The sequence below is a fragment of the Janthinobacterium sp. SUN033 genome (assembly GCF_030397595.1).
GTDB lineage: Bacteria > Pseudomonadota > Gammaproteobacteria > Burkholderiales > Burkholderiaceae_D > Janthinobacterium > Janthinobacterium kumbetense.
This window is the reverse complement of the sequence record NZ_JAPQNV010000006.1, coordinates 397082-453121: the sequence shown is the minus strand read 5'-3', so window position 1 is coordinate 453121 and position 56040 is coordinate 397082. Positions and strand designations below refer to the sequence as shown.

At 64.5% G+C, this 56040-nt stretch carries 57 protein-coding genes (2 of these 57 only partly in view); 25 read left to right on the top strand and 32 right to left on the bottom strand.

Annotation, left to right across the window (positions count from 1 at the left end; all coding sequences use genetic code 11):
* The 5 genes from OX460_RS25430 to OX460_RS25410 form a co-directional block, all read right to left on the bottom strand.
* On the bottom strand, nt 1–451 hold the 5' portion of the coding sequence (locus OX460_RS25430) for a fumarylacetoacetate hydrolase family protein (RefSeq protein ID WP_289900331.1). It extends 245 nt beyond the left edge of the window; only the first 451 of its 696 coding nucleotides appear in the window; it begins with the start codon at nt 449–451; the stop codon falls past the left edge of the window.
* Nucleotides 452–529: 78 nt separating this feature from the next.
* Nucleotides 530–1825: an MFS family transporter gene (locus OX460_RS25425; protein ID WP_099666574.1), complete on the bottom strand. Its 1296-nt coding sequence runs from the start codon at nt 1823–1825 to the stop codon at nt 530–532.
* A gap of 252 nt (nt 1826–2077) precedes the next feature.
* Nucleotides 2078–3280, bottom strand: a complete 1203-nt coding sequence (gene pcaF, locus OX460_RS25420; protein WP_289900330.1) for a 3-oxoadipyl-CoA thiolase — start codon at nt 3278–3280, stop codon at nt 2078–2080.
* Nucleotides 3281–3335: 55 nt separating this feature from the next.
* Nucleotides 3336–3977 carry a 3-oxoacid CoA-transferase subunit B gene (locus OX460_RS25415; protein WP_289900329.1) on the bottom strand — a complete coding sequence of 214 codons (642 nt, stop codon included), beginning with the start codon at nt 3975–3977 and terminating at the stop codon, nt 3336–3338.
* A 10-nt stretch (nt 3978–3987) separates the two neighbouring features.
* Nucleotides 3988–4686: a 3-oxoacid CoA-transferase subunit A gene (locus OX460_RS25410; RefSeq protein WP_077408447.1), complete on the bottom strand. Its 699-nt coding sequence runs from the start codon at nt 4684–4686 to the stop codon at nt 3988–3990.
* Between the two features lie 166 nt (nt 4687–4852).
* On the opposite strand from OX460_RS25410, the gene OX460_RS25405 reads away from it, so the two are divergent.
* On the top strand, nt 4853–5680 hold the full coding sequence (locus tag OX460_RS25405; protein ID WP_289900328.1) for an IclR family transcriptional regulator C-terminal domain-containing protein: 828 nt from the start codon (nt 4853–4855) through the stop codon (nt 5678–5680).
* Between the two features lie 17 nt (nt 5681–5697).
* On the opposite strand, the gene OX460_RS25400 is transcribed toward OX460_RS25405, so the two are convergent.
* From OX460_RS25400 to OX460_RS25385, 4 genes are read right to left on the bottom strand one after another with little or no spacing between them, the layout of a single operon-like run.
* Complete coding sequence (locus OX460_RS25400; RefSeq protein WP_289900327.1) at nt 5698–6555, bottom strand: ChaN family lipoprotein; 858 nt, start codon at nt 6553–6555, stop codon at nt 5698–5700.
* A gap of 45 nt (nt 6556–6600) precedes the next feature.
* Nucleotides 6601–7032 (bottom strand): YeeE/YedE family protein, encoded by a 432-nt coding sequence (locus OX460_RS25395; protein WP_289900326.1) that lies wholly within the window; start codon nt 7030–7032, stop codon nt 6601–6603.
* Between the two features lie 8 nt (nt 7033–7040).
* Complete coding sequence (locus OX460_RS25390) at nt 7041–7466, bottom strand: YeeE/YedE family protein (protein ID WP_289900325.1); 426 nt, start codon at nt 7464–7466, stop codon at nt 7041–7043.
* A gap of 8 nt (nt 7467–7474) precedes the next feature.
* Nucleotides 7475–7828, bottom strand: coding sequence for a metalloregulator ArsR/SmtB family transcription factor (locus OX460_RS25385; RefSeq protein ID WP_035822023.1), 354 nt, complete (start codon nt 7826–7828; stop codon nt 7475–7477).
* A gap of 332 nt (nt 7829–8160) precedes the next feature.
* On the opposite strand from OX460_RS25385, the gene OX460_RS25380 reads away from it, so the two are divergent.
* Nucleotides 8161–8562, top strand: a complete 402-nt coding sequence (locus OX460_RS25380; protein ID WP_289900324.1) for a hypothetical protein — start codon at nt 8161–8163, stop codon at nt 8560–8562.
* Between the two features lie 96 nt (nt 8563–8658).
* On the opposite strand, the gene OX460_RS25375 is transcribed toward OX460_RS25380, so the two are convergent.
* From OX460_RS25375 to OX460_RS25360, 4 genes are read right to left on the bottom strand one after another with little or no spacing between them, the layout of a single operon-like run.
* A complete protein-coding gene (locus OX460_RS25375; RefSeq protein WP_289900323.1) occupies nt 8659–8838 on the bottom strand; it encodes a hypothetical protein in 180 nt (59 codons plus the stop codon).
* Nucleotides 8835–9236, bottom strand: coding sequence for a DUF3224 domain-containing protein (locus OX460_RS25370; protein ID WP_289900322.1), 402 nt, complete (start codon nt 9234–9236; stop codon nt 8835–8837). The genes OX460_RS25375 and OX460_RS25370 overlap by 4 nt, the downstream gene beginning before the upstream one ends.
* Nucleotides 9236–9823: a DUF1697 domain-containing protein gene (locus tag OX460_RS25365; protein WP_099666564.1), complete on the bottom strand. Its 588-nt coding sequence runs from the start codon at nt 9821–9823 to the stop codon at nt 9236–9238. Before OX460_RS25365 ends, OX460_RS25370 begins: the two co-directional genes overlap by 1 nt.
* Before the next feature lie 15 nt (nt 9824–9838).
* A complete protein-coding gene (locus OX460_RS25360; protein WP_289900321.1) occupies nt 9839–11416 on the bottom strand; it encodes a HAMP domain-containing sensor histidine kinase in 1578 nt (525 codons plus the stop codon).
* A 201-nt stretch (nt 11417–11617) separates the two neighbouring features.
* Between OX460_RS25360 and OX460_RS25355 the strand changes: the two genes are divergently transcribed.
* Nucleotides 11618–11956, top strand: coding sequence for a hypothetical protein (locus OX460_RS25355; RefSeq protein ID WP_070257435.1), 339 nt, complete (start codon nt 11618–11620; stop codon nt 11954–11956).
* Nucleotides 11953–12798, top strand: a complete 846-nt coding sequence (locus OX460_RS25350; RefSeq protein ID WP_251350307.1) for an HDOD domain-containing protein — start codon at nt 11953–11955, stop codon at nt 12796–12798. The genes OX460_RS25355 and OX460_RS25350 overlap by 4 nt, the downstream gene beginning before the upstream one ends.
* Before the next feature lie 141 nt (nt 12799–12939).
* Here OX460_RS25350 and OX460_RS25345 read toward each other — a convergent pair whose 3' ends face one another.
* On the bottom strand, nt 12940–13266 hold the full coding sequence (locus OX460_RS25345) for a hypothetical protein (RefSeq protein WP_034746769.1): 327 nt from the start codon (nt 13264–13266) through the stop codon (nt 12940–12942).
* A 686-nt stretch (nt 13267–13952) separates the two neighbouring features.
* Here OX460_RS25345 and miaB point away from each other — a divergent pair.
* From miaB to OX460_RS25290, 11 genes are all read left to right on the top strand, one after another.
* Nucleotides 13953–15320, top strand: coding sequence for a tRNA (N6-isopentenyl adenosine(37)-C2)-methylthiotransferase MiaB (miaB, locus tag OX460_RS25340; protein ID WP_289900320.1), 1368 nt, complete (start codon nt 13953–13955; stop codon nt 15318–15320).
* Nucleotides 15317–16381, top strand: a complete 1065-nt coding sequence (locus OX460_RS25335; protein WP_099666560.1) for a PhoH family protein — start codon at nt 15317–15319, stop codon at nt 16379–16381. The genes miaB and OX460_RS25335 overlap by 4 nt, the downstream gene beginning before the upstream one ends.
* The gene (gene ybeY, locus OX460_RS25330; protein WP_289900319.1) at nt 16365–16829 is read left to right on the top strand and encodes an rRNA maturation RNase YbeY; all 465 of its coding nucleotides are present in this window, start codon (nt 16365–16367) and stop codon (nt 16827–16829) included. Before OX460_RS25335 ends, ybeY begins: the two co-directional genes overlap by 17 nt.
* 4 nt (nt 16830–16833) lie before the next feature.
* Complete coding sequence (locus OX460_RS25325; RefSeq protein WP_099666558.1) at nt 16834–17256, top strand: DUF4259 domain-containing protein; 423 nt, start codon at nt 16834–16836, stop codon at nt 17254–17256.
* A 117-nt stretch (nt 17257–17373) separates the two neighbouring features.
* The gene (locus tag OX460_RS25320) at nt 17374–18252 is read left to right on the top strand and encodes a transporter associated domain-containing protein (protein ID WP_071075558.1); all 879 of its coding nucleotides are present in this window, start codon (nt 17374–17376) and stop codon (nt 18250–18252) included.
* Nucleotides 18253–18268: 16 nt separating this feature from the next.
* Complete coding sequence (lnt, locus tag OX460_RS25315) at nt 18269–19858, top strand: apolipoprotein N-acyltransferase (RefSeq protein WP_289900318.1); 1590 nt, start codon at nt 18269–18271, stop codon at nt 19856–19858.
* A 147-nt stretch (nt 19859–20005) separates the two neighbouring features.
* Nucleotides 20006–20923 carry a glycine--tRNA ligase subunit alpha gene (gene glyQ, locus OX460_RS25310; protein WP_289900317.1) on the top strand — a complete coding sequence of 306 codons (918 nt, stop codon included), beginning with the start codon at nt 20006–20008 and terminating at the stop codon, nt 20921–20923.
* Between the two features lie 39 nt (nt 20924–20962).
* Nucleotides 20963–23065: a glycine--tRNA ligase subunit beta gene (gene glyS / locus OX460_RS25305; protein ID WP_289900316.1), complete on the top strand. Its 2103-nt coding sequence runs from the start codon at nt 20963–20965 to the stop codon at nt 23063–23065.
* Complete coding sequence (gene gmhB, locus OX460_RS25300) at nt 23065–23652, top strand: D-glycero-beta-D-manno-heptose 1,7-bisphosphate 7-phosphatase (RefSeq protein WP_072455078.1); 588 nt, start codon at nt 23065–23067, stop codon at nt 23650–23652. The genes glyS and gmhB overlap by 1 nt, the downstream gene beginning before the upstream one ends.
* Nucleotides 23653–23668: 16 nt before the next feature.
* Complete coding sequence (locus tag OX460_RS25295) at nt 23669–24409, top strand: lysophospholipid acyltransferase family protein (RefSeq protein WP_034780186.1); 741 nt, start codon at nt 23669–23671, stop codon at nt 24407–24409.
* Nucleotides 24410–24453: 44 nt separating this feature from the next.
* Nucleotides 24454–25377, top strand: a complete 924-nt coding sequence (locus OX460_RS25290; protein ID WP_289900315.1) for a SprT family zinc-dependent metalloprotease — start codon at nt 24454–24456, stop codon at nt 25375–25377.
* On the opposite strand, the gene waaA is transcribed toward OX460_RS25290, so the two are convergent.
* The 4 genes from waaA to OX460_RS25270 form a co-directional block, all read right to left on the bottom strand.
* Entirely contained in the window at nt 25374–26651 is a 1278-nt protein-coding gene (waaA, locus tag OX460_RS25285; RefSeq protein WP_289900314.1) for a lipid IV(A) 3-deoxy-D-manno-octulosonic acid transferase, read from the bottom strand. The two genes, OX460_RS25290 and waaA, sit on opposite strands and share 4 nt — an antisense overlap.
* A gap of 18 nt (nt 26652–26669) precedes the next feature.
* Nucleotides 26670–27692: a lipopolysaccharide heptosyltransferase I gene (gene waaC / locus OX460_RS25280; protein ID WP_289900313.1), complete on the bottom strand. Its 1023-nt coding sequence runs from the start codon at nt 27690–27692 to the stop codon at nt 26670–26672.
* Nucleotides 27693–27696: 4 nt separating this feature from the next.
* A complete protein-coding gene (locus tag OX460_RS25275) occupies nt 27697–29079 on the bottom strand; it encodes a phosphomannomutase/phosphoglucomutase (protein ID WP_251350298.1) in 1383 nt (460 codons plus the stop codon).
* Between the two features lie 91 nt (nt 29080–29170).
* Nucleotides 29171–29479, bottom strand: coding sequence for an H-NS histone family protein (locus tag OX460_RS25270; RefSeq protein ID WP_289900312.1), 309 nt, complete (start codon nt 29477–29479; stop codon nt 29171–29173).
* 451 nt (nt 29480–29930) lie between these two features.
* Here OX460_RS25270 and OX460_RS25265 point away from each other — a divergent pair, with 451 nt between their 5' ends.
* The 7 genes from OX460_RS25265 to OX460_RS25235 all read left to right on the top strand — a co-directional run bounded on the left by OX460_RS25265 (nt 29931) and on the right by OX460_RS25235 (nt 36375).
* Nucleotides 29931–30770: a symmetrical bis(5'-nucleosyl)-tetraphosphatase gene (locus OX460_RS25265; RefSeq protein WP_289900311.1), complete on the top strand. Its 840-nt coding sequence runs from the start codon at nt 29931–29933 to the stop codon at nt 30768–30770.
* Nucleotides 30771–30863: 93 nt separating this feature from the next.
* Nucleotides 30864–31784, top strand: a complete 921-nt coding sequence (locus OX460_RS25260; protein WP_251350296.1) for an AraC family transcriptional regulator — start codon at nt 30864–30866, stop codon at nt 31782–31784.
* Nucleotides 31785–31902: 118 nt separating this feature from the next.
* Entirely contained in the window at nt 31903–32457 is a 555-nt protein-coding gene (locus OX460_RS25255) for a carboxymuconolactone decarboxylase family protein (RefSeq protein WP_099376568.1), read from the top strand.
* A 1-nt stretch (nt 32458) separates the two neighbouring features.
* Nucleotides 32459–33544 (top strand): acyl-CoA dehydrogenase family protein, encoded by a 1086-nt coding sequence (locus OX460_RS25250; RefSeq protein ID WP_289900310.1) that lies wholly within the window; start codon nt 32459–32461, stop codon nt 33542–33544.
* Nucleotides 33541–34347 (top strand): ABC transporter ATP-binding protein, encoded by an 807-nt coding sequence (locus OX460_RS25245; protein ID WP_289900309.1) that lies wholly within the window; start codon nt 33541–33543, stop codon nt 34345–34347. Before OX460_RS25250 ends, OX460_RS25245 begins: the two co-directional genes overlap by 4 nt.
* A gap of 16 nt (nt 34348–34363) precedes the next feature.
* Nucleotides 34364–35608, top strand: coding sequence for an ABC transporter substrate-binding protein (locus tag OX460_RS25240; RefSeq protein WP_289900308.1), 1245 nt, complete (start codon nt 34364–34366; stop codon nt 35606–35608).
* 2 nt (nt 35609–35610) lie between these two features.
* On the top strand, nt 35611–36375 hold the full coding sequence (locus OX460_RS25235; protein WP_034780216.1) for an ABC transporter permease: 765 nt from the start codon (nt 35611–35613) through the stop codon (nt 36373–36375).
* Here the strand turns inward: OX460_RS25235 and OX460_RS25230 are convergent.
* The 6 genes from OX460_RS25230 to OX460_RS25205 form a co-directional block, all read right to left on the bottom strand.
* Complete coding sequence (locus OX460_RS25230) at nt 36372–37118, bottom strand: lysophospholipid acyltransferase family protein (RefSeq protein WP_251350291.1); 747 nt, start codon at nt 37116–37118, stop codon at nt 36372–36374. The genes OX460_RS25235 and OX460_RS25230 overlap by 4 nt on opposite strands.
* An 87-nt stretch (nt 37119–37205) precedes the next feature.
* Nucleotides 37206–38507 carry a dihydroorotase gene (locus OX460_RS25225; protein WP_289900307.1) on the bottom strand — a complete coding sequence of 434 codons (1302 nt, stop codon included), beginning with the start codon at nt 38505–38507 and terminating at the stop codon, nt 37206–37208.
* Between the two features lie 24 nt (nt 38508–38531).
* On the bottom strand, nt 38532–39497 hold the full coding sequence (locus OX460_RS25220; protein ID WP_034780223.1) for an aspartate carbamoyltransferase catalytic subunit: 966 nt from the start codon (nt 39495–39497) through the stop codon (nt 38532–38534).
* On the bottom strand, nt 39490–40014 hold the full coding sequence (gene pyrR / locus OX460_RS25215; RefSeq protein WP_289900306.1) for a bifunctional pyr operon transcriptional regulator/uracil phosphoribosyltransferase PyrR: 525 nt from the start codon (nt 40012–40014) through the stop codon (nt 39490–39492). Before pyrR ends, OX460_RS25220 begins: the two co-directional genes overlap by 8 nt.
* A gap of 38 nt (nt 40015–40052) precedes the next feature.
* Nucleotides 40053–40436 (bottom strand): Holliday junction resolvase RuvX, encoded by a 384-nt coding sequence (gene ruvX, locus OX460_RS25210; RefSeq protein ID WP_289900347.1) that lies wholly within the window; start codon nt 40434–40436, stop codon nt 40053–40055.
* Nucleotides 40437–40447: 11 nt separating this feature from the next.
* Nucleotides 40448–41050 carry a YqgE/AlgH family protein gene (locus OX460_RS25205; RefSeq protein WP_034746689.1) on the bottom strand — a complete coding sequence of 201 codons (603 nt, stop codon included), beginning with the start codon at nt 41048–41050 and terminating at the stop codon, nt 40448–40450.
* A 386-nt stretch (nt 41051–41436) separates the two neighbouring features.
* On the opposite strand from OX460_RS25205, the gene OX460_RS25200 reads away from it, so the two are divergent.
* Complete coding sequence (locus OX460_RS25200; RefSeq protein WP_289900305.1) at nt 41437–42900, top strand: deoxyribodipyrimidine photo-lyase; 1464 nt, start codon at nt 41437–41439, stop codon at nt 42898–42900.
* A 1-nt stretch (nt 42901) separates the two neighbouring features.
* Here the strand turns inward: OX460_RS25200 and OX460_RS25195 are convergent, their stop codons facing one another.
* The 6 genes from OX460_RS25195 to OX460_RS25170 all read right to left on the bottom strand — a co-directional run bounded on the left by OX460_RS25195 (nt 42902) and on the right by OX460_RS25170 (nt 52153).
* Complete coding sequence (locus OX460_RS25195) at nt 42902–48181, bottom strand: Hpt domain-containing protein (protein WP_289900304.1); 5280 nt, start codon at nt 48179–48181, stop codon at nt 42902–42904.
* 40 nt (nt 48182–48221) lie between these two features.
* Nucleotides 48222–50459 carry a methyl-accepting chemotaxis protein gene (locus OX460_RS25190; protein ID WP_289900303.1) on the bottom strand — a complete coding sequence of 746 codons (2238 nt, stop codon included), beginning with the start codon at nt 50457–50459 and terminating at the stop codon, nt 48222–48224.
* Complete coding sequence (locus tag OX460_RS25185; RefSeq protein WP_354669843.1) at nt 50459–50998, bottom strand: chemotaxis protein CheW; 540 nt, start codon at nt 50996–50998, stop codon at nt 50459–50461. The genes OX460_RS25190 and OX460_RS25185 overlap by 1 nt, the downstream gene beginning before the upstream one ends.
* Before the next feature lie 92 nt (nt 50999–51090).
* Nucleotides 51091–51456: a response regulator gene (locus tag OX460_RS25180; protein ID WP_077408483.1), complete on the bottom strand. Its 366-nt coding sequence runs from the start codon at nt 51454–51456 to the stop codon at nt 51091–51093.
* Nucleotides 51457–51492: 36 nt separating this feature from the next.
* Complete coding sequence (locus OX460_RS25175) at nt 51493–51915, bottom strand: response regulator (protein ID WP_289900302.1); 423 nt, start codon at nt 51913–51915, stop codon at nt 51493–51495.
* Nucleotides 51916–52000: 85 nt separating this feature from the next.
* Entirely contained in the window at nt 52001–52153 is a 153-nt protein-coding gene (locus OX460_RS25170) for a rubredoxin (protein ID WP_010401308.1), read from the bottom strand.
* Between the two features lie 96 nt (nt 52154–52249).
* On the opposite strand from OX460_RS25170, the gene OX460_RS25165 reads away from it, so the two are divergent.
* Complete coding sequence (locus OX460_RS25165; protein WP_289900301.1) at nt 52250–53107, top strand: hydroxymethylpyrimidine/phosphomethylpyrimidine kinase; 858 nt, start codon at nt 52250–52252, stop codon at nt 53105–53107.
* A 50-nt stretch (nt 53108–53157) separates the two neighbouring features.
* Nucleotides 53158–54447, top strand: a complete 1290-nt coding sequence (gene hemL, locus OX460_RS25160) for a glutamate-1-semialdehyde 2,1-aminomutase (protein ID WP_289900300.1) — start codon at nt 53158–53160, stop codon at nt 54445–54447.
* Nucleotides 54448–54449: 2 nt separating this feature from the next.
* On the opposite strand, the gene OX460_RS25155 is transcribed toward hemL, so the two are convergent.
* Complete coding sequence (locus OX460_RS25155; protein WP_289900299.1) at nt 54450–55166, bottom strand: HAD-IA family hydrolase; 717 nt, start codon at nt 55164–55166, stop codon at nt 54450–54452.
* Nucleotides 55167–55475: 309 nt separating this feature from the next.
* Nucleotides 55476–56040, bottom strand: the 3' portion of a protein-coding gene (corA, locus tag OX460_RS25150) for a magnesium/cobalt transporter CorA (protein ID WP_077408488.1). The gene runs 401 nt beyond the window's last position; 565 of the gene's 966 nt are visible here — the last part of the coding sequence; its start codon lies off the right edge, out of view — the gene reads right to left on this strand; its stop codon occupies nt 55476–55478.

Below are 56040 nucleotides of genomic sequence, written 5' to 3'. Positions count from 1 at the left end.
CCTGCGCGGCCGGCGTGATGGAACCGATGGGCGCCGAGTGCTCGAACGCCTTGCCCGTTTCCCACGGACGACCCTGCTTTTTCGCCGCACCCTGCACGTCGCGGCGCGTCATGTCCAGGCCGATCGCATAACCCCACACGTGGCTCAGCGCATCGGCCACGCCGATATCGCTGCCGCCCTTGCCGATGGCCACCACCAGTTCCATCTCGTGCTGGAAATCCTGCGTCTGCGCCGGGTATGGCAACTCACCCGTCGTGCCGGCAGGCACGGGCAGCACGGCGTCGGCAGGCTTCATGAAGAAAAACGGCGCCTCGCGGCCCGTGTGGCCCATTTCCTGGGCATGGTCGACATAGTTGCGGCCCACGCAATAGATGCGGTGGACGGGGAAAGTATCAACGCTGCCGCTGACGGGAACGCTGGGCTGGATGGCTGCGGCAATGACATACGACATGGAAACTCCTGATCGGCACGATAAAAAGGCGGTGATGAAAAAGGGGACACCGCAGTGTCCCCTTATTTTACGGCAAGCTTACTTCAGCAGTCCCGAGCGGCTCGGATCCGGCATGCGGATGGCCACGATGAAGGAAATCAGGCACATGATGGTCACGTACCAATAGAAATACTCTTCCACGTGCCAGGCCTTGAACTGCAGCGCCACGTATTCGGCCGAACCGCCGAACATGGCGTTGGCGACCGCATACGACAGGCCCACGCCCAGCGCGCGCACTTCGACGGGGAACATTTCCGCCTTGATCAAGCCGCTGATCGACGTATAGAAGCTGATGATGGCCAGCGCGATGATGATCAGGCCAAACGCCGCATACGGGCTGGTGATGTCTTTCAAGGCATGCATGATCGGCAACACGCACAGGGTGGCCAGGCCGCCGAAGAACAGCATCGAGGTGCGGCGGCCGATGCGGTCCGACAAGGCGCCGAACACCGGTTGCAAAATCATGTAGACGAGCAAGGCGCACGTCATGACGGCGCTGGCCGTCTTCGTATCCATGCCGGCCGTGTTGACCAGGTATTTCTGCATGTAGGTGGTAAACGTGTAGAACACGAGCGAGCCGCCGGCCGTAAAGCCAAGTACCGTGATGAAGGCGCGCTTGTGCTTGAGCAAGCCGCGCAGGCTGCCAGCGTCCTTGTCCTTGCGCTCGCTGGCGGTGGTCGTTTCCGTCAGGGATTTACGCAGGTTCAGCGACACGAGGGCCGCCAGGGCGCCGAAGACGAACGGGATGCGCCAGCCCCAGGCACGCAATTCTTCCAGGGTCAGCAATTGCTGCAAGACCACCAGCACCAGCAGCGCCAGCAACTGGCCGCCGATCAGGGTCACGTACTGGAACGAGGCGAAGAAACCGCGCTTGCCCGATTCCGACACTTCGCTCATATAGGTGGCGCTGGTGCCATATTCGCCGCCCACGGACAAGCCCTGGAACAGGCGCGCCACCAGCAGCAGGAACGGCGCGAAGGCGCCGATGGTTTCATACGTGGGCAGCACGGCGATCATCAGCGAGCCGCCGCACATCATCAGCACGGAAATCATCATCGACTGGCGGCGGCCGTATTTGTCGGCGATGCGGCCGAACAGCCAGCCGCCCACGGGACGCATGAGGAAGCCGGCGGCAAAGATGCCGGCCGTCTGCAGCAGCTGCGTCGTCGGGTTACCGGAAGGGAAGAAGGCGTGCGAGAAGTACAGCGCGCAGAACGAGTAAATGTAGAAGTCGAACCATTCGACCAGGTTACCGGAGGAAGCGCCAATGATGGCCTTGATGCGCTGCTGGGAAGTCAGCTGCGCAACGTCATGCGGAGTATCGTGGGATGTCATATCAGTCTTCTTGTTCGTGTGAAAAAGCCAACGCCAGCCGGGTTGCCCGGGCTGGTTTTGCATCATACGCCCTTGATCGGGGTCAAAAAGCCGCCCGGCATACGCGTTAATACGTATCGCCGGCAACTTTTTTTCACCTGCTGGCGCGTGGAATCAGACCCGTTCCAGCACCAGCGCGATGCCCTGGCCGATGCCGATGCCGCATCTTGTGTCAGTGCACAGTGCATGGCGCCTGCCCGGACGCGCTGCAGGTCAGACGCGCTCGAGCACCAGCGCAATACCCTGCCCCACGCCGATGCACATGGTGCACAAGGCATAGCGCCCGCCCGTGCGGTGCAGCTGGTTGACGGCCGTCATCGCCAGGCGCGCGCCCGACGCGCCCAGCGGGTGGCCCAGGGCGATGGCGCCGCCGTTCGGGTTCACGCGCGGGTCGTCGTCAGGCAAGCCCAGCTGGCGCAGCACGGCCAGGCCCTGGGCGGCAAACGCTTCGTTCAGTTCGATGACGTCGAAATCGGCCAGGGTCAAGCCCGTCATGGCCAGCACTTTCAGGGTGGCGGGCGCGGGGCCGATGCCCATGATGCGCGGCGCCACGCCGGCCGTCGCCATGGCCACGACACGGGCGCGGGGCGTCAGGCCAAAGCGGGCCGCGTTGGCTTCATCAGCCAGCAGCAGGGCCGCCGCGCCATCGTTGACGCCGGACGCGTTGCCGGCCGTGATCGTGCCATCCGCGCGCACGACGGGCCTGAGTTTCGTCAAGGTTTCCAGGGTGGTGGCACGCGGATGCTCGTCGCGGGCAACGATGACAGGGGCGCCCTTCTTCTGGGCGATGCTGACGGGGCAGATTTCACTGTCGAACACGCCCGCCTGCTGCGCCGCCAGGGCTTTCACCTGGCTGGCCAGGGAAAACGCATCCTGGTCGATGCGGCTGATGCCAAAGTCCTGCGCCACGTTTTCCGCCGTTTCCGGCATCGAATCGACGCCGTACTGCGCCTTCATCAAGGGATTGATGAAGCGCCAGCCGATGGTCGTGTCTTCCATTTTCATGCCGCGTGCAAAGGCGCTGTCGGCCTTGCCCATGACAAACGGCGCGCGGCTCATGCTTTCCACGCCGCCGGCGATCAGCAAGCCCGCCTCGCCGCTCTTGATGAAGCGGGCGGCGCTGCCGATGGCGTCCAGGCCCGAGCCGCACAGGCGGTTCAGGGTGGCGCCCGGCACGCTGTCGGGCAAGCCGGCCAGCAGGGCCGCCATGCGCGCCACGTTGCGGTTATCCTCGCCCGCCTGGTTGGCGCAGCCGTACAGCACGTCGGTGACAGCCGTCCAGTCCACGTGCGGATTGCGTGCCATCAAGGCACGGATGGGCACGGCGCCCAGGTCGTCGGCGCGCACGCCGGCGAGTCCGCCGCCATAGCGGCCAAAGGGCGTGCGTTGGGCGTCGCAGATATATGCGTGGGTCATGTTCTTTCCTCCAAGAAAGTAGTTTGCGTATTGATGGTGACGTATTGATGGCGAATTAACGTCCGTCCGTCAGCGGCACGGCCGTCAACGCTTGCAACTGCTCGAAACTCAAGCCGTCCACCAGTTCGATGACCGTGGCGCCGGCGGGCGACAGGTCGAGCACGGCCAGGTCGCTGTAGATGCGGCTGACACAGCCGATGCCCGTCAGCGGATACGTACATGCCTGCACCAGCTTGCTTTCACCCGTCTTGGTCAGCAATTCCATCATGACCCAGGTTTTTTTCGCGCCAATGGCCAGGTCCATGGCCCCGCCCACGGCGGGAATGGCGTCGGGCGCGCCCGTGTGCCAGTTGGCCAGGTCGCCCGTGGCGGAGACTTGAAACGCGCCCAGCACGCAGATATCCAGGTGGCCGCCGCGCATCATGGCGAAGCTGTCGGCGTGGTGGAAGTAACTGCCGCCGGCCAGCAGGGTGACGGGTTGCTTGCCCGCATTGATCAGGTCGTAGTCTTCCTCGCCCGGCGCGGGCGCGGGGCCCATGCCGATCACGCCGTTTTCGCTGTGCAGGATGATGTCCGCGCCGGCCGGCAAGTGGTTCGCCACCAGGGTCGGCAAGCCGATGCCCAGGTTGACGACATTGCCTTCATGGATGTCGGCCGCCACGCGGGCCGCCATTTGATCTCGATTCCATTTATTCACTTGATATTCCTCAGGCAGCTTTGAAGCCGGCGGGGCCGGTGGCCGTGCGCGGCACTTGCACCAGGCGCTGCACGAACAGGCCCGGCGTGATGACGTGCTCGGGATCGATGCTGCCCAACTCGGCAACTTCATGCACGGAAGCAATGCTAACTTTCGCGGCCATGGCCATGATGGGGCCGAAGTTGCGCGCCGTCTTGCGGTAAGTCAGGTTGCCCCAGCGGTCGCCCTGCTCCGCCTTGATCAGCGCGAAGTCGGCGTGGATCGGTGACTCGAACACATACATGCGGCCGTCGATCTCGCGCGTTTCCTTGCCCTTGGCCAAGTCCGTACCGTAACCCGTGGGCGTGAAAAAGCCGCCGATGCCGGCGCCGGCGGCGCGGATGCGCTCGGCCAGATTGCCCTGCGGCACCAATTCCAGCTCCAGCTTGCCCGCGCGGTACAGCGCGTCGAACACATGGGAATCGGCCTGTCGGGGGAACGAGCAGATGATCTTGCGCACTTGCCCGTTTTTCAGCAGGGCGGCCAGGCCCGTGTCGCCATTGCCCGCATTGTTGTTGACGATGACGAGGTCGCGCGCGCCCTGGGCGATCAAGCCGTCGATCAGCTCGGCCGGCTGGCCCGCGCCGCCGAAGCCGCCAATCATGACGGTGGCGCCATCGTGGATATCGGCCAGCGCATCAAGCACGCTGGAACGCAGTTTGTCGATCATTGCCTGTCTCCTCCCAATCAAACCCATCAGACATTTGTTCGCATAACGAACAAATATTCGTATTTAGAACTTATTCGTGAGAATATGCCTGATCGGGGCGCTTGTCAATTTGCCGTTTTCGCCGGCCCCATGGCTATAATTGCCACCTTGACCAATTGGAATCGCCATGACCGCACGCAGCAGCACGCCCCTTTCCGCCGAAGAAACCCTCGATGCCGACGGCGCGCCCCGTCCTGGCGACAGCTATGTGCAATCGTTCGCGCGGGGCCTGGCCGTGCTGCGCAGCTTTGGCGCGGACGCGCCGCAACAGACCCTGAGCGAAGTGGCGGAGCGGGCGCAGCTGACGCGCGCGGGCGCGCGGCGCATCCTGCACACCTTGTTGCATCTTGGCTACGTGGAAGCGGATGGGCGGCTGTTCCGCCTGACGCCGAAGGTGCTCGACCTCGGCTATGCCTATTTGTCGTCGCTGCCCGTGTGGACGCAGGCGCAGCCGCTGCTGGAAGAATTGATGCAGACCTTGCGCCAGTCGTGCTCGGCCACCGTGCTCGACGGCGACGATATCGTGTATGTGGTGCGCCTGTCCGCGCACCGCACCATGTCGATCAACCTGGGCATCGGCAGCCGCCTGCCCGCCTACTGCACCTCGATGGGACGGGTTTTACTGTCGGGCCTGGCGCCCGAGGTGCTGCGCGAACGGCTGTCGAAGATGGCGCTGCTGAAAATCACGCCGGCGACCAAGGTCGATATCGACCTCTTGATGGAAGAGATTGCGCAAGTGCGGCGCCAGGGCTGGTGCCTGGTGCAGGAAGAGCTGGAACAGGGCTTGATCGCCCTGGCCGCGCCCGTGTTCGACCGGGCCGGCAAGGTGGTGGCGGCGATCAACGTCAGCGGCCAGACGGCGGGACCGTCCGTCGCGCACCTGCTGGAACACAGCTTGCCGAAACTGCTCGACACGGCAAGCCGGGTCAGCGCCCTGGTGCGGGTGCAGCAGTAGGAATTATTTCCTGAACCTTATTTCTTGAATTTGGCGCACGGGTCCGGGCGCGGTTGCGCGGGCATCGTTTGCGTCAGGTCAAACGTACCCTTGTAGCCGCTGCCGCCCTGCTCCAGGTAGCCGATGCTGCGCACGTTCAGCTGCGGGTCGGCCAGCTTCAGCCAGCGGGGCACGCCGATATCCTTGCGCACGTGGTCGTTGCCGGCGATCAACACCACGTCGCGCGGCGCCTGGTCGCGGATCAGCTTGGCCATCCAGATATCGCGCGCCACCTGGGCGTTGACGACACCTTTGATCATCATGTCGGGCAGCATATTGCAGCGGGCTGCCTGGACTTCCTTCTCTTGCCCGTCCAGGATGTCCGCCGGCACGGGCGCGGCCAGGTACGTGGCCACCATCGCGGGCGGCATGGCCCACTGGATGCCGTCGCGCACGATGCGCGAGGCATCGGCGGGCGACAGGTTGCCGGCGACCAGGCTCAGCTGGTAGCTGATGACGAGGTCCAGCACGGGCCGGTACAAGCTCCAGTCCCAGCGCGGCTGTTCCATCACGCGGATAATGCAGTCGGGGTCGGCGCAATCGCGCGCGGCGCGCGTCAGCAAGGCCTGGTTTTCGCGGTCGAACTGTTCCATGACAATCACGGGACGCCAGCCGGTCGCCAGGCGGCGACGCAATTCCTCGACGCGCAGGCGCTGGCCTTGCGCATTGTCATGGACTTCGCCCAGCAGCAACACTTGCGGATTGGGCAAGGTGTCGGCCACGGGCACGGGAGCGGGCGGAGCGTCTTTCTTCAGCAAGCTGCCGCAGGCAGCCAGCGCCAGCACGCTGCACAACAGGGCGGCTTGCGCGCCGGCGCGGAAAATCACGGTTTTCATGTCAGGCGGGTATCTTCAAGTGGCGATGCGCCAGATTGTACCGTCTCAGGCCGGCGCCGGCAGCTTGCGGCGCTCCAGCACTTCAAAGACAAGCATGCCGGCCAGCATGGCGCCGGCAAACAGCCACGCCTTCGGCTGGCCCGCCAGCAGGGACACGAGGGCGGGGCCGGGACAGAAACCGGCGATGCCCCAGCCCGCACCGAAGGCCAGGCTGCCCAGCAGCAAGCGCCGGTCGATGCGCCGCGATACAGGCAATTGCATGGGCTCGCCCAGCAGCGCCGTGCCGCGCCGCCGCGCCAGCCAGAAGGCAGGTATGGCCACGCCGATGGCGCCGCCCATCACCAGCGCCAGCGACGGATCCCAGGCGCCGGCCAAGTCGAGGAAACCGAGCACCTTGGCCGGGTTGCTCATGCCGGAAACGATCAGGCCCAGGCCAAAGACGAGGCCGCTCAACAGGGAAAGGATCAGCTTGCTCATAAGTTTGCTCACAGATGGCGCAACAGATAGACGGTGAGGAAACCGGCCGCCATGAAGGCCATGGTGGCCGCCAGCGAACGGGGAGACAGGCGCGACAGGCCGCACACGCCGTGGCCGCTGGTGCAGCCGGCGCCATAGCGCACGCCCACGCCCACCAGCAGGCCCGCCACGATCAGGGCGGGCGTGCCCGCATCGATCTGCACGGACGGCAAGGCTTGCCACACCTGATACAGCAGGGGCGTGCCGATCAGGCCGGCAAGAAAGGCGATGCGCCAGCCCAGGTCGCCACGGCGCGGCCGCAGCAAGCCGCCGAGGATGCCGCTGATGCCGGCGATGCGGCCATTGAACAGGATCAGCAGGGCCGCAGCCAGGCCGATCAGCATGCCGCCAGCCAGCGAGGCCCACGGCGTGAAATGCTGCCAGTCGATGTGCATGGAAATACTCAGTCCGCTTCGTCGTTGAACGTGGGGCGTGGCGCGCAAAATTGCGCGTACAGCACTTGCAGCACGGCCAGCACGGGCGCGCTGGCGACGCGGTAATAGATCTGCTTGCCGTCGCGCCGCGTGGCCACCAGCATCTCTTCGCGCAGCACGCCCAGCTGCTGCGACAGGGTCGGCTGGCCGATGCCCACTTTTTGCTCGAGGTCGCTGACGCAATGCTCGCCCTGAGATAGCTGGCACAGCAGCATCAATCGGTCGGCATTGCCCATGGCCTTGAGCAGCGAGCTGGCCTTGTAGGCCGAGCCACGCATGGCGTCGAGGTTGTATTCGGCGTGTTGTGTTGCGACTGTCTCCATCGTGCCCTCCCACAGGCGGTCATATTGATCATCATGCGATAAACAATATACTAATCAATATACTGTTTTCCTGCTGGCGATTCGCACAAAAAAACAACAGTGTTTTTCGGCGATAGCGTGCTCATGCGAAGTGTGCGGCAGCGATAGCCATCACGCTATCAAAATGATAAATATTCGTAATTTAAAGTAAATAAGCGTAGCAAAATTGCCACGATTTGTGCTGTAATAAGACCTCTTCAGAAAAATCGTGATACGCCCCCGTACAGGCGCATTGTCCGTCCAGGCGCAGGCCGGTTTTCGACCGCACCGCACGGTGAACCAGGGAGTCAAAGATGAAGTTACTTCAGCCGCTAGGCATGGCCATGCTGGCGCTGTCGGCGTGCGCCGGCAGTGCGGCGGCCAGCACCCCGCCCACGACACACGCCCAGGTCGTGAGCGACGACAGTCTCGGTTTCACCAGCACTGCCGACAATCCCGGCTGGGACACACCGGACTTGCCGTATGCGCGCCTGCTGGCGCAGAGTACCATGCTCAACACGGCCCCGCGCTGGAGCAGCACCGGTGCGCGCCACGGCGCACTGCCTCCGTCCGCAGCCGCCACGGCCCCGGCCGTGCAGCAAACGAACGTGCCGCCGCCCGTGCCCGAAGCGAGCATGGTCTCGATGTTGCTGGTGGGACTGGGCTTGCTGGCCTTTAGCATGCACGGTGAAAAACAGGAAAAATTCGATAGCTGACCCTATTCCGGCAGCCGATGCCGCTGCCTTAAAAAAAATTCCGCCTTGCGCGGAATTTTTTTGCCTGCCGTGCCTGGGTTGATGCTCACTTGATGCTCACTTGTCCAGCAAGCGGCAAACCCGTTCGATATTACCTACAGGAATGCCCGACTTCAGGGCGCGCGCGATGCAGGCTGCCTTATCCGTGCCCGAGGCGGAAATGAGCACGAAGGCCGTGCCCAGAGCGCTGACGGCGACCAGCAATATCAGCACGCCCTTGACGATCTCCCAGTTCATGGCACGTCAGCAATCTCATACGTGAAAGCATAATAATGCTTGCCCTCTTCGATGCGGATGGCCAGGCTGCCCGACAGGCCTTGCAATTGCTCCGTCCCCGTATCGGGCACCACCGTCACCGACAAGGCGGGCGCGCCGCGCGTCATCGTGCCGCTGTGCTGCAAATAAAAACTGCCGTGACGCCCGTCCAGCGTGCCTTCCACCCGCTCCAGCGCCACATAGCCTGCCGAGCCGGCCACGCTGGCGCGCGCGCTGAGCATCTCGCCCCGCGCACTGGCGTCGAGGGCGCCGTGGTAGCGCTTGTCGAGCGACAGGCGTCCCAGCCCCGATTGCGCGGCCGTGTCCGACAAGGTTTCCGGGGTGATGGTGACGTCGAATGTACCGCGAATGGTAGGCATCAGTACTCCTTGGAAAATGAAGAGGTGGCGGCCGCCTCCGGCCCGTTCAGCAGCACATGCAATTTTTGCATGGTGGCCCAGTTGCGCGAGGTGACGCCATCGCCGAGCAGCACGCCCAGCGCCGCCACCACCTTGCTGGCCAACACGCCATCGGGACACCAGGCATACGCGGCCCAGCGCCCCAGTACCAGCGCTTCCGGCTGCCACGGCCGCTGCGCCAGGGGTGCCAGGCGCTGCATGTCGGCCGGATTGTTCAGCACCAAGGTCAGCAGACGCGCCGCATCGGCCGCCGGCGCCAGGGTGTTTTGTTCGATCAGTTCGGCAAACTGGCTGGCCGACAGCACCGTCACCCGGGCCGCCACGCCCAGTTTCAGCACCAGTGCTTCCTCGATGCGGGCAGCGGCGTCGGCCGGCGCGACCTTGCCCCCGTCATACACGACGTTGCCGCTGTTGAGCACGGTACGCACCTGCGCAAAGCCCAGGTCGCCCAGCAGCTTACGCAGGTCGGCCATGGCCACGCGCTTGGCGCGGCCGACATTGATCCCGCGCAAAAGCGCCACTTGCTGACTATTTTCCATCTGTGCCATGTGTTGTCTCCTTGCCTATGCCTGGCTGGCCGGAACGCTGGCGGCGCCTTCCGGCAATGGCGTCACCTTGGGCAGGCGCAGCAGGAACGTCGCGCCCTGCCCCAAGGTGCTGCTGACCGTGATGGTGCCGCCAAACTGCTTGGCAATCAAGTTGAATACGATATTCAAGCCCAGACCCGTGCCGCCCTGTCCGCGCCGCGTGGTGACAAACGGGTCGAACACGCGGTCGAGCATGTCGGGCGCGATGCCGCGGCCATTGTCGCGCACCTGCATGGCGATCCAGTCGTTGTCGCCGTGCACGCCGATATGGATGTGGCCGTCTGTGTCCGCATCGAAGGCGTGCTCGACGCAGTTCAGGACCAGGTTGGTCAGCACCTGCGCCAGCGCGCCCGGATAGCTGTCGAGCATGATGCCGGGCGGGCAATCGATATCGATGCGGATGCGCGTCTTTTTCAGGGTCGGCTGCAGGCTCGAGATGACTTCGCCGATATAGTCGCGCAATTCGAACAAACGGCGCGCTTCGCTGACCTGGTCGACGGCGATCTGCTTGAAGCTGTGGATCAGGTGCGCGGCGCGGTAGGCATTGTTCATGATCAGGCGCGCGCTTTCGCCGGCCGTTTCCAGGTAGCGCACGATATCGGTCTTCTTCACGCTGCCGCCCGCCACCGCCGCGCTGATACCATCGGTGGCTTCCTTCAGCACCGAGGCGCTGGTCAGCGCGATGCCGACCGGGGTGTTGATTTCATGCGCCACGCCCGCCACCAGGCTGCCCAGCGAGGCCAGGCGTTCCGACTGCAGCAACGATTCCTGCGCGCGGCGCAACTCGTCCATGGCCTGCGCCGTTTCCTGCTGCGAGCGGCGCGCCATGTCTTCCGCCTCGCGGCTGCCCTCGATGATGGACTTGAGCTTGCGCTGCACGGCATTGAAGCCGCGGATCACGTCGCCCAGCTCGTCGCGCCGGTTTTCCGGCAGCTCTTCGACGTCATCGCTGCCGCGCGTGGCCAGGTCGAACAAGCCGTCGCGCAACTGTTTCAAGGGGCCGAAGACGATGCGCAGGCTCAGCGCCAGGGCGCCCACCAAAATGATATCAAGTAGCAACACTTCCAGCACCTTGCGCCGCACTTCGCCGCGCAGGGCCGCGTCGATCTGGGCACGGCTGAAATTGACGATGACCTTGCCGACGATCACCGGCTTGCCGCCCGTGGCCGCCGCCACGGCGTCGCGGAACACCAGCGGCGCCTCGACGGGCGTGCCGCCCATGGCCACGTCGGAGGTCAAAGGCACCAGGGTGCCGGCCGCATCGCGCACTTCGCCCGCGAACAGGCCGACGGAGGCGTCGTAGACGCGGATGCCGACCAGTTCCGGCGGCAGCATTTCAGCCGCGACGATGCTGTCGACCTTGGATTTGTCGAGGTCCCACAGGGCGGACGGCAAGCTGGTCTGCAAGCGCGTGAGCACGCCGCTGCGCAGGCGCGCGCTGCCCGATTCGAGTTCCTTGCTCAAGGTATATTGGGTATAGCTACCCGAAATGCCCAGCACCAGGGTGACGATCACGACAAAAAGCAGGGTCAGCCGGACTTGGATACTCACCATCAATCAACACTCCCCGGGCCAGGCCGCCAGCCCGCGGCGCGGGCGCAGTGACGTCAGCGGACAACAGCCTGAATCAAATGTACGGTATGACATGCTTATTGGCAAGATTTACAGCAATGCCGTTTTCCACCAGGCCTTGATACAGGTTGAGACATTGCGTCATGGCAATGGTAATATCCCGCAATCATCTAAGGAGTCGTCATGGCGGTCATGCATCAACATCTACCCCTGGAACAAGTTCGTCCTGGCATGGTCTTGTCGGATGTCTTGCTCGATGCGCATGGACAAGTGCTGTTGCCGCAAGGCGCGGTATTGACGGAAAACATGCTGGCCCTGATGCCGCGCCACAACATCGACATGCTGCCGATCCAGGCGCCGCCCCCCTCGCCCGAAGAAATCGCCGCGCAACAGGCGGCCGACAGCGAACGGCTGGCCTACCTGTTCCGCAAGCATGACCCCGAGGATCCCCTGGACGCGGCCACCACCTTGCTGCGCAGCTATGTCACGGCTTACCGCCTGGGCACGGGAGAGGCAGCATGAGCACCCAGCTGACGCTCGACGACATCGTCGCCCACCTCGATGACTTGCCTTCGCTGCCCGCCGTCGTCATGGAACTATTGAACAGCATCGACCAGGAAGACGTCGATATTTCCGTGCTGGCCAAAAAAGTATCGTACGACCAGGCGCTGACGGCGAAAACCCTGCGCCTGGCCAACTCCTCGCAATATGGCTTGCAGGTGAAAGCCACCACCATCCAGCAGGCGATCACTTACCTCGGCTTCCAGACCACGCGCAGCCTGATCACGTCGGCGGCCATCACGGGTTGCTTCCCGGAAGGACGCTGCCCCGGTTTCGACGACAAGGCCTTCTGGCGCCATTCGGTGGCGACGGCCGCCTGCGCCAAGGTGCTGGCGCGGCAAATCCGCTTCAACCAGGATTACGCGTTCACGGCCGGCTTGCTGCACAACATCGGGCGCCTGGTGCTGGTCAGCAGTTTTCCCGCGCACTATGCGCAAGTCATCGCGCACCAGGCGGCGCACGATTGCAGCCTGCTCGAAGCGGAGCAAACCGTACTGGGCGTGGATCACGTGCAAGCCGGCGTGGCGCTGGCCGAACACTGGAATTTTTCCGACACGATGCGCCTGGCGCTGGGCAACTATCTGCAGCCGGACACGCCGGGAGCAGGCTTCCTCGCGTCGCTGATCCACGTGGCCAATGCCGTCGTCTGCGCGCTCGACCTGGCGCAGGCGGGCGACGACATGGTGCCGCGCGTCTCGCCGGTAGCCTGGGATGCGCTGGGCCTGGGCGAAGACACGTATCTGCAGCTGTTCCGCGAGACGGAACTGCGCTACGACGAAATCACCTCGGCACTGCTGAGCTAAACATGGCCGCAAACGCAAACGGCTCTCGCTGCGAAGCGAAAGCCGTCAAGGGTACTGCGGTGTGTCCATGCTGCCCGGCCCACGCCGGCCTGTTGCCGCCAGCAGTTACGCAAGCGGCACAGTCAGCGCGCCACCGCCGCATCAGTGCGCGTAATTCGATTCTTGCGCATCGCCGCGGTCTTCCGCTTTTGGACGGCCCTGGGCGTCGGACAGACGATACTTGGTGCGGCGGTCGCCCATCAAGTCGCGCAGGTCACGGATGCTCATGCCCGTCACTTCGTGCATGCGGATCAGCAGCGAGGCACCGACCGGCAAGCGGTGATGGCGGATCTTGCTGATGACGGGTGGCGCCACTTCGAGCAGACGCGACAGGGCTGCATCGTTTTTCAGCTGCATCTTGCTCAGCAGAATATCCAGCAGGTGGTTCGGGTTGTAACTCTCTTGCGATGCTAATGCATGATGTGCCATGATTTTTCCTCGTCTGGTGAATGTAGAAAATAATGCCGATACGAACTTAAGGCTGGCTTAGAGTGTTCAAATAAACGTCTGTCATCGGATTCAGCCCTCCCCCGCCTTTCCTCCGTATCGCACTGCCTGCACAGGACTCGCACAGCCACGCCCAGCCAACGTACGCAATTTGCCGCGTGAGTAAAAGCACGTGCAATCCACTGAAATGAATTGCATATAAGGCAATATACTAGCCCAAACACGCGGCATCTGCGCCTCGCGCAAACTTCCTGATTGTTAAATATCAATCAAGCTGCTGGTTGGCTTGGCAACGATGCTATTTCAACACATTAGGATGCCAGCGGGCGCACACAAGGCTTTGCAGCAACTTGTTACAAATCAATGGTGTCGCACGGCAATAAATGCTTTTGAGCATCACTACTCAGGGCCACATATACAGGCGACAACCTTGTCGGCAAGGTAAGCACAACATGGCCCGCCCCGGCGATTTACGCTAAACTATGGCCTGAACTTGCAGCGAGCCTGCCGCCGGGCAGCCAGAGGCGCCCGGCCGGTCATCCACCGCCTCCCGCCCCGAGCGGCGCACAGCGCAAGCCCCCTGCCCAGCTTATTTGCAGCCACACTGATTTGCTCCATTATTTGTCCCACTTATTTGCCGCCACATTTACCGATAAGCACCCGACGCCATGCAGAAAAAAGTATTCATTAAAACCTTCGGCTGCCAGATGAACGAGTACGACTCGGACAAGATGGCCGACGTGCTGGGCGCCTCCGATGGCCTGGTGCGCACCGACACGCCGGAAGATGCCGATGTGATCCTGCTCAATACCTGCTCCGTGCGCGAAAAGGCGCAGGAAAAAGTGTTTTCCGACCTGGGCCGTCTGCGCGAGCTGAAACTGGCCAAGCCGCACCTGCTGATCGGCGTGGGCGGCTGCGTGGCGTCGCAGGAAGGCGACGCCATCGTCAAGCGCGCGCCGTATGTCGACATGGTCTTCGGCCCGCAAACCCTGCACCGCCTGCCGCAGATGATCGAACTGCGCCGCGCCAGCGGCGACGCGCAAGTGGACATCAGCTTCCCGGAAATCGAAAAGTTCGACCACATGCCGCCGGCCAAGGTGGAAGGCGCCTCGGCGTTCGTTTCCATCATGGAAGGCTGCAGCAAATATTGCAGCTACTGCGTCGTGCCCTACACGCGCGGCGAGGAAGTGTCGCGCCGCTTCGAGGACGTGCTGACGGAAGTGGCGGGCCTGGCCGCCCAGGGCGTCAAGGAAATCACCCTGCTGGGGCAAAACGTCAACGCCTACCGTGGCGCGATGGAAGGCGGCGAGATCGCCGACTTCGCCCTGCTGCTCGAATACGTGGCCGACATCCCCGGCATCGCGCGCATGCGCTTCGTCACCAGCCACCCGAAGGAATTCACGCAGCGCCTGATCGACGCCTATGCGAAGATCCCGCAGCTGGTCGACCACCTGTATTTGCCCGCGCAGCACGGTTCCGACAAGGTGCTCGGCGCCATGAAGCGCGGCTACACGGGCCTCGAATACAAGTCCATCATCCGCCGCATCCGCGCCGTGCGCCCGAACATGGCCATTTCGTCCGACTTCATCGTCGGTTTCCCCGGCGAGACCCAGGCCGACTTCGACGCCATGATGAAGCTGATCGCCGACGTGGGCTTCGACAACAGCTACAGCTTCATCTTCAGCAAGCGCCCCGGCACGCCGGCCGCCAGCCTGGAAGACGACACGCCGCATGACGTCAAGCTGGCTCGCTTGCAACAGTTGCAGGCGGCCATCGACGCCAACACGCGCAAATACAGCCTGGCCATGGTCGGCACCGTGCAAACCATCCTCGTCGAAGGCCGCTCGAAGAAGGACACCAATGACAGCGAACTGCAAGGCCGCACGGAAAACAACCGCGTGGTCAATTTCGACGCCGGCCCCGACGGCTTGCAACTGATCGGCCAGCTGGTCGACGTGCGCATCACCGAAAGCCATTCCTACACCCTGCGCGGCGAACTCGTCGCCAGCGCACCCGCATTGAAAAGAGCCAGTTGAAAACCAAAGCCCCGATACAGCCGCATTACTTCATCCCCGAGCCGCTCGACAACACGCGCCTGGCGCACCTGTGCGGCCCCCTCGATGAAAACCTGCGCCAGATTTCCGCCGCCCTCGACGTGACGATCTTCCGCCGCGGCGAGAAATTCATCGTCGGCGGCAGCAATGCCGAACGCGCCGTGGAAATCCTCGAACAGTTCTACGCCATCGCCAACAAGGTCGTGCCGCTGGAAGAAGTGCAGCTGGCCCTGGTGGAACAGCGCGCAGGCCTGTCCGCCGCCTCGGAACACCACGCCAACGCACCCGTCAGCACCTTCGTCGAGCCGGATATCGCCAGCCCCGTGCTGAAAACGCGGCGCGCCGACCTGCGCGGGCGCACGCCGCACCAGATCGCCTACCTGCGCGACATCCTCGAACACGACATCAGCTTCGGCGTCGGCCCGGCAGGCACGGGTAAGACCTACCTGGCCGTCGCCTGCGCCGTCGACGCGCTCGAACGCGACGCCGTCAAGCGCATCATCTTGACGCGCCCCGCCGTCGAAGCGGGCGAACGCCTGGGCTTCCTGCCGGGCGACCTGGCGCAAAAGGTCGACCCGTATCTGCGTCCCCTCTACGATGCGCTGTATGATTTGCTGGGCTTTGACCGCACGCAAAAACTGTTTGAAAAACAGGTGATCGAGATCGCCCCGCTGGCCTACATGCGCGGACGCACCCTGAACCACGCCTTCGTCATCCTTGACGAGGCGCAAAACACCACCGTCGAACAGATGAAGATGTTTTTGACGCGCATCGGCTTCGGCAGCAAGGCCGTGGTGACGGGCGACGTCACGCAAGTCGACCTGCACAAGAGCCAGACGAGCGGCCTGATCGACGCCGTGCACGTATTGAAAGACGTGCGCGGCATCGGCTTCACGCAATTTAACAGCACCGACGTGGTGCGCCATCCGCTCGTCGCGCGCATCGTCGACGCCTATGAAACGGCGCAGGCGGCCAACGCCGACGCCGCCCAGTTACTCCCCTTGTTGAAACCAGCTGCCGCCAAAAATGTCCGAAAAAAATAAACTGTCCCTGTCCGTGCAATATCCGGACGCCCGCCTGGAAGCCCTGATCACGCGCCCGAAAGTGCGCCGCTGGGTCAAGGCGGCCCTGTTCGCCCCCGCAGAATTCACCATCCGCTTCGTCGACGCGGAAGAAGGCCGTACCTTGAACCGCGATTACCGCGAAAAGGACTACGCCACCAACGTGCTGACGTTCGCCTACAACGAAGGCGAAGAACTCGGTGACGACGAGCCGACGCGCGCCGACATCATCCTGTGCACCGACGTGCTGGAAAAGGAAGCGGCGGAACAGAAGAAAAGCGTGGAAGAGCACACTGCCCATCTGATCGTGCACGGCGTGCTGCATGCGCAGGGCTACGACCACATGGATGACGAAGAAGCCACCGAAATGGAGGGCCTGGAAACGGACATCCTGGCCAAGCTCGGCATCACCGACCCGTACAAGGAGTAAGACCATGGGAACCTGGGCCACTGACGCCTTCGGCAACGACTACGCCATGGATTGGGCGCAGGACTTGCACGAATATAAAACCCTGGAACTGGTCGAGACGACGCTCGACAACGTCATCGACAGCCAGGAAGCGGAGCTGGAAGCGCCGTTCGCCGCCGAAGCGCTGGCCGCGCTGGAAGTGATCGCGCGCCTCTTGGGCAAGCCGGGCGAGGACGACCCGGCCACGGCGGAAGTGGACGAGTGGGTGGCCGCCTGCAAGAAGAAGGTGACGCCGCCGCTGCTGGACAAGGCGCGCCTGGCCTTCGAGCGCATCACGGCGGAGTCGTCGGAACTGCGCCAGCTGTGGCAGGACAGCGAGCATTTCGCCGACTGGCAAGCCGACGTGGCGGCCCTGCGCGCGCGCGTGCTGGGCCCGGACGCCGCGTAAAACATCGGGCAACGGCGCACTTCGACGTATTAAATTTGCATCAAAAGCGGGGAAATCCGGTATTCCCCCACTTTTGGTGTATCCTATATCCCTTCGCAACAACGGCTCACGCCTCCTATGCCCGAGCACCCTAGTGGCGTCAGAACTGACGTCAAGCCCCACCGGTCACTGTTTGAACGCCTGACCGCACTCATTTCCCCCGAGCCAGAGAACCGTGCAGAATTGCTCGATGTTCTACACGATGCGCATGAACGCAAGCTGATCGACGCCGACGCCCTGTCGATGATCGAAGGCGTGTTTCAGGTATCGGATCTCTGTGCGCGCGACATCATGATTCCCCGCTCGCAAATGGATGTCATCGACATCAGCAAGCCGATCGAGGAATGGATGCCGGAAGTCCTGTCCACCGCCCACTCGCGCTTCCCCGCGATCGAAGGCGAGCGCGACAAGGTCATCGGCATCCTGCTGGCGAAAGACTTGCTGCGTTATTACGCAGAAGAAACTTTCGACGTCCGCGACATGCTGCGCCCCGCCATCTTCATCCCCGAATCGAAACGCCTGAATGTGCTGCTGCGCGATTTCCGCGCCAACCACAATCACATGGCCATCGTCGTCGATGAATACAGCGGCGTCGCCGGCCTGATCACCATCGAAGACGTGCTGGAACAGATCGTCGGCGATATCGAGGACGAATACGACTTCGACGAAGCCGAGGACAACATCCTGTCGCTGAAGGAAGGCCAGTTCGGCCCCCGCTGGCGCGTCAAGGCGCTGACCGAGATCGAACAATTCAACGAAGAAGTGGGCAGCCACCTGGTGGACGACGACGTCGACACCATCGGCGGCCTCGTGTCGAAGTACCTGGGCCGCATGGCGCACAAGGGCGATATCTTCGACCTGGGCAATTTGCGCTTCGAGGTGCTGCGCGCCGATGCGCGCCAGGTGCACGTGCTGCTCGTCGAGCGCCTGCCCAACGTACCGGAACTGGAACTCTGACATGCGCGTCCTGTAAATGCGTTTCAGACGCGCCGACCCCAACGCCCCCGCCAAACCGCCCCGCAGCACCTGGGCGCGCATGCTGACTGCCGCCATCGCCGGCGCCGTCGCCGTGCTGGCGTTCGCCCCTTTCGGCTACTGGCCGCTGCAAATCCTCAGCCTGGGCGTGCTGTTCTACCAGGTGCTGCGTTCGTCCAGCGTCAAGGGCGGCGCGCTGATCGGCTGGGCCTACGGCTTCGGCTGGTGCGCGGCCGGCACGCACTGGCTGTACATCTCCATGCACCGCTATGGCGACATGGCCGCGCCGATCGCCGCCGTCGCCGTGGCCCTGCTGGCCCTCCTGATGGCCATCTACGTGGCCCTGGCCATGGGCGCGGCCGCCTGGCTGCGCCAGCGCTGGGTGCTGTCCCTGCCCGCCATGACCCTGCTGGTGCTGCCCGCGACCTGGACCCTGTTCGAATGGACGCGCGGCTGGCTGTTTACGGGTTTTCCGTGGCTGGCCACCGGTTACGCCCACAATGCCAGCCCGCTGGCCGGCTTCGCCCCCATCGTCGGCGCCTATGGCCTGGGCTGGCTGGCGGCGCTGTCGGCCGGCACCCTGCTCTTGCTAGTCCACCCCCTGCACCGCACGCGCTGGTTCGCGCTGGGCGGCGTGATCGCGCTGTACGCGGCCGGCATCGGCTTGCAATATGTGGCGTGGACGCACCCGGTCGGACGCCCGATCACGGTGCGCCTGCTGCAGGGCAATGTGCCGCAGCAGCAGAAATTCGACCCCGGCTTCGTGCTGGGCGCCCTGCAGATGTACCAGGGCGCCATCACCAGCGCGCCGGCCGACCTGATCGCCACGCCGGAAACGGCCGTCACCGTGCTGCCGCACCAGCTGCCGCCCGGCTATCTGGATAACCTGGCGACGTATGCGCGGCAGACGGGCAGCTCGATTTTGGTCGGCATGCCCGTGCTCGACGAGCAGCAGCGCTTTTACAATGCGGCCGTGGGGATCACGCCCAACGGCACGCCGGGACCGTACTACCAGTACCGCAAGCACCACCTGGTGCCGTTCGGCGAATTCGTGCCGCCCGGCCTGCACTGGTTTGTCGCCATGATGGCCATCCCGCTGGGCGACATGGGCCGCGGCGCCGAGGTGCAAGCGCCTTTGGCCGTGCGCGACCAGCTGGTGCTGCCGAATATCTGCTACGAAGACTTGTTTGGCGAGGAAATCGCCGGCCAGCTGGCCAGCGCCCACCGCAGCGGCAAGCAGTCGGCATCCGTGCTGCTCAATATCTCGAACCTGGCCTGGTTTGGCGATTCGATCGCCATCCCGCAGCATTTGCAGATTTCGCAGATGCGCAGCCTGGAAACGGGCCGCCCGATGCTGCGCTCGACGAATACGGGCGCCACCGCCGTCATCGACGGCAAGGGCGTGGTGCAAAGCCTGCTGCCGCCGGAACAGCAAGCCACCCTGTCGGCCAAGGTGCAAGGCATGGGCGGCATGACGCCATACATTCTTTACGGCAACAAACTGGTGCTGGCCCTGGCCGCGCTGGCCCTGCTGACGGCCTTCCTGCTGTCGCGCGCCGCCCGCCGTGGCCGCGCTGCGCAGCAATAAGCGGCCGATATTGCCCGAAGAGTCACAGTGGGCCCGTAAAAACCGCTAAAATTAGCAAAACCCCGGCCCGGACGCGCTTCCAAGCATGCGCCCGGGCTTCAAGCAAACCTTAACAAAGCGCAGCCTCCCGCGCGGCGAACTCATACGATGCTCACATTTCAACAAATTATCCTGACCTTGCAAACCTATTGGGACAAGCAAGGTTGCGCCCTGCTCCAGCCTTACGACATGGAAGTCGGCGCCGGCACCTTCCACACCGGCACCTTCCTGCGCGCGATCGGCCCGGAACCTTGGCGCGCCGCGTATGTGCAGCCGTCGCGCCGCCCGAAAGATGGCCGCTATGGCGAAAATCCGAACCGCATGCAGCATTATTACCAGTATCAGGTGGTGCTCAAGCCCGCGCCGGAAAACATCCTCGACCTGTATCTGGGTTCGCTGGCCGCCCTGGGCCTGGATTTGAAGCAGAATGACGTGCGCTTCGTCGAGGACGACTGGGAAAGCCCGACCCTGGGCGCCTGGGGCCTGGGCTGGGAAGTCTGGCTGAACGGCATGGAAGTGACCCAATTTACCTACTTCCAGCAAGTGGGCGGCCTCGATTGCAAGCCCGTGCTGGGCGAAATCACCTACGGCATCGAACGCCTGGCCATGTACCTGCAAGGCGTGGAAAACGTGTATGACCTGGTGTGGACCGAGTGGGAGGAGAACGGGGTCACGAAAAAGCTGACCTACGGCGACGTCTTCCACCAGAACGAGGTGGAGCAGTCGACCTACAACTTCGAGCACGCGAATACGAACCTGCTGTTCGAACAGTTCGGCAACTACGAAGCGGAAGCGAAGCGCCTGATCGAGCTGCAACTGACCCTGCCCGCCTACGAAAAGATCATGAAGGCCTCGCACAGCTTCAATATGTTAGATGCGCGTGGCGCCATCTCGGTGACGGAACGCGCCGCCTACATCGGCCGCGTGCGCACCCTGTCGCGCCTGGTGGCGCAAGCGTATTACGACTCGCGCGAGCGCCTCGGTTTCCCGATGCTGCCCGCCGCAGACCAACCCGCCGCCGCTTGATCGCCTAGCTCATACACCGCCGTACCAGACAAGAACACCATGAACCAAACACTGCTCATCGAACTGCTGACCGAAGAACTGCCGCCGAAAGCGCTGGCCAAACTGGGCGCCGCCTTCACGGCCGGCATCGTCAACGGCCTGAAGGCGCGCGACTTCCTGGAAGCCGACAGCGTCGCCACCAGCTACGCCTCGCCGCGCCGCCTGGCCGTCTCCATCACCAACGTGCGTGAAGTCTCGCCCGATAAATCGATCCGCGAAAAAGTCTTGCCCGTCTCCGTGGCGCTGGACGCGAACGGCAACGGCACCCCGCCGCTGGCCAAGAAACTGGCCGCGCTGGGCTTCCCCGACCTGACGGTGGCCGAGCTGGAACGCGCCGCCGACGGCAAGGCTGAAAGCTTCTTCTACACCTACACGGCGCCCGGCAGCCAGCTCGCCACGGGCGCGCAAGCTGCCCTGGCCGAGTCGGCCGCCAAGCTGCCGATTCCAAAGCTGATGAGCTATCAGCGCCCGGACGGCACCACCGTGCAATTCGTGCGTCCGGCCCACAGCCTGATCGCCCTGCACGGCATCAATATCCTGCCATTGACCTTGCTGGGTTTGACGGCCGGCCGCACCACCCTGGGCCACCGCTTCCTCACCGACGGCGAACCGATCACCATCGCGCACGCGGAAAACTATGCGCCGTCGCTGATTCTCAACGCCAGCGTCATCGCCAGCAACGAGGAACGCAAGGAGCGCATCCGCGCCCAGTTGCTGGACAAGGCCGGTGCCGACCAGGTGCTGATGCCCGAAGCGCTGCTCGATGAAGTCACGGCCCTGGTCGAATGGCCGGTCGTGTATGAGTGCCACTTCGAGGAAGAATTCCTGGCCGTGCCGCAGGAATGCCTGATCCTCACCATGCAGACGAACCAGAAATACTTCGCCCTGACGGACAGCGAAGGCAAGCTGCGCTCGCGCTTCCTGATCGTGTCGAACATCGAAACGGACACGCCAGAGCACATCATCGGCGGCAACGAGCGCGTCGTGCGCCCGCGCCTGTCCGACGCCAAGTTCTTCTTCGAGCAAGACAAGAAGAAGACCCTGGCAGCGCGTCTGCCGCTGCTGGCTAACGTGGTCTACCACAACAAGCTGGGCACGCAGGCGGCCCGCACAGAGCGCGTCAAGTCGCTGGCCGGCGCCATCGCCGCCAAGCTGCAATATGACGTCGCCCTGGCCGAACGCGGCGCCCTGCTGGCCAAGGCCGATTTGCTGACCGACATGGTGGGCGAATTCCCCGAGCTGCAAGGCATCATGGGCACGTACTACGCGCGCCATGATGGCGAACCGGAAGAAGTGGCGCTGGCCGCCTCGGAGCATTACCAGCCGCGCTTTGCCGGCGACAGCCTGCCGACCACCGGCACCGGCACCGCCGTGGCGCTGGCCGACAAGCTCGAAACCCTGGTCGGCATCTGGTCCATCGGCCTGGCGCCAACGGGCGACAAAGACCCGTTCGCGCTGCGCCGCCACGCGCTTGGCGTGCTGCGCATGCTGCTGGAAAAACGCCTGCCTTTGTCGATCCAGGGCTTGCTGGCCGATGCCGCCGCGCAGTTCGCAGCCGTTCCCGGCTTCAAGGACCCGGTCGCGGACGTCACCACCTTCATGCTGGATCGCCTGCGCGGCATCCTGCGCGAGCGCGGTTTCTCGCCGAATGAAATCGAAGCCGTCGTGGCGCAGAATCCGGACCGCCTGGACGACATCGTGCAGCGCCTGGAAGCCGTGCAGGCGTTTGCCGCCCTGCCGGAAAGCGCCTCGCTGGCCGCCGCCAACAAGCGCATCACGAACATCCTGAAAAAGAACGAAGAAGCCGTGAGCCAGGTCGCCGCCGGCGGCGTCAACGTGGCGCTGCTGCAGGACGAGGCGGAGAAAAAACTGGCCGCCGCCGTCTCGCGCGTGCAGCCGGAAGTCGACGCGGCCTTCGCCAAGGGCGACTTCACCAGCACCCTGCAAACGCTGGCGCAGCTGCGCGACGATGTCGATGGCTTCTTCAACGACGTGATGGTGATGGCCGAGGATGTCGCCCTGCGCAACAACCGCCTGGCCTTGCTGTCGTCGCTGCACGGCATGATGAACCGCGTCGCCGACATTTCGAAGCTGGCGGCATAATGGGCACGCCGGCGCTGAAACTGATTATTCTCGACCGCGACGGCGTCATTAATCATGACTCGCCGGACTTCATCAAGTCGCCTGCCGAATGGCTGCCGATACCCGGTTCGCTCGAAGCGATCGCCCGCCTGAACCAGGCAGGCTATCGCGTCGTCATCGCCTCGAACCAGTCGGGCATCGCGCGCGAATATTTCGACATGACGGTCTTGAACGCGATCCACCAGAAGATGCACACATTGGCGCAGCAGGTGGGCGCCGATATCGATGCCATCTTCTTTTGCCCGCATGCGGGCGCGGACAATTGCGACTGCCGCAAGCCGAAGCCCGGCATGTTCCATGAAATTTCGCAGCGCTACAACACCAGCCTGAAAGGCGTGCCCACGGTCGGCGATTCGCTGCGCGACCTGCAGGCAGGCTTCATCAGCGGCTGCGTGCCCTACCTGGTCCTGACGGGCAAGGGCGAGAAGACCAATGAAACGGGCGGCCTGCCGCCTGGCACCCAGGTCTTCCCCGACCTGGCCGCCGTCGTCAGCCACCTGCTCAAGGCGCCAGCGACACCGGCGCCCACAGTGGCATTCAGTATCTAATCTTCGGAGAACCGCATTGCGTAATATTTCCCTGTTCCTGCGATCCCTGCTGTTCATGATCATCATGATCGTGGCCACCATCGTCTGGGCCTGCGTGTGCTTTTTTGCCGCGCCATTGAGCTACAACAAGCGCTATTGGGTCACCTCGCGCTGGAACGTGTTTATCCTGTGGTGTGCCAAGGTCATTTGCGGCATCCGCTATGAAGTCAAGGGCGCCGAGAACTTCCCCGATGCGCCGGCCATCGTGCTCTCGAAGCACCAGTCGGCCTGGGAAACCATCTTTTTGCTTCCCAGCCTGCCACGTCCGCTCGTATATGTGTTCAAGAAGGAGATTTTGTACATCCCCTTCTTCGGCTGGGCCATGGCGCTGCTGCGCATGATCCCCATCGACCGCAAGCAGGGCAAGCATGCGTTCAAGAGCGTGGTAGCCCATGGCAAGCGCCGCCTGGCAGATGGGCAATGGATTATCATGTTCCCTGAAGGCACCCGCATTCCCGTGGGCCAGACGGGCAAGTACAAGAGCGGCGGCACGCGTTTGGCTATCGCCACGGGCGCCGTGGTGGTGCCGATTGCGCATAATTCAGGCGAATGCTGGCCCAAGCAGTCATTCCTCAAACGCCCGGGACTGATCACCGTCTCGATAGGCAAACCGATTTCGCCGGAAGGGCAAACCCCGGACAGCATGATGCAACAGGTGGAAAATTGGATAGAATCAGAAATGCGCGTCATTTCGCCTCACGCCTACAACGCTGGCTAGACGGCATCAGCGCGGTCATCCAGGAGCCGACACTGCGCCAGCAGATGAAGACCATCAAGGTCGGCGACCAGCAACTGGATTTGTTCGCGCATGACGTCTCGACCAGCACGCCCCCGGCGGTGCGCCCCACGGCACCGCCAGCGCCGCCCGTGGCGCCACCGGTAGTGGCGCCCGCGCCCCCCATCATTCGCCCTGCCCCGCCTCCCCTGCCTTCCCCGCCACGCACCGCCGATGGTCCGCCGCTGCGCCAGCTGCAGCTGGGCAGCCACCTCGTCGAATTCGCCCTGCGCCGCTCCACGCGCCGTTCCATCGGCTTCATGATCGACGATAACGGCTTGCGCGTCACGGCGCCCAAGCGCGTCACCCTGGCCGAAATCGACAACGCCATCCGCGCCAAGCAAGGCTGGATCGTCTCGAAGCTGCTGGAGCGGGGCGAGCGCAAGGTGCAGCGCCAGCAGCGCCCGCCCGTGGCCTGGGTCGATGGCGCCGTGCTGCCCTACCTCGGCGGCGACATCACCTTGCGATTGCACCAGGCGCCGCGCCACCGCGCCAGCTTCCAGCGCGAGACGAATGAGCTGCACGTATGGGTCACGCCCACGGGCAGCGAACAGCAGTTGAAGGAAAAAGTGAAGGGATGGTTCCAACACGAAGCGCGCCAGCTGTTCGAGGCGCGCCTGGACGTGTATGCGGACAAGCTGGGCGTCCAGTACGATTCCTTGTCGCTGTCGTCGGCCGGCACGCGCTGGGGCAGCTGCACCATCGAGCGCAAGATCCGCCTGAACTGGCGCCTGATCCATTTCGCCCTGCCGCTGATCGACTACGTGGTGGCGCACGAACTGTCGCACCTGCTGGAAATGAACCACAGCCCCCGCTTCTGGGCCACCGTGGAATCGATTTATCCCGATTACGATGGCGCCAAGCAGGCGCTCAGAAAACGCTCGCAGGAATTACCAGTCCTGTTCAATTAAGCTGGCAGCAAAGGCTGGATCGCAGCGATCGTGCGCGGCGTGGCGCCCCGGTGCTGGCTGGCAAACGCCAGCGCTTTTTCTCCCATAGCCGCCAGACGCGCGGGATCCTGCAGCAGGGCCGCCGCCTGCGCCATCAGCGCGTCGGCGTCCGCCACCAGCGCGGCACCGCCTGCAGCAATCGCCTGTTCGGTCACCAGCGCAAAATTGAAGGTGTGGGGGCCGATCAGCACGGGCTTGCCCAGGGCCGCCGGCTCGATCAGGTTTTGCCCGCCCAGCGGCAGCAGACTGCCGCCCACGAAAGCGCAATCGCAGGCCGCGTAATACGCAAACATCTCGCCCATCGAGTCGCCCAGCAGCACCTGCGTGCCCGCCGCCACGGCATCGCCCTGCGCCAGGCCGGACCTGCGCTGCACGGCCAGGCCCTGCGCCGCGATGAGTTTTTCCACCTCGTCAAAGCGCTGCGGATGACGCGGTACGATCAGCAGCAACGCATTCGCGGGCAGGCTGACGCGGGTCAAGGCGTCGAGGATCAGCTGCTCTTCCCCTTCGCGCGTGCTGGCGCACAGCAGCACCGGGCGCTGGCCGATGGCGCCGCGCAGCCAGGCGCCTGTCGCCAGGGCCGCCTCGGGCACGACGACGTCGAACTTGATGCTGCCCGTGACCACCACGTCCTGCACACCCAGCTGACGTACGCGATCGGCGTCGTCCTGCGTCTGCGCCGCGACCAGGGTGATGCCGCGCGCCGCATCGGCGATGAGTTTACCCAGGCGCTGCGCCTTGCCCAGCGATCGCTGCGACAGGCGCGCATTGGCCAGCACCACGGGCACTTTGTAGCGATTGCATTGCTGGATCAGGTTTGGCCACACTTCCGTCTCCATCAGGATGCAGATGCGCGGCGCGAAATGGCGGATGAAACGGGCCGGCATGGCGCCCGTGTCATACGGCAGGTAGCTTTGCACAAGGCGCGCGCCGTGTTTCGCAAACAGTGCCTTGCCCGTGGCGCGCCCCGTCGGCGTCATGTGCGTGAGGACGATGCGGCACGCGGGCCATGCGGCCAGCAGCGCATCGATCAACGGCTCGGCCGCGCGCGTCTCGCCGACGGAGACGGCGTGCAGCCAGATGGTGTCGGGGGCAGGTGTGGCCTGGCGCCCGTAAAAGCCCAGGCGCTCGCCCCAGTGCCGGCGATAACCGGGTTCCTGGCGTCCGCGCAGCCACAGCCGCGCCAGCACCAGGGGCAAGGCCAGCCACCAGGCAAGGGTATAAAGAAGTCGCATATTTGTTTGATGTTGAAGTCAGGCGGGAGGGTGGTCGGCCAGCAGGCGCCGCGCCGCGGCCAGCACTTCCGGCACGCCGGGCGGCGCGCCTTTGTCGCCCAGGTTGATGATTCTCGGCGACCAGTTGCCTTCCGTTTTCCACAGCGGCGAATCGGCATAGATTTCCACCGTCGGACGCACAAAGGCGGCGGCGATATGCGTCAGGCCCGTGTCGACGCCGATCACCAGCGCCGCATGGCGCGCCAGCAGGGTGGCGTCGCCCATCGACAGCTTTGGCAGCAGGCGCGCGTTGGGCAGGCTGGCCGCCAGTTGTTCGGCTTCCGCCTTTTCCTTGGGCGAACCCCAGGGCAGCAAAATCGGCATGGGCGCGAGCGCGTGGCCCAGGGCGATCCAGTTCTCCCGCGCCCATTTCTTGGCGTCGCGCGCCGTGCCGTGGAAATACACGCAGTAGGGCGCCTCGCCCATCCAGTCCGGACGCGCTTCGCTGGCCGATACGTCCGGCAAGCCGAAATCGGCCGGCGTGTCGACCGTATAGCCGAGTGCCGCGCCGGCCACCAGGCGGCCGCGCGCTACCGCATGCGTACGCGGGTCGAGCGGAATGCTTTTCGTATGAAAAATGCGCGAGATGCCTTCGTAGCCGGAGCCTTCGCTGCCATTGGCCAGGCCGACTTTCTGTCCGCCCGGCGCCAGGCACGCGGCACCCATGATGATGCCCGTCTTGAGCAAGCCCTGGGTATCGAACACATAACCGTAGCGCGTCTGCCGCAGGCTGCGGAAAAAGGCAGCGATTTCCGCACGCGTTTCTTTCTTGCCCAGGCTCTTGCGCCAGCGCCGCAGCGCGAACGGGAAGATGGTACCCACGCGCTGGTTCAGGCGCACCAGGCTGACGTAACCCTCTTCGACCACCCAGTCGATGGTCGCATCCGGATAATGGCGGGCGATGTCCGCTACCATCGGCAGGTTATGCAGCACGTCGCCCAGCGAGGACACCCTCACCAGCAGGATTTTCAAGGGCGCCTGTGCGCCAGCTTGGCCGGCCATGCTGTCAGAACGGCAGCACAGCGTCTGGCTTGGCGGCCAGGATCACGCTTTTGAACTGTCCCTGGATGCGCGCCAGCGCTGCCGGCGTTTCCGCTTCGAAGCGCATGACGATCACCGGCGTGGTGTTCGACGAGCGGGCCAGGCCGAAGCCATCCGCGTATTCCACGCGCAAGCCGTCGATGGTGATGATCTGCTCATTGCCAGGGAAGACGGCGTCGCGGCGCAGCATGTCCATCAGCGCGACATTCTCGCCTTCCTTCAGCTCCAGGTGCAGTTCGGGCGTGCTGTCGGACTGCGGCAGGGAGTTCAGCAAGGCCGATGGATCGGCTTCGCGCGTGAGGATTTCCAGCAGGCGCGCAGCCGAATACAGGCCATCGTCGAAACCGTACCAGCGGTCCTTGAAGAAGATATGGCCGCTCATTTCGCCACCCAGCGGCGCACCCGTTTCGCGCAGCTTGGCTTTCACCAGCGAGTGGCCCGTCTTGTACATCAGCGGCACGCCGCCATGCTTGGTGATGTAAGGCGCCAGGTGGCGCGTGCACTTCACGTCATACAGAATCTGCGCGCCCGGATGGCGGGTCAGCACGTCGGCGGCGAACAGCATCATCTGGCGGTCGGGGTAGATGATCTGGCCATCCTTGGTGACCACGCCCAGGCGGTCGCCATCGCCATCGAAGGCGATGCCGATTTCCGCATCCGTCTCGGCCAGGCAGCGGATCAGGTCTTGCAGGTTTTCCGGATGCGCCGGATCCGGATGGTGATTCGGGAAATTGCCATCGACTTCACAGAACAGTTCGATGACCTCGCAGCCCATGCCGCGGAACAGGTCGCCCGCAAATGCGCCGGCCACGCCATTGCCGCAATCGACGGCGATCTTGATCGGGCGCGCCAGCTTGACGTCGCCCAGGATGCGCTCCAGGTAGGCGGCGCGGATATCATGCGTGGCATAGCTGCCTGGCGTGCTGCTGGCGCGGCCGTCGTGCGCGACGATGCTGTGGTACAGCGCCTGGATCGCTTCGCCGTGGATCGCTTCGCCGGCCAATACCATCTTGAAACCGTTGTAGTCGGGCGGATTGTGGCTGCCCGTGACCATGATGCCGGAGCGCGTGTCGAGCACATTCGTGCCGAAGTAGACCATCGGCGTGGCCACCACGCCCAGGTCGATCACGTCGACGCCTGCAGCTTGCAAGCCCTGCGCCAGCGCCGCCGTCAATTCCGGCCCAGACAGGCGGCCATCGCGGCCGATCACGACCCGCTGCTCGCCCTTGGCCAGGGCGGCCTGGCCAAATGCCTGACCGATCTTGTGGGCCACGCTGGCATCGAGGGTTTTAGCGATGATGCCGCGAATATCGTAGGCCTTGAAGATCGTTCTGGACAATGGAAGCATGGTGTGGGCGGTATAAAGAGGGTCAAATAGGGAGCCTGGCAAGGTGCAGCGCGGGGCTGACAGCTTGCTACTGCGCCAAGAGTATACCGAATTATACGCGCAGCAGATCGATCGACTTGCCCGATTCCACCCATTGCCTGACCCACAACGGCTGGCGGCCACGGCCTGTCCATTGCTCGGTCGCATTGTCAGGATGGCGGTAACGCACCGCGACTTTGCCCGTGCGCGGGTGCAAGCCGTCGAGTATCAGCTGTTTCAGCGGAATGCCCGCCTGCTGCGCGATGGCCATGATCTGTTCGCGCGCCTTGTTCAAGTCTTCGCGCTCGCGGCCGTTCAATTCCTGCTTGACATTATCTTCCAGCTTGCGCAATTCCAGTATCGTCATCGTTGACAGATCCATCCGGTATATCCTTTACATTAATTTAGATAATAAAATCACGTGGAATATACTACATTGCATAAACATCTGCGCAGCGTTGCATAATTCATCGCCTATTGAATCACCGCCATCGGCTTATTTATCTGCTCCATATTAAGATTCAATGAAAAACATCCCGAAAGTACGCGTAGAAAATAAATAAACATGGATGAGTGGCATTCCGGCAGCCTGCGCAGGCTGCTTGCAAGTCCAGCGTGGCGCGGCTATCCATTCCGATAAACGCGCTGGCGGATGATTATCGATATACGCCAGCGGGAAATGCCGCCCCATTAAATCTCCGGCAGCATAATCGGCATCCGCTTTTCTTCCCGCCGGCCGTGCACGCAATCGGGTACCGACCAGGAATGCCCCCAACGCCAAAGGGCAGGCATGCTTATAATGCAGGCGCGTAGTTCACTTCACCCCGGCACATATGAAAACTTACTTTATCGGCGATCTGCAAGGCTGCCATGCACAAACCATCGAACTGATCGAACGGATCCAGGCGGCAGCGAATGGCCCGTACCGCCTGCTGTTCGCTGGCGACCTGATCAACCGCGGCCCGGCCTCGCTGGCCACGTTGCGCCACGTGCACGCGCTGGCGCAGCAGGGTCTGGCCGACAGCGTCCTGGGCAACCATGACTTGCACCTGCTGGCCGTGGCTAACGGCATCCGCCCCGAGCATGCGTCCGATACGCTGGCCGAAATTCTCGACGCGCCCGACCGCGACGAGTTGATCAACTGGCTGCGCCAGCGGCCGTTGGCACTGGCACACGATGGCCACGTGCTCGTGCATGCGGGCTTGCTGCCACAATGGAGCGCGGCCCAGGCCCTGTCCCTGGGCGGGGAAGTGTCCGCGATGCTGCGCAGCGACGGCTGGGTGGCCTTCCTGCGCACCATGTACGGCAACGAGCCGGCCGCCTGGCGCGACGACCTGCAGGGCGCCGACCGGCTGCGCTGCATCGTCAACGCCATGACGCGGCTGCGCTTTTGCACGCCGGAAGGCGTGATGGACTTCAAGATGAAGGAGAGCGGCAGCCCGCCGCCGGGTTCCGGCCTGCTGCCCTGGTTCGACGTGCCGGGACGGCGCAGCGCCGGCGACACCATCGTCTTCGGCCACTGGTCGGCGCTGGGACTGCAGCTGCGGGAGCACCTGATCGGCCTCGATAGCGGCTGCGTCTGGGGTGGAAAACTGTCGGCCGTGTGCCTGGAAGACCGCTCGCTGCTGCAAGTCGCCTGCCCCGCCTTCCAGCAGCACAGCGGCAAGCGCTAAATGGCAAGCATGGCGCGCATATGCTTAGTCGAAATCGGTCGTTGGCCTTGCCGCGCGCAGCCCGTATGATGCAGCTTTTGCCTTTGCGATCCCATGCATCCTGATACCGACAGACTGGCGCGCTGGCTGCTCGGCAGCCTGGAACTCGACACCGCCGTCCTGCATGTGGGCCAGTACTGCGGCCGCTGGCGCGCCTCCACGGCGGGCCGGGAACTGGGCAGCTTTCACCTGGTACTCGATGGCCACTGCTATCTGCACCTCGACGGGGCGGCTCCGATTGCGCTCGGCCCGCGCGACGGCGTCTTCCTGCTGCGCGACTTGCCGCACTTCCTCAGCCCGCACAGCGACCCGCTGCAGGCGGTCAGCGCGCAAGCCATGCTGCCGCTGCAGTCGTCCACGGACCAGCCGGCGACGGCGCTGGCCTGCGGCTTCTTTCAATTTCGCGGCGCACTCTCCGCGCTGATCGTCGACTCCTTCCCGCCGTACCTGCTGATACGCGGCGACGCGCCCGCCTTCAACGCCGCTGCCGCGCTGTTCGACCTGATACTGGCGGAAGCCGGCGGCGACCCGGAACAACCGTCGCCGCTCATCGCGCGCCTGGTCGAACTGCTGTTCTTTTACCTGATACGCCATGTGGCGCAGGGCGAACAGGTGGCGGCCGGCCTGCTGTCGCTGCTGCACCGGCCCGCATTTTCGCCGCTGCTCGAACGCATGCTCGACGCCCCCGCCGACGACTGGTCGATCGAGAACATGGCCAAGGCCGCGTGCATGTCGCGCGCCAGCTTCTGCAAGCATTTCGCCAGCGCCAGCGGCCACTCGCCGGCACAGTTCCTGCTCCTGCTGCGCATGAAGATCGCCGCGCGGCGCCTGCACGATGGCGTCTCCGTCGAACGCGCGGCCGAACTGGTGGGCTACCGCTCGCACGCCGCCTTTACGCGTGCCTTCAAGCGGGTCACGGGCGAACAGCCAGGCGCCTACCGGCGCGACCAGCGCCAGCGCCAACTGGCCAGCTGAAATCAAGGATCGCACAATCGCAGACGAACGAGCACAAAAGGACGACGCTGACGTCTGTTACCTGCACGGCATGGCCGATATAATGCATGAGTGACTTACCAACTTAGCAAGGTACCCCATGTCCCGTCTGACGCTGCACACTCTCGATACCGCCCCGGCCGATAGCCGCCCCTTCGTGGAAAAGGCCATCGCCAACAATGGCTTCCTGCCCAACCTGATCGGCGTGCTGGCCAATGCCCCGCTGGCCCTGGAAACCTATCTGACCGTCTCCGGCATCAATGCGCGCGCCAGCCTGACGTTAATGGAACGCGAGGTGGTGCAGATCACGGCCGCGCGCATCCACGGCTGCGATTTCTGCATCGCCGGCCATAGCGCCATCTCGCTGAAAAAAGCGGGACAGACACCGGACACGGTGCGCGCCCTGCAGCATGGCCAGCCGACGAACGACGCCAAGCTGGACGCCGTCGCCGCCTTCGCCACGGCCGTCATCGCCACGCGCGGCGCCGTCAGCGACGCCGAATACCAAACATTCCTGGCGGCCGGCTACAACGAGCAGCAGGCGCTGGAAGTGGTGCTGGGCATCAGCCTGGCGACGCTGTGCAATTTCTCCAACAGCCTGGCCGGCACGCCCGTCAATCCGCAATTGACGCCCTACCTGCCTGGCGCCGTCTGACATGGGCCACCTCAATCACTGGCTGCACACGCATGCCGACCAATTGGACCAATCGTCGCAGCTGGCTGAAACCATTTTGCCGGCCCTCGCTGGCGACCAGTTGCTGGCCATCGGCGTGCCGCAGGAACACGGCGGCGCGGGCGGCGACGTACGCGACGCCATCGACGCCATCGCCAAAGTTGCCGAGCAATCGGTGACGGCGGCCTTTGTTTTCTGGGGCCAGCGCTGCTTCATCGAATTCCTGCTGCAAAGCGGGAACCGCGCGCTGGCCGAGCGCCGCTTGCCCGGCCTGCTGGCAGGCACGCAGGCCGGTGCCAGCGGCCTGTCGAACGCCATGAAATTCTTGTCGGGCATCGAGCAACTGCAAATCACGGGCGCGCGCCAGGAAGACGGCTTGCTGGTCGACGGCGGCCTTGCGTGGGTGACGAACTTGCGCAAAGCGGGCTTTGTCGCGGCCGCCGCCGTGGCGCCGAACGATGGCTCGCCGCCCGTCATCGTCGCCTTCGACAGCGGCACGGCAGGCGTGCAGCGCAGCGACGACCTGGACCTGGTCGCCCTGCGCGGCAGCAATACGGCTTCCGTCAAGCTGGCGCAGGTGCACATCCCCGCCGCGGACATCATCAGCGACAATGCGCCGGCCTGGCTGCCGCAGGTGCGCCCATCGTTCCTCGGCATGCAGTGCGGCCTGTCGATTGGCCTGGCGCGCGCCAGCCTGGCCAAGGCGGCGCAGATTTCGGCCGGTTCGCGCAACGCGCTCACGCCACGCATCGAAGCGCTGCAAGCGACCCTGGAGGCCGCCGTCGCCACCTTGCTGGCCGGCGTGCACGATGGCCGCTTCAAGGCGCAGGCGCCGGCCATGTTCCGCCTGCGCATACAGCTGGCCGACGTGCTGCAGCAGGCGCTGATGCTGGAACTGCAAGCCATGGGCGGGCGCGCCTACCTGAACGCCGAGCAGCAGGGCTTTGCCCGCCGCTGGCGCGAATCGTCGTTCATCCCCATCGTCACCCCCAGCCTGACGCAGTTGCAGGCAGCCTTGCAGCTGTTCGACAGCCAGCAGGCGGCCAAGGCGGCGGGAGCCCCGGCATGACGGCAGCGGTGGAAACGCAAGACTGGGCGCTGCAGGCGCAGGACCTGAGCTATGCCTATCCGGGCAGGGCGCCCGTGTTCCAGCACGTCTCGCTGGGCGTGCGCAAGCGCGAAATCGTCTGCCTGCTGGGCGGCAGCGGCTGCGGCAAATCGAGCCTGCTGCGCGTGCTGGCCGGCTTGCAGCCGCCGTCCACGGGCGCCATTCAATTCCTCGACGCGCCCATGCGCGAACCGGATCCGCGCAGCGCCCTCGTCTTCCAGCAGGCGAGCCTGCTGCCCTGGCTGAACGTCACGGGCAACGCCGGTTTTGGCCTGGACTTCAAGCACCAGCCGCAACTGACGCGCGAGGCGCACCAGGCGCGCGTGGCGCAAGCCATCGAGGCGGTGGGCTTGAAGGGCCGCGAAAAGCTGTATCCATCCGCGCTGTCGGGCGGCATGGCGCAGCGCGTGGCCCTGGCGCGCGCGCTGGCACGCGAACCGGAACTGCTGTTCGCCGACGAGCCGTTTTCCGCGCTTGACGCCATCACGCGCGCCGAGATGCAGTCGCTGCTGGTCGACGTGGTGCACCGCTGGCACACGGCCGTGCTGCTCGTCACGCACGATATCGACGAAGCCATCCTCGTGGCCGACCGCATCCTGCTGATGGGCGGCAAGCCGGGCAACATCGTGCGCGAATGGCCCGTCGCCATCGCCCAGCCCCGCATCGGCCACAGCGCCGACGTCATCGCCCTCAAGATGGACATCCTCGACGCCCTGCAGGCGCTGCAAAAGCAAGACCAGCAGCCAGCCTTCGCCCCCCTATAACCAATCGGAGCACTTCATGTCCCTCCCAGAAAATAACACCCCCCTGCATATCTGCGCCTCGTCCGATTGCGACTGCGGCCTGACGCGGCGCGACTTCCTGCGCATGTCGGCCCTGGCCACGGCCAGCGTGGCTTCTCCCCTGCTGTTCGCCGGCGACGCCATGGCCCAGCAAGGCCCGAAAGGCGACGACCAGCCCGTGAAAATCGGCTACCTGCCGATTACCGACGCCACCCCGCTGCTCGTCGCCCACGCCCGCAAGCTGTTTGAAGCGGAAGGCCTGCAGGCGGAAACGCCTCGCTTGTTCCGCAGCTGGGCGCAAATCATCGAAGCCTTCGTCGCCGGCCAGGTCAACGTCATCCACCTGCTGTCACCGGCCACCCTATGGGTGCGCTACGGCGCCAAGTTCCCCGCGAAAGTCGTCGCCTGGAACCACGTCAACGGTTCCGCGCTGACGGTGGCCAACGAGATCAACAAGGTCTCCGACCTGGGCGGACGCACGGTCGCCATCCCGTTCTGGTACTCGATCCACAACATCCTGCTGCAGCAGATCCTGTCCTCCAACGGCCTGACCCCGGTCACGCGGGCGCGCAATGCGGCCATCAAGCCGAATGAAGTCAACCTGATCGTGCTGGCGCCGGCCGAAATGGTCTCGGCACTGGCCAGCAAGTCAATCGCCGGTTACATCGTGGCCGAACCGTTCAATGCGGCGGCGGAAAACGCCGGCATCGGCAAGATCCTGCGTTTTTCGGGCGACGTGTGGAAAAACCATGCATGCTGCGTCACCTTCCTGTCCGAGCGCGACATCAACACGCGCCCCGAATGGGCGCAGAAGGTCACCAACGCCATCGTCAAGGCGCAGTTGTGGACGCGCTCGAACCAGGTCGACACGGCCAAGCTGCTGTCGAACGTGGGCGAGCACCGCTACACGCCGCATCCGCTGCAGGTGCTGACCAAGGTGTTGGCCACCACCGATTACGCCGGCTATGAAAAGCAGGGCCTGATCGTGCACAAGAACTGGCAGCAGCGCCGCATCGACTTCCAGCCATATCCGTTTGCCTCGTACACGGAAGAACTGGTGCGCGCCATCGGCCGTACCAAGGTCGAAGGCGATACGCGCTTCCTGGCCAACCTCGATCCGAAGTTCGCCGCGCGCGACCTGGTCGATGACCGCTTCGTGCGCAAGGCCATCACGGCAGTCGGCGGCCCAGCCGCCTTCGGCTTGCCGGCCAACCTGCTGCGCAGCGAAACCGTGGCGGTCTGACGATGGCAAGCAAGTTGTTCACGAAGTTCGGCCTGCCCCTGGTGGGGCTGGCCTGTGCCTTGCTGCTGTGGTCCATGGGCGTGACGGCACTGGAGAAATCCACGCCCATCGCCACCGCCTTCGCGCCCTTGCCCACGGCGCTGGCGTTCCAGGAGATGGTGGGCGGTTCGGATATCTGGCTGCACGTGGTATTGAGCCTGCAACGGGTGGCCGTGGGCCTGGGACTGGCGATCGTCATCGGCGTGCCGCTGGGCGTGCTGGTGGCCATGTCGAAGAGCTTTTCCGGTGCGGCCATGCCGCTGTTCCAGTTGCTGCGCATGATTTCGCCGTTGTCGTGGATGCCGATCGCCGTGATGGTGCTCGGCGTCGGTGATGCGCCCGTGTACTTCCTGCTGGCGTTTGCGGCCGTCTGGCCGATTTTGCTCAATACGGCGGCCGGCGTGGCGCGGCTCGATCCGAACTGGCTGCTGCTGGCACGCAGCCTGTCGGCCACGCGCAGCGAAATCGTCTTCAAGGTGATTTTACCGGGCATCACGGCCGATATCCTGACGGGCGTGCGCCTGGCCATCGGCATCATCTGGATCGTGCTGGTGCCGGCGGAAATGCTGGGCGTGTCGGCGGGTCTCGGTTACTTCATCCTCGATACGCGCGACCGCCTCGCGTATTCGGAGCTGATGGCCGCCATCGTGCTGATCGGCATACTCGGGTTTATCCTCGACTACCTGGCCCGCGCCGCGCATGCGCGCTGGCTGCACGTCAAAAACTAGGCGGTCTTTTCCAGCGGCAGCGCGGCGGCCACCGCCGCCTGCGTTGCCGTCGCCAGTTCGCGCCGGTGCGCATCGAGCGTCGCCACTGGCGCCAGACAGGTCAGGCGCGCCGTGATGGGCGGGCCGCTCAGAATCGCCACCATGCTTTGCGCAAAGCTCATCTCGCCGATGAAGTCGACGGCGTGGTGCAAGGCTCCCTTGTCATCCACATACACGAGCGCGAACGGCTGCACCGGCACTTGCGCGTCGATGGCCGCCTCGAACAGGTTGGCGTGAAACGGCAGTATCTGTCCTTGCGCGGCGGTCGTGCCTTCGGGGAAGAACGCAATGCGCTCGCCCGCCGTCAATTTATCCACCAGGCCCTGGAAGATCAGGCGCAAATCGCGCTTGCTGCCGCGCGAAATGAAGATGGTGCCGGCGCGTCCCGCCAGCCAGCCCAGGATAGGCCAGGCGCGGATTTCCGCCTTGGCGACGAAACGGCAAGGGTGCACGGCATTGATGACGAAGATATCGAGCCACGACACGTGGTTCGCCACCACCATCGCATGGTCGAGCGCCGGCACGCTGTCCGCCGGCTGCGCCACGTGCACGCCGCAGATATCGAGCAGCTGCGTCGACCAGCGGCGGATGCGCCGGTTCCGCCCCTCCAGGTCCAGCCAGGGAAAGAGCACGGCGCTCTTGGCCATGCCGCAGCTCAGGTGAATGGCGATGCGCGCGAGGCGGTAGGTAAGCAGAAGTTTCAAATCACACCAACAAATAAACCAGAACCGAAATCCGGGAGCAGACAAGGGATGCCGGGGCAGCGTGCCCCGGTCCACGGATCTGATTTTTTAACGCTGAAACGCCACCTGTCCGGCGACGATGGTCGCCTTGACGATGCCGCTCAGCTCATAGCCGAGGAAAGGCGTATGCTTGCCCTGGCTGGCCAGCGAGGCCGACGACACGGTCCAGCGCGCGGCGGGATCGAAGACGCAGATGTCGGCCACTTCGCCCACGGCCAGGCTGCCGGCAGGGATGCCGGCGACACGGGCCGCGTCGGCCGTGACCTTGGCCACGGCGCGCGCCAGCGGACGGGCGCCCGCCTGCGGCTGCGCCAGCGCATAGTCGTCGGCCCATTTCAGGGCCAGCGACAGCAGCAGTTCCAGGCCAGTGGCGCCGGGCGACGCTTCGCCGAACGGCAGCAATTTTTCATCGTCGTCGACGGGCGTGTGGTCCGAGCACATGGCGTCCACGGTGCCGTCGAGCAGGCCGGCGCGGATCGCATCGCGGTCGCGCTGGCTGCGGAACGGCGGCGTGACCCTCGCGTTCGGGTCGAAGAAGCCGATATCGGCGTCCGTCAGGTGCACATGGTGCACGCCCACGTCGCAGGTGACAGGCAAGCCTTCGGCCTTGGCCGCGCGGATCAGTTCCAGGCCCGCCGCCGACGAGATGCGGCACAGGTGCACGCGCGCGCGGCTGGCGCGCATCAGCTCGAAAATCGTGTGCAGCGCGATGGTTTCGGACATCACGGGCACGCCAGACAAGCCCAGGCGCGATGCCAGCGGGCCGCTGTGGGCGATGCCGCCGCGGCCGATGTGCGGGTCTTGCGGGCGCAGCCAGACCGTGTAGCCAAAGGTGTTCGCGTACTGCATCGCGCGCAGCAGCACGGTGGTGTCTTCGATCGGCTCTTCCGCCTGCGCGAAGCCGATGCAGCCCGCTTCCGTCAGTTCCGCCATTTCCGTCAGCGACTTGCCCTTCAAGCCCATGGTCAGTGCGCCCAGCGGATGCACGTGCGCCTTGTTCTGCGTCTTGGCGCGGTATTTCAGCATTTCCACCAGGCCCGGCTCGTCCAGCACGGGGTCGGTGTCGGGCGGGCATACCAGGCTCGTGACGCCGCCTTGGAGAGCCGCCTGCAATTCCGATTCCAGGGTCGCCTTGTATTCGTAGCCCGGCTCGCGCAGGCGCGCGGACAGGTCGACCAGGCCGGGGGAAACCACCAGGCCGGCCGCGTCAAACGTGGTGTCGGCCTTGAAACCGGCCGGGGCGCTGCCCACGGCCAGCACCTTGCCGTCGGCGATAAACAGGTCTTGCAAGCCATCGATGCCGTTGGCAGGGTCGATCAGGTGGCCGTTCTTGATATGTAGTGTCGTCATGCTCGCTTACTCGTCCTTGGGCTATCAGCCCTGATTACCAGCCAAAATACTCATCACCGCCATGCGCACGGCGATACCGAAGGTCACCTGAGGCAGGATCACCGCCTGCGGACCGTCGGCCACGGCCGAATCGATTTCCACGCCGCGGTTCATCGGGCCCGGATGCATGACGATGGCGTCCGGTTTCGCCAGCGCCAGGCGCTCGGGCGTCAAGCCATAGCTCTTGAAGTATTCCTGTGCCGACGGCAGCAGCGCGCCGCTCATGCGTTCATTCTGCAGGCGCAGCATGATGATCACGTCGACGCCCTTGAGGCCTTCATCCATGTTGGTGAAGGTGCGCACACCCATCTGCTCCAGGCCGCCCGGCAGCAGGGTGTGCGGGCCGATGGCGCGCACTTCCGGCACGCCCAGCGTGGTCAGCGCGTGGATGTCGGAACGGGCCACGCGGCTGTGCAGGATGTCGCCCACGATGGCCACCGTCAAGTTGGTGAAATCCTTCTTGTAATGGCGGATCGTGTACATGTCGAGCAAGCCCTGGGTCGGGTGCGCATGGCGTCCGTCGCCCGCGTTGACAACGTGGACGTGCGGCTGCCTGGTGTCGATCAGGTGCTTGGCGATCAGGTAGGGCGCGCCCGACTGCGCGTGGCGTACGACAAACATGTCGGCATGCATGGCCGACAGGTTGTCGATGGTGTCGAGCAGGGACTCGCCCTTGCTGGCCGATGACGCCTGGATGTTCAGGTTGATGACGTCGGCCGACAGCCTTTTTGACGCGATCTCGAAGGTGGTGCGGGTGCGCGTGGAGTTTTCAAAGAACAGGTTGAAAACGCTCTTGCCGCGCATCAGCGGGACCTTTTTCACATCGCGGTCGGAGATGCCGACGAACGAGGAAGCGGTATCGAGGATGTGGTTGACGATAGACTTCGGCAAGCCTTCAATCGTCAGCAGATGTTGCAGTTCGCCGTGTTTATTCAGTTGCGGATTAAGCATGGTGGTTATCTATGGTGAGCGTGAATTTTCCATCGTCGGCTTGCTTCAGGACCAGGGCCTGGCCCGGCGGCACGGCTGTGAAGGCGGCCACGAAATCGGCGGCCACCGGCAACTGGCGTTCGCCGCGGTCGACCAGGGCGGCCAGCATGATCTTGGCCGGGCGGCCATAGTCGAACAATTCGTTGATGGCCGCGCGCGTGGTGCGGCCCGTGTACAGCACATCGTCGACCAGCAGGATGGTGGCGCCGGCCACGTCAAAGCTGATTTGCGTCGGCTTGACGTCCGCATGCAGGCCCTTCTGGGCGAAGTCGTCGCGGTAGAACGAGACATCGAGCACGCCCAGGCGGTCGAGCAGGTTCAGGTCGCGTGCCAGGCGTTCAGCCAGCCAGGCGCCGCCCGAATGGATGCCGACGATGGCCACGTTGGGGATGCCCGCCAGGCCGCTCTGCACCTGTTGCAGCAAGACCGCGTACAGGGCCTCGGCGTCGAGTTGGGAAGGATTCGTAGGATGCGGCATAGGGTTCTTGATCATTCAGGAATGGGTCAAAGGTCAGATTAATAATTCGCGTCGAAATACTGTTGCAGGATGACGGCGGCGGCACGGTCATCGATGACTTCACCGCGCCTGGCGGCGATGACGGCCGATGAATAACGCTCGTCGACCAGTTCCACCGGCAGGTTGAAGCGGCCATGCACCTGGTTGGCGAAACGGCGGCAGCGCGCGCTCATCTCGTGTTCCGTGCCATCGGGATGGCTGGGCAAGCCCACCACGATGCGGCTCGCGCCCCACTCCCTGATCAGGCTATCGATGGCAGCAAACTTCGGCTCATTCGCCGTGGCCGTGATCACGCTGAGCGGCTTGGCCTGGCAAATCATGGTATTGCCGATGGCCACGCCGATGCGTTTCAAGCCGAAATCGAAGGCGAGGATGGTGTCGATGGCGTCACCGCTCATGCGTGGCCAGCCTCGCTGGCGAGCATGAGCGGATCGATACCGAGCAACTTGATGGCCGCCACGTAGCGCTGCTCGATGGGGAAATCAAACAGGATGTCGGCCGAGGCGCCCACCGTCAGCCAGCCGTTGCGGCCGATCTCGTCTTCCAGCTGGCCCGGACTCCAGCCCGAGTAGCCGATCGAGACCAGCATGCGCTCGGGACCATCGCCCTTGGCGACGGCTTCGAGCACGTCGATCGAGGTGGTAAACGCCACTTCATCGGTCACCGTCAGCGACGAGGAATAGCGCGCGCCCGGCGTATGCAGCACGAAGCCGCGGTCGTCCTGCACGGGGCCGCCGAACATGATCGGTTCGTTGATGATGGGCGTGTCGCTGCCGGCCGCCAGTTTCAGGTCGATGCGGTCGAACAGCACTTCCATGGTCATGTCGGTGGGCTTGTTGATGACGACGCCCAGCACGCCGTTTTCATTATGTTCACACACGTACACGACCGTGCCGCCGAAGATCGGATCTTGCATGGCCGGCATCGCAATGAGGAAATGGTTGGCCAGATTCAGGGTGGAGGAACCGGTCGCAGCCGGCTCTCCCACACCCTGCATCAAACGATGTCCTGGTAGAGTCTGGTCGATTTTACTCTTTTTCATACGCGATGCTCTCTCTGTGGGCTTGCTGGCAAGTCTCGCTTACCCCGCTATCGTACGCCTGGCACCTCCTGCCGCGAATGTTGGGCGGCGAGAGCCGTGTTGCCAGGCGCTATTCTTGTTATGTTATAAATTAATGGTCAATTCGCTTTGCCTGCAGGCGCATTTCAATGCCAATTGTAAAATTGATTGCAAAATCGCTGTCGCACATAAAGCACCACGAACATACCCGGTAGTTTACACTGAATTGCCGCCGCAGCGACGCCAAAGGCGCGACCCGAGCGGCGATAAAGCCCCGTTGGCGGCAAAAAATGGCCTATCTTTGACCCTGAACACGCGAAATAATGACAATCAAGACTTCCCTGGTGTGGTTCCGGCGCGATCTGCGCGCGTTTGATCATGCTGCACTGCATCACGCCCTGCGCCAGAGCCAGGCCGTGCATTGCGTCTTCGTATACGACACCGCCATCCTGGCGGCCCTGCCGCGCCGCGACCGGCGGGTCGACTTCATCCATTCCAGCCTGGCCGAGCTGGCTGGCGAGCTGCGCCAGCTGGGCGGCGACCTGATCGTGCTGCACGCGGACGCGGCCGAAGCCATCCCGCGCCTGGCCGCCGAATTGAACGCCGACGCCGTCTTTGCCAACCACGACTACGAACCGCAGGCCATCGCGCGCGACGCCACGGTGGCCGCCGCGCTCACGCGCGATGCGCGCCTGTGGTTCAGTTTCAAGGACCAGGTGATCTTTGAAAAGGACGAAGTGCTGACGCTCTCGGCCAAGCCGTATACCGTCTACACGCCGTACAAGAATGCCTGGCTGAAGAAAATGCGCGCGGAACCCGGCTGCCTGGCGCCCTTCGCTATCGAGCCGCATGCGGCCAGCCTGGCGCCGCCGCGCGCCGGCACACCGGTGCCCCTGCCCACCTTGGGCGAGCTGGGTTTCGAACCGAGCAACCTGGCCGAGCTGGCCATTCCCACCGGCATGTCGGGTGCCAGCACGCTGTTCGAGGATTTCCTGCCGCGCGTGGCTCGCTACGACGTGGCGCGCGATTTCCCCGCCCTGAAGGGACCGTCCTACCTGTCCATGCATCTGCGCTTCGGCACCGTGTCGCTGCGCTACCTGGTGCGCACCATCGTCGACCTGATGGATAGGGGCGGTGGCGGCGATGGCGCGCCCGTGTGGCTGGCCGAACTGATCTGGCGCGATTTCTACGCGATGATTTTGTACCAAAACCCGCACGTGGAAGGCGGCGCCTTCAAGCCGGCCTACGACGCCATCGCCTGGGAAACGGGTCCCGAAGCCGATGCCGCCTTTGCCGCCTGGTGCGAGGGACGCACCGGCTATCCGCTGGTGGACGCGGCGATGGCGCAACTGAACCAGACAGGCTATATGCACAACCGCCTGCGCATGGTCACGGCCTGCTTCCTGATCAAGGACCTGGGCATCGACTGGCGCCGCGGCGAAGCGTATTTCGCGCTGCACCTCAATGACTTCGACCTGGCGTCGAACAACGGCGGCTGGCAATGGGCTTCGTCGTCCGGCTGCGACGCCCAGCCCTACTTCCGCATCTTCAATCCGATCACGCAATCGGAAAAATTCGATGCCAGCGGGCGCTTCATCCGCCGCTACCTGCCGCAGCTGAAGGCGCTGGGCGACAAGGAAATCCACGCGCCCTGGCTGGTGCCGCGCATGCTGCTCGAGCAAAAAAACATCGTGCTGGGGCGCGACTATCCGGAACCGCTGGTACAGCACGACGAGGCGCGCAAGGAGACCCTGGAGCGTTATGCCGTGGTGAAGGTGGTGGCGTAGGTCAAGATTCGGTCAACAAGCGCCCCACTTCCGCCAGCAATTCCTCTTCCTGGAACGGCTTGCCGAAATACGCATTCACGCCCAGCTCGAACGCATGTGCGCGGTGTTTGTCGGCGCTGCGCGAAGTGATCATGATGACGGGGATGGCGCGCGTCTTGTCGTCGCTGCGCACATTGCGCGTCAAGTCAAAACCATCCATGCGCGGCATCTCCACGTCGACCAGCAGCAGGGCCGGCATGGCAGCCGGCTCCAGCGCATGCAACTGCTCCAGCGCATCGACGCCATCCTTGGCCAGCAGCACCTGGTAGCCTTCGCGCTCGAACAGGCGCTGCATCACGCGGCGCACCGTCAGCGAATCGTCGACCACCATCACGCGCACGGCCGGCACGGCCAGCGCGCTGGAAGCGGCATGCTGCTCGCTGCTGGCCAGCGCATATTGCGACAGCAGTTCCGGATGGTGCTCGAGGTGCTGCGCCAGCGCCACGGGGTTCAGGATCAGCACGATGTCGCCCGTGCCCAGCACTGTGGCGCCAGCAATGCCCGGCATGCGCGCCAGTTGCGGGCCCACGTGCTTGACCACCACTTCGCGGTTACCCAGCACGTCATCGACCTGCAAGGCCAGCCTGTCATTGCCATTCCTCAGCAACAGCACGGGCGCATAGCGCTGCGTGGCCTGCGCCGCCGGCGTCTCGCCCAGCATGGCCGACAGGTGGTGCAGCGCCAGCGACTGCCCGTGCGACTCGATGCGCCCGGCCGCCCGCACCTGCTCCAGCTGCTCGCCTTTCAGGTGCAGCACCTGCTCCACCAGCACCGATGGCAAGGCATACGTCTTGCCGTTCGCCGCCAGCAGCACCACCTGGGTGACGGCCAGGGTCAGCGGCAGGTGGATGGTGAAGCGCATGCCGAGGCCCGCCTGCGTCAGCGTTTCCACGCGCCCGCCCAGCGCCAGCGCTTCGGAGCGCACGATGTCCATGCCAAAACCGCGTCCGGCCAATTCCGTCAGGCTGTCGGCGGTGGAAAAACCGGGCGTGAAAATCAGCTCGGCCGCCTGCGCGTCGGTCAATGGTGCGTCCGTCGCCAGCAGGCCGGCGTCGTGCGCCTTGGCGCGGATGCGTTCCAGATCCAGCCCCGCGCCATCGTCGGAAAAGGCGATCGCCACTTCGTTGCCCTGCTGACTGACCTGCACCAGCAACTCGCCCGTTTCGTTCTTGCCCGCAACCAGGCGCGCGTCGCGCGGCTCGACGCCGTGCACGATGGCGTTACGCAGCAGGTGTTCGAACGGTGCCGCCATGCGTTCGAGCACGCTGCGGTCGATTTCCACGCCACCGCCTCGGATGTCGAGATTGACGCGCTTGTCGACTTCCTTGGCGCTTTGCCGCGCGACGCGGAACAGGCGTTCGGCGATGCTGGCAAACGGTACCATGCGGATCTGCATCAGGTCGCGCTGCAGCTCGCGCGTCAGCCGCGCCTGCAGCACCAGGTCGTCCGTCACCGCGTCGACGCTGTGGCTGAGGTTTTCATGGAAGGAGGCCACGTCGTTGACGCTTTCGGCCATCATGCGCGTGAGCTCCTGCAGGCGCGTAAAGCGGTCGAATTCGAGCGGATCGAAATCGCGCTCGCTGCCGACGGCCATGCGCGAGGCGATCTGCGATTCGGCCTGCATTTCCACCTCCCGCAGCTGGCGCCGCAAACGCGCCAGGTTGTCGGAAAACTCGGATAGGGAAGCGCCCAGCACGCCGACCTCATTTTCCATCTTCGAGCGCGTGATCGACACTTCGCCGGCCTGGTTCACCAGGCGGTCGAGAATATCGGCGCGCACGCGCACCAGGGCTGCCTTCGGTTCGGCGGCCGGCGTGTCTTCCATGCCCGGCAAGGGCAGCAAGGGCTGCTGCAACTGCTCGAACAGGTGCAGCGCATGGTCGTAATGGGCCAGCAATTCCTCGAAGGCCTGCGGCGTGGCGGTGCCCGCGTGCAGCATGTTTTCGATATGCGTCTCGATTTCATGCGCATGCTGGCCCAGGCGCATGGCGCCGGCCATGCGCGCGCTGCCCTTGACCGTATGCAGGGTGCGCAACAGCATCTGTGCCTGGCCGCTGTCGTGCGCCTGCTGCTGCCAACTGCGCAGCGCCTCGCCGATCTGCGGCAGCAGGTCGGCGCCCTCTTCCAGGAAGACGGACAATAAATCGAGGTCAAGTTCATCGCTGATGCCGGCGCTGGCCGCCAGCAGCGCGGCCGCATCGGCTGGCATGATGGCGGGCGCCGGCGCTTCCGGCGCCGCGTGCTCCAATGGCGGCGCGTGCTCGAAACCGGCGTCGAACAGGTCGTCGCTGGCGCCGCTGTCCTGCAACGGCGCTGGCAGAGGTACTTCGGCAGCAGCCGGCTGCAGCGCGTCGGCGACGATGCTGGCATACGTCGCCTCGAACAGGGTCTCGAGCTGCGGCACAGGAACCTCGGCCAGCGCGTCGGGCAGCGCTTCCGCAGGGTGCGCCGGTGCGCCGACGATGCTGGCGTAAGCGGCCGCAAACAGGGCGTCGAGCCGCTCTTCCTTGCTCTCGCCGGGCGCCGCCGTCAGGGCGCGCCACAGGGTGTTGAGCGCTTCGATCATGTCCGGCTGCGTTGGCGCCAGATCGCCCAGCGCAAACGCCTGCAGCATTTGCCCGATGCGCTGCGTGGCCTGCTCCAGCACGTCGTGCTGTTCGGCGCGCAGGCCGGCCAGCGGCGGCACCACCGTTTCGATCACCGTCTCGAGCGCATGCGCCAGGTCGCGCAGGGACTGGAAGCCGACCGTGCCCGACGTCCCCGCCAGGGTATGCACGGCTTGCAGCGCTTCCGCGCTGACGGCGCGCTGCTCATGACGCCATTCGCCGAAGTCGCGCGTGAGCACGCGCAGCAATTCATCCGTCTCGGCCAGGTAGATGTTGTACAAGGGAAGGCTGATGCGCAGTTCGCCCACGTGCTTGAGGTGATCGTCCGGCGCTTCGTGGAGCGCGGGCGCCGTGGCCAGGGGAAGGCCGATCACATTGCCATTGCCGGCCACGGGCGCGGCCGGGCGCGGCTTGCGCAATTCGAACGGACCGCCTTCGCGCACGCGTTCGGCCGCTGCCAGCAGCATGCCGGCCTCGCGCTCTCGCCCTGCGCCGCCTTCCAGTTCCGCCACCCATTCGCTGAGCTGGTACCAGCCGTAATTCAGCAGGGTAAACAGATCGTCGCTGACGGGTCGCGCTTCGGCCAGCCAGGTATTCATGACGCGCTCGATGGCGCCGGCCGCTTCGGCAAACTGCGCCAGGCCGATCATGCGGCTGCTGCCCTTCAGGGTGTGGAACGAGCGGCGCAGCATGGCCAGGTGGTCGCCGCTGGCGGCTTGCTCGCGCGGCAGGGCCAGCGTGGTGTCGACAAAGGCCAGCACTTCGCGCGCTTCGGCGATGAAGATGTCGAGCATCTCCGCATCGACATCGGTCACTGCCGGCACGGCATCCATGCCGGCAGGCGCGGCGGGCGCCAGGGCCTGGTCGAGCAAGGGTACGGGCACAGTGCCGGCGGCGGCGACTTTTTCAAATGGCAGGGCGCGGAAGGCGCCGGCGGCGGCGTCGAAATGGAAACGCCCGCTGGCCGCCTGCGCGTTACGGCCCAGCATGTCGACAAAAAATCCCAGCGCGCTGACATTTTGCGCGATCTCGTCGAGCGCCCCGGCGCGCGCCTCCGTATTGGCGTCGCCACCGGCCAGCTGCCGCACGGCCGCATCGACCTGCAGCACGGCGGCGCGCGCCTCTTCCTGTTCCAGCCCGGCCAACTGCTGCTGCAACTGCTCCAGCACGGGCGCGACGCCATCAAGTGCCCCCGCCTTCGCCCCCGCTGCATCCGCGTAATACGCATTGAGCACCTTTTCCACCTGGCGCAGGCCCGTCTTCATTTCCTCGGCCAGCGCGGCCACCGTCTGCCCCTGTTCGATCTGGCGCGACAGCTCGCCCGCCGTGACGGGCGGCGGCGCTTCGCCAGCCAGCAGCGCCTGCAGGCGCGCGGCGATGGTTTCCGCATTGCCGGCGAAATCGTCGGGCAGGCGGCGCACCTGCTCCAGGCCCGTGTCGGCAAACAGCAGCGCCATGCCGATTTCATTTTCCAGGGCCGCACTGCGTCCGCTGGCCACGGCTTGCCGCGCCACGGCCGCGCATTCGCGCAACAGGCTGGCCAGAGCCGGCTGCTTCAGGGACTCCGCATGCGCGGCCACCTGTTGCAGCGACGCGTCAAAATCCGTGCCCAGGGCGGGATCGAGGTCGGCTTGCGCCAGGCGGCTCCAGCTGGCACGCGCCTGCGCCAGTGCCTTGCGGGCGCCTTGCAAGGCATCCTGGTCGACCTGGCCGTAGCGCCGCGTTTCCAGATCGGCGGGCACCTGCCCGTCCAGGGCGAAGGCGGCACGCAGCTGGCGCGCCTCCGGCGTGAGCTCGGTGGCGGCGGCAATGAAGAACAGGGCGTCGCGCAGCATCGCTTCGGGCAGGCTGGCCGTGCCCTGCGCCAGGCGGCGCAACTGCAGATTGATCAGGCCGAACAACTGTTTGACGTTGAGCGTACCCATGCCCTCGCCGCTGGCCGCCAGCCCGGCAAACGCCTGCATGGCGAACCAGAAGGTGCGCGCCGGCGTTTCCTGCTGCGCATCGGCCACCAGCGTCAGGGTGGCGTGCAAGTCGCTCGCATGCTGGCGCCGCACCGCGTCATCCTGCGCCTTCAGGAAGGGCAGCAGGGACTTTTCGAAGCGCCCGCGCCAGGCCGGATAGTCGGCTACCGGCGGCGCGTTCGCCAGCGCGATCGCATGCCCTTCCAGCATCGACGCCGGCGGAAAGAACAGGTCGGCCGGGTGACTGCGCTCGGCGCCCAGCATGGTTTGCAGGTCTCGGTAGTAGGGAAACAAGCGCGTCGGCTGCGGCGGCGTGCCGGCCACCAGGTCTTCCAGGTATTCGGTCAGGGCTTGATACAGTTCGGCGACGACTTGCGCATGGTCCAGGGTGTATTCGAGGCTGCCGTCGCGAAAACGCGAAAGCGCCTGCTCCGCGCCGTCCGTCAGCAGGCTGGCGCCTGCCACGTCGACCATCACCAGTGCGCCATGCGCCTGGTGCAGATGCGAGCGCGCATGCTGCAGGGCCGTGGCGCGTTCCTCGCGCTCGCGGCCCCCCGCCTCGAACAAAGCTGTTTTCGAGCGGCCCAGCGCTTCGCGGATTTCCACCATCACCCACGACAAAGGTTCGCTGTCGAACGGCTTGGACTGCAGTGGACTATCAGGTGTGCTCATGCATGCCTCGGTAAGGAAATCGCCTGGACTGGCGCGGCGTTCAGGCGGCGACGCGGAAGCGCGACACCGAATTTTTCAGTTCCTGCGCCAGCATCGACAGTTTATGGATCGATTGCGCCGTTTGCTGCGTGCCATCCTGGGTCTGCTCCGTCACGCTCAGGATATGCTGGATATTCAAGGCCACGCCGCTGGCCGAACCGGCCTGCGTGCCGGTGGCGAACGAGATGCCCTGGATTAGTTCAGCCAGGTGTTTCGACACCTGGCTGATATCGTTCAAGGCTGCGCCGGCCGCGTCGGACAGGCGCGCGCCCTCGACCACGCCCTGCGTGGACGTTTCCATCGCCCGCGTCGCATCCTGGGTATCGGCCTGGATGGTGCGCACCAGCGCGCCGATCTGCTTGGCGGCGGCCGCCGAACGTTCGGCCAGGCGCTGCACTTCCTCGGCGACGACGGAAAAGCCGCGCCCCGCCTCGCCGGCCGAGGCAGCCTGGATGGCGGCATTCAGCGCCAGCACGTTGGTCTGCTCGGTGATGTCGGAAATGAGCTCGGTGATTTCGCCGATTTCCTGCGACGATTCGCCCAGGCGCTTGATGCGCTTGGACGTATCCTGGATCTGCTCGCGGATTTCATGCATGCCCTTGATGGCGTTTTCCACCGCCGTCGAACCCTGCTGCGCCGCCGCCACCGACTGGCGCGCCACGTCAGCCGAGACACTGGCCGATTTCGACACGTCGGTAATCGCATTGGCCATCTTGACCACGGTGGCGCTGACGCCCTGGATTTCGCGCGACTGCTGCTGCGACGCGATCAACAGCTTGCTGGAGATGCTTTGCGCCTGCGTCGAGGCGCGATTGACCTGTTCGGCCGTTGCCGTCACCCGCCCCACCAGGCCGCGCAATTCCTCGACCGTGTAATTGACGGAATCGGCGATGGCGCCCGTGATGTCTTCCGAGACGGTAGCCTGCACCGTCAGGTCGCCGTCGGCGACCTTCTGCAATTCGTTCATCAGGCGCAGGATGGCCGCCTGGTTTTGCTCATTCTTGGCCTTGGCCTGCTCTTCCTTTTCCTGCGACAGCAGGCGCTGGATTTCCGCTTCCTGGCGCCGCCGCTCGGCGTCGCGCGTGCGGTTGACGGAGTCCTGCAGCAGCACGCGTCCGATGCCGGCCGCCGCGATCAGGGTCAGCAACACGCCGCCGACCATCATCCAGAAGGCGACGCCCAGGGTTTCCTGGTTCACGTGGTACATCTGCTGCAGCAGGGTCAAACGCTGGCGCAGGTCCTCGTTCTCGTTGAAAATCAGCTGTTCGGCGCTTTTCGCCGAGCTGAATTTATCGAGCCGGTCGAGTATCGACGAAACCAGCTTCTGGTAAGTGTCGAAACTGGCTTTCAGCGCCACCAGCCGGTCGCGCAGTTCGGCGTCGCGCGTAGGCGCCAATTGCAGCGACACGCTGCCATTGAGCAGGCCTTCGACGGCGGTGCGGAAATACGTCGTGTCGCGTCCCAGCGAAAACGCCGTTTCCGAGCTGATGCTGCCCGACGACAGGAACTCGCTGGCGCTGCGGCTCATGCGCTGGCTCAGCATCATCAGGCGGCCGATGACGGCCAGGTCGCGCGCATTGCCGCCACGCTGCACCTTAAGCGCGGCGATTTCCTCGGTCTGCGCCAGCAGCGCCGGCGACAGCGCATTCAATTGCTGCAAGGTCTTGTCGAATTCGCCCAGTTCCAGTTTCAGGCGCAAGATGGTGCTGGCCGCGCGGTCGCTGCTGGCCCACTTCTTGCGCGCGTCGGCCACCGCAGCCAACAGGGCGGAACGCGACTCGCCGATATCGCGCCCGTGATACGTCCCGCCGCGCAGCATCAGTCGGAAATCCTGATTCAGTTCATTGCGGCTTTCCTCGAGCTGGCGGAAGGCTTCCGGATTGCCTTGCACGGCGTTCGGCGCAGCCTTGCCGATGCGCTGCGAATGCATCAGCGCATCGCTGGCCAGCTGCGTCTGCGCCGAAGCGATATTTCCGCTGCGCGTGTTCAGCCCGACGAACAGCAGGCTGGCGGCCAGACTCAGGGCCATCACCGTCGACAGGATGCTCAGCTGCTTTTGCAGCGGAAAATGGCCGATCAGCGGCAGCTTCCAGTCCCCGGCCGGCGCGCTGGCCAGCGACTTGCGCCGTCCCAGCGCGTCGCGCAGGCGCAGCGGCAGGTCGGCCGTCGATGCCGGCTCTTCCGGAGCGTGCTGCGCTTCGGGCAAGCCGGCCGCCAGGATCGGGGAATGGGCACCCATCAGCAAATATCCTTGTGGTCAGGGAGGCCGTCAAAGCCGGCATCGAGGAAGCGTGCCGACTGCGCCAGCTGCGCCAGGTCCAGGCGCAGCCACTGCTGCCCTTCGCTGTCGCGCAGCGCCTGCGCAGCCCACGATGGGAACACGCCCTGCGCCGCATCCTGCACGGGCTGCATCGCGCGCAACTGGCGCAAGCCCAACACGCGTTCGACCAGCAGTGCGCAATTGAGGCCCAGGCGAGGAGAAAAGGTGATGATGCGGCAGTGATTGCCGGGCACGCAAGCCGCTTCGCCCATGTAGCGGGCCAGGTCGACGACCCCCGTCAGACGCCCGCGCATGGCCGCCAGGCCCAGGTACCAGTCCTGCGCCAGCGGCACGCCCTGGATCTGCACACCGGCGGCAATGACGATTTCGCCAAGCTGCGTCAGGTCGAGCAGGCACGGCCGGCCACCGAGCATCACGCCCAGTTCCTTGCTCGCTGCCAGCGCGCCGCTGCGCGCGGCCTGTATCCGCTCGATCAATTGCAGCTGATACTGGCGCAAGCGCCCCTGCCGTGCACTCTTCTCGAAAGATAGCATGGCGGCGGACGGATAAGCCGCGGTGGATACGCCGTGACCTGGCATCGTCTGCATGCTCAGGAAATCGCGGCGATCTTGGCCAGCAACTCGGCTTCGACCACCGGCTTGACCAGGTAATCGCGCGCGCCCTGGCGCAAGCCCCAGATGCGGTCCGTTTCCTGGCTCTTGCTGGAGCAGATAATCACCGGCACGTCCTGCAGTTCGGGATCGCGCGCGATGGCGCGCGTGATCTGGAAGCCATTCGCACCGGGCATCACCACGTCCATCAGGATCAGGTCGGGCCTGGCCTGCTTGAGTTGCGCCAGCGCGTCGGCGCCGTCCTGCGCCGTGAGGACGGCGTAGCCGGCACGCACCAGGATCTCGCTCAGGTAATAGCGTTCTGTCGGCGAGTCGTCGACGATCAGAATTGTGTGTATGGCCATCTGCTTCCTTGCTGCGTTGTCAATCAATAAAACCACTTACTCAAAATGCCCGGCCAGGTGCAGCCGCACGGCCTCCAGCAGCGCCTCGCGCGCCAGCGGCTTGGCCAGGCAGGCGCTGGCGCCTGCCATGGCGCCGCGCGCGCGGTCGAACAGCCCCTCCTTCGACGACAGCATCAGCACCGGCGTGGCGTGATGCGCCGCGCTGGCCTTGATCAGCGCGCAGGTGCGGTAGCCGTCCAGGCGCGGCATCACAATGTCGCACACGATCAGCGCCGGCTGGCAGTCGGCGATCTTGGCCAGGGCCTCGAAGCCGTTTTCCGCCACCACCACACGATAACCGGCCTCGCCCAGGATCTTCGCGGCCGCGCTGCGTATCGTCGCGCTGTCGTCGATGACGAGTATCGTGGTGCCGGTGCACGCGGCATCGGCCGGCGCCTCGGGCAAAAAGGGACGCGTCATGTGATTATTCGACAATCTTTCATACCATAGCACAGCCTGCCGCGATACCTGCTTGCGGCAGCGGCATCCCATGGACCGCGATCAATTACAGCGCCACCATCTCGAAATCATCCTTGCGCGCACCGCATTCAGGGCAGGTCCAGTTCATCGGAACATCGGCCCAACGCGTGCCCGGAGCGATGTCTTCGTCAGGCAGACCAGCCGCTTCATCATAAACCCAGCCGCAAATAAGACACATCCACGTTTGGAATTGCTGCGTTGTTTCGTTGCTACTCACGTTCTGCCACCCTTCAATCAAGTAAAATGCTGAATTAGGTATCTTAATCTACCCGCCGTGCAAAACCAAACTTCTCCCCTCATATTAAGCTTCGGCGTGTCCGATCCGGTCGGCGCAATCGGCATCCAGGCCGACCTGGCCACGTTTTCAGCCTTTGGCTGCCATGGCCTGTCCGTCACCACGGGCCTGTTGATCAGCGATACGGCGCGCGTGGAAGACGTGCAGGCGGTCGATCCGGACTGGGTTTCCGACCAGGCGCGCGTGCTGCTGGAAGACATGTCCGTGGCCGCCATCAAGATCGGCGCGCTGGGCAGCGTGGAAAACGTCACGGCCATCGCTGAAATCGTCTCCGACTATCCGAACGTGCCGCTGATCCTCGATCCCTTCATTTCGGCGCTGCCGGAACAGGGCATGGACGACGAAGACATCCTCACGGCCGTGCGCCAGCTCTTGATCCCGCAAACGACCCTGCTGGTGCTCTCGCCGGTGGAACTGGAGCGCCTGGCCGAGACCTGGCGCGACGCCGATCCGGACGACACCCTGCAAAATGACGTCGACTATCTGGTGGCCCTGGGCTGCGAATACGTGCTCGTCACCGGCATGCCGGCCGACGCCAGCAAATCCGGCACGGCCGAAGGCAAGCTGCGCGCCAATACCCTGTTCGGCGAGGACGGCGTCGTGCGCCACGACGAATGGCAGCACCTGCCCGGCATCTTCAACGGCGCCGGCAGCACCCTGTCGGCCGCAGCCACTGCCCTGCTAGCCCTGGCGGAAAACGAAGACGATGTGCCGCAGGTGGTCGTGGCGGCGCAGGAATTCACCACCGGCGCACTGGCCCACGCACAGCGCCACGGCATGGGCAAGCTGGTGCCGAACCGGCTGTTCCGGCAGCAGCGCCCGCGCGGCGGCCAATAGACACAGACCAGACGACACAGACAACGATCCACTTTCAAGGCACGATTATCATGACGACGACTTCACAGAACGACATCCTGTTTACCCGCGCACAAAAAACCACGCCAGGCGGCGTCAATTCGCCCGTGCGCGCCTTCCGCTCCGTGGGCGGCACGCCGCGCTTCATCACGCGCGCCGAAGGCCCGTACTTCTGGGACGCGGATGGCAAGCGCTATATCGACTACATCGGCTCCTGGGGTCCGGCCATCGTCGGCCATGCCCATCCTGAAGTAGTGAAAGCGGTGCAGGATGCCGCCGCGCTGGGCCTGTCGTTCGGCGCGCCGACCGAAGGCGAAGTGCTGATGGCCGAGGAAATCACGCGCCTGGTGCCGTCGATCGAGCAGGTACGCCTGGTGTCGTCGGGCACGGAAGCGACCATGAGCGCCCTGCGCCTGGCGCGCGGCGCCACGGGGCGCGACAAGATCGTCAAGTTCGAAGGCTGCTACCACGGCCACGCCGATTCGCTGCTGGTAAAGGCGGGCAGCGGCCTGCTCACCTTCGGCAACCCGACGTCGGCTGGCGTGCCGGAAGATTTCGTGAAGCACACGCTGGTGCTCGACTATAACAACGTGGAACAGCTGAAAGACGCCTTCGACAGCTTCGGCGCGGAAATCGCCTGCGTCATCGTCGAACCCGTGGCCGGCAACATGAACCTGGTGAAAGCCACGCCGGCATTCCTGCAGGCGATGCGCGAACTGTGCACGCAGCACGGCGCCCTGCTCATTTTCGATGAAGTCATGTGCGGCTTGCGCGTGGCCCTGGGCGGCGCGCAGGCGCTGTACGGCATCCGGCCCGACCTCACGGCGCTGGGCAAGGTGATCGGCGGCGGCATGCCGGTGGCGGCTTTCGGCGGCAGCGCGGCGCTGATGCACCATATGGCGCCGCTGGGCGCCGTCTACCAGGCCGGTACCTTGTCCGGCAACCCCGTCGCCGTGGCGGCCGGCATGGCCACCTTGAAACTGATCCAGCAGCCAGGCTTCTACGAGCAGCTGGGCGCCACGGCCAAGCGCCTGGCCGAAGGCCTGACGGCCGCCGCCAAAGAAGCGGGCGTGGTCTTCTGCGCCGACTATATCGGCGGCATGTTCGGCATTTATTTCAGCGCCACCCCACCGGCCAGCTACGCGGAAATGATGGCGGGCGACCGCAGCAAGTTCAACGCCTTCTTCCACGCCATGCTGGACGAAGGCGTGTACTTTGCGCCCGCCGCCTTCGAGGCGGGCTTCGTCTCGGCGCAGCACGACGATGCCGTCATCGACGCCACCATCGCTGCCGCACGCAAGGTGTTTGCCAAGCTCGCGTAAAGTTACACCACCGCGGTGTCCATCACCGCGGCCACCAGCGCCGGCAGGCTGGCCATGTCGCTGAACACGACATGCGCGCCAGCCGCCTTCAGGCGCGCTTCCTGGCCGGCGGCGATATGCCCGCCGCCGATGAATCCCAATACCGTCATGCCCGCCGCCACGGCGGCCGTCACGCCCGTGACGCTGTCTTCCAGCACCAGGCACTGGCCAGGCGGCACGCCGAAAGCAGCCGCCGCTGCCAGGTACAGGCCCGGATGCGGCTTGGCGTGACCCACCAGGTCCGGCGTGAAGACGCGCTTGTCGAACAGCGGCGCCATGCTAGTCCGCTCGAGCGACGACAGCACGCGCGCGCTGACGCTGTTCGAGGCCACAGCCTTGGGCAGGGGAATGGCGGCCAGCGCCTGCGCCACGCCGGGCACGGCGCGCAACTGCGCATCGCAAGCCACATCGACGGCGTTACCGATGGCCATGATCTCGTCGGCCGGCAATTGCGGCAAGCCCAGCTCCTCGTAGATATCCTGCATCAGCGGCACCAGGCGCTGGCCCAGGCGCGGCTCGATCAAGCCCTGCAGGGTGACGCCCTCGGGCAGGTTGGGCAGGCGCGGCCCCAGCAATTCCAGCAGCGCTTGCAGGGCCACGGCCTCGCTGTCGACCAGCACGCCGTCGCAGTCGCTGATCAGGTGGGTAAAGCGCGTTGGGATGGTGGCGGTATCAGGCATGGACTCTCCAGAAGGCAACAGTGACGGGAAATGCGGCGGCCAGCCGGCCAAGGCTGGCATCGCAACGATCATAGGTGGAACGGGCGGACGCTACCACGCAGAAAACGTCTGAATGACGATACTTTTCTGCCAAAGGCAGCCAACGGGGACAGAATCGGGCGTCAGGCAAGCGGCTACGCGCAAATACCAATTCAATACCACGCAATACCAGTGATTATCGCTGATTTTTGAAATTGCTGCGCTCGCATTGAAATCCGGACAAGATCCGGTGGTGGTGCCGGGGCGCGGACGCGTCCCGGCGACAAGGGCTTATTTCAGCCAGCCGCGGTGGCGGAAGTACAGGAAGGGGGCGATGGCGCTGGTGACCATCAGGCCCCAGGCCCACGGATAGCCGAACGACCATTCCAGTTCCGGCATCAGCTTGAAGTTCATGCCGTACACGCTGGCGATCAGGGTAGGCGGCAGGAAGGCCACGCTGGCCACCGAGAAGATCTTGATGATCTTGTTCTGGTTGATGTTGATGAAACCGACGGTGGCATCCATCAGGAAGTTGATCTTATCAAACAAGAAAGACGTGTGACCGTCCAGCGATTCGATGTCGCGCAAGATCTGCCGCGCTTCCTCGAACTGCTCGGAATTGAGCAAGCGGCCACGCATCAGGAAACTCACGGCGCGGCGCGTATCCATCATGTTGCGGCGGATGCGGCCATTCAAATCTTCCTCGTGGGCAATGGCATTCAGCGCTTCGGCCGCGTGCGCATCCGTAAATTCCTTTTGCAGCACGCGCGTGCTGACTTCTTCCAGATTCTGGTAGATGCCTTCGAGCACGTCGGCCGAGTATTCGGCATCGGTGGCGTACAGGTCGAGCAGCACG

Bases quoted from the DNA above. Each gene is read 5' to 3' on its own strand.
- waaA (WP_289900314.1), bottom strand. From the start codon at position 26,651: ATGCGACTTCTTTATACCCTTGCCTGGTGGCTGGCCTTGCCCCTGGTG.
- OX460_RS25250 (WP_289900310.1), top strand. From the start codon at position 32,459: ATGGGCCACCTCAATCACTGGCTGCACACGCATGCCGACCAATTGGAC.
- OX460_RS25190 (WP_289900303.1), bottom strand. From the start codon at position 50,459: ATGGGTGCCCATTCCCCGATCCTGGCGGCCGGCTTGCCCGAAGCGCAG.
- OX460_RS25400 (WP_289900327.1), bottom strand. From the start codon at position 6,555: ATGAAAACCGTGATTTTCCGCGCCGGCGCGCAAGCCGCCCTGTTGTGC.
- OX460_RS25275 (WP_251350298.1), bottom strand. From the start codon at position 29,079: ATGCTTCCATTGTCCAGAACGATCTTCAAGGCCTACGATATTCGCGGC.
- OX460_RS25390 (WP_289900325.1), bottom strand. From the start codon at position 7,466: ATGCACATCGACTGGCAGCATTTCACGCCGTGGGCCTCGCTGGCTGGC.
- OX460_RS25365 (WP_099666564.1), bottom strand. From the start codon at position 9,823: ATGGCACAGATGGAAAATAGTCAGCAAGTGGCGCTTTTGCGCGGGATC.
- OX460_RS25395 (WP_289900326.1), bottom strand. From the start codon at position 7,032: ATGAGCAAGCTGATCCTTTCCCTGTTGAGCGGCCTCGTCTTTGGCCTG.
- pyrR (WP_289900306.1), bottom strand. From the start codon at position 40,014: ATGCCGCATCCTACGAATCCTTCCCAACTCGACGCCGAGGCCCTGTAC.
- lnt (WP_289900318.1), top strand. From the start codon at position 18,269: ATGCGTTTCAGACGCGCCGACCCCAACGCCCCCGCCAAACCGCCCCGC.
- OX460_RS25370 (WP_289900322.1), bottom strand. From the start codon at position 9,236: ATGCCTACCATTCGCGGTACATTCGACGTCACCATCACCCCGGAAACC.
- OX460_RS25225 (WP_289900307.1), bottom strand. From the start codon at position 38,507: ATGACGACACTACATATCAAGAACGGCCACCTGATCGACCCTGCCAAC.
- OX460_RS25325 (WP_099666558.1), top strand. From the start codon at position 16,834: ATGGGAACCTGGGCCACTGACGCCTTCGGCAACGACTACGCCATGGAT.
- OX460_RS25175 (WP_289900302.1), bottom strand. From the start codon at position 51,915: ATGACGCGTCCCTTTTTGCCCGAGGCGCCGGCCGATGCCGCGTGCACC.
- OX460_RS25220 (WP_034780223.1), bottom strand. From the start codon at position 39,497: ATGCTTAATCCGCAACTGAATAAACACGGCGAACTGCAACATCTGCTG.
- OX460_RS25235 (WP_034780216.1), top strand. From the start codon at position 35,611: ATGGCAAGCAAGTTGTTCACGAAGTTCGGCCTGCCCCTGGTGGGGCTG.
- pcaF (WP_289900330.1), bottom strand. From the start codon at position 3,280: ATGACCCACGCATATATCTGCGACGCCCAACGCACGCCCTTTGGCCGC.
- OX460_RS25205 (WP_034746689.1), bottom strand. From the start codon at position 41,050: ATGCAGGGTGTGGGAGAGCCGGCTGCGACCGGTTCCTCCACCCTGAAT.
- OX460_RS25200 (WP_289900305.1), top strand. From the start codon at position 41,437: ATGACAATCAAGACTTCCCTGGTGTGGTTCCGGCGCGATCTGCGCGCG.
- OX460_RS25385 (WP_035822023.1), bottom strand. From the start codon at position 7,828: ATGGAGACAGTCGCAACACAACACGCCGAATACAACCTCGACGCCATG.
- gmhB (WP_072455078.1), top strand. From the start codon at position 23,065: ATGGGCACGCCGGCGCTGAAACTGATTATTCTCGACCGCGACGGCGTC.
- OX460_RS25380 (WP_289900324.1), top strand. From the start codon at position 8,161: ATGAAGTTACTTCAGCCGCTAGGCATGGCCATGCTGGCGCTGTCGGCG.
- glyQ (WP_289900317.1), top strand. From the start codon at position 20,006: ATGCTCACATTTCAACAAATTATCCTGACCTTGCAAACCTATTGGGAC.
- OX460_RS25180 (WP_077408483.1), bottom strand. From the start codon at position 51,456: ATGGCCATACACACAATTCTGATCGTCGACGACTCGCCGACAGAACGC.
- ybeY (WP_289900319.1), top strand. From the start codon at position 16,365: ATGTCCGAAAAAAATAAACTGTCCCTGTCCGTGCAATATCCGGACGCC.
- OX460_RS25375 (WP_289900323.1), bottom strand. From the start codon at position 8,838: ATGAACTGGGAGATCGTCAAGGGCGTGCTGATATTGCTGGTCGCCGTC.
- OX460_RS25260 (WP_251350296.1), top strand. From the start codon at position 30,864: ATGCATCCTGATACCGACAGACTGGCGCGCTGGCTGCTCGGCAGCCTG.
- OX460_RS25290 (WP_289900315.1), top strand. From the start codon at position 24,454: ATGAAGACCATCAAGGTCGGCGACCAGCAACTGGATTTGTTCGCGCAT.
- OX460_RS25355 (WP_070257435.1), top strand. From the start codon at position 11,618: ATGGCGGTCATGCATCAACATCTACCCCTGGAACAAGTTCGTCCTGGC.
- OX460_RS25405 (WP_289900328.1), top strand. From the start codon at position 4,853: ATGACCGCACGCAGCAGCACGCCCCTTTCCGCCGAAGAAACCCTCGAT.
- OX460_RS25265 (WP_289900311.1), top strand. From the start codon at position 29,931: ATGAAAACTTACTTTATCGGCGATCTGCAAGGCTGCCATGCACAAACC.
- OX460_RS25155 (WP_289900299.1), bottom strand. From the start codon at position 55,166: ATGCCTGATACCGCCACCATCCCAACGCGCTTTACCCACCTGATCAGC.
- OX460_RS25170 (WP_010401308.1), bottom strand. From the start codon at position 52,153: ATGTGTCTTATTTGCGGCTGGGTTTATGATGAAGCGGCTGGTCTGCCT.
- OX460_RS25195 (WP_289900304.1), bottom strand. From the start codon at position 48,181: ATGAGCACACCTGATAGTCCACTGCAGTCCAAGCCGTTCGACAGCGAA.
- waaC (WP_289900313.1), bottom strand. From the start codon at position 27,692: ATGGCCGGCCAAGCTGGCGCACAGGCGCCCTTGAAAATCCTGCTGGTG.
- OX460_RS25425 (WP_099666574.1), bottom strand. From the start codon at position 1,825: ATGACATCCCACGATACTCCGCATGACGTTGCGCAGCTGACTTCCCAG.
- OX460_RS25350 (WP_251350307.1), top strand. From the start codon at position 11,953: ATGAGCACCCAGCTGACGCTCGACGACATCGTCGCCCACCTCGATGAC.
- miaB (WP_289900320.1), top strand. From the start codon at position 13,953: ATGCAGAAAAAAGTATTCATTAAAACCTTCGGCTGCCAGATGAACGAG.
- OX460_RS25245 (WP_289900309.1), top strand. From the start codon at position 33,541: ATGACGGCAGCGGTGGAAACGCAAGACTGGGCGCTGCAGGCGCAGGAC.
- OX460_RS25410 (WP_077408447.1), bottom strand. From the start codon at position 4,686: ATGATCGACAAACTGCGTTCCAGCGTGCTTGATGCGCTGGCCGATATC.
- OX460_RS25320 (WP_071075558.1), top strand. From the start codon at position 17,374: ATGCCCGAGCACCCTAGTGGCGTCAGAACTGACGTCAAGCCCCACCGG.
- OX460_RS25270 (WP_289900312.1), bottom strand. From the start codon at position 29,479: ATGGATCTGTCAACGATGACGATACTGGAATTGCGCAAGCTGGAAGAT.
- glyS (WP_289900316.1), top strand. From the start codon at position 20,963: ATGAACCAAACACTGCTCATCGAACTGCTGACCGAAGAACTGCCGCCG.
- OX460_RS25240 (WP_289900308.1), top strand. From the start codon at position 34,364: ATGTCCCTCCCAGAAAATAACACCCCCCTGCATATCTGCGCCTCGTCC.
- OX460_RS25345 (WP_034746769.1), bottom strand. From the start codon at position 13,266: ATGGCACATCATGCATTAGCATCGCAAGAGAGTTACAACCCGAACCAC.
- OX460_RS25360 (WP_289900321.1), bottom strand. From the start codon at position 11,416: ATGGTGAGTATCCAAGTCCGGCTGACCCTGCTTTTTGTCGTGATCGTC.
- OX460_RS25255 (WP_099376568.1), top strand. From the start codon at position 31,903: ATGTCCCGTCTGACGCTGCACACTCTCGATACCGCCCCGGCCGATAGC.
- hemL (WP_289900300.1), top strand. From the start codon at position 53,158: ATGACGACGACTTCACAGAACGACATCCTGTTTACCCGCGCACAAAAA.